This window comes from Ideonella sp. (assembly GCF_044358605.1).
Classification (GTDB): domain Bacteria; phylum Pseudomonadota; class Gammaproteobacteria; order Burkholderiales; family Burkholderiaceae_C; genus Ideonella.
The window spans coordinates 1-46,950 of the sequence record NZ_JBIKNQ010000042.1; the positions used below are offsets into that span (position 1 = coordinate 1).

Genomic DNA, 46,950 nt, shown 5'->3' on the forward strand with positions numbered 1-46,950 from the left:
CTCGGTGAAGGTGTCGGCGCCGCGCATAGGTCTCTCTCAGATCGAGATGCTCACATTGTCCTCGCTGCGCCTCGCTCGACCATCACAACCGGTCGGTATTTCAGCAGCCTGCTAGGAGAAACTCGAGATACTGCGCCCTTCATCGTAAGCAAAGCCCCGTGATCAAAGTGCCTGATAAGGCAGGCACTCCACCCGCACTTCCTGCATTGTCCTGATGGACCTGTGGCCGTCCACGAGAGACCGCCACATGGGTGACTGACCCTAGTTGGAGAACCGCCACTCACCCACGGCTTGCGCCAGGTCTGCTGGGGGTGCCAGTTCAGGCTGCTGCAACACCCGCCTCAGCACACGCTCTTCAAAGGCCGCAAAGCCCGGTGCGGTGCGGGAGCGAGGACGCGGCAGGCCCACGGCTTCGTCAAAGGCAATGCGCAGCTCCTCGATCAGCACCACCCGGTCTGCAAGGGCGACGGCCTCGCCGACATCATGGGTCACCAGCAGGGCTGTCACGCCATGCTCGTGCCACAGCCGCTCGATGAGTTGGTGCATTTCGATACGGGTCAAGGCATCCAAGGCGCCCAGGGGCTCGTCCAGCAGCAACAGACGAGGCCGATGGACCAAGGCGCGGGCCAAGGCCACGCGCTGCCGCTGGCCGCCCGAGAGCACAGCTGGCCATTCATCCGCCCGGTCTGCGAGGCCAACCTCGGCCAAGGCTGTCAGCGCGCGCTGGCGTGCGTCGGGTCCTTTCAGGCCCAAGGCCACGTTGTCCAGCACCCGCTTCCAAGGCAGCAGGCGAGCGTCTTGGAACATGATGCGCACATCGGCACGAGCCTCTGCCGGGCTGGCATGCTCACCCAGCCGGATGTGCCCGGCATCGGCTTGCTCCAGGCCCGCCAAATGGCGCAGCAAAGTGCTCTTCCCGCAGCCACTGCGGCCCACGATGGCGACAAACTCGCCCGGCGCAATCTGCAAGTCGACCTGCTGCAAAACTTGGCGCTGGCCATAGCGCTTGTCCAGCCCCTTGACCTGGACATTCAGTCCGCGAGCCGACGGCAGCACCGTCACCGAAGGCGCAGGCGAGCGGCCAGCGTCGGTGTCATCCGCCGCTTGAGCCCCGCGCAAAGTGGTCTGCGGGCCTTCGCCTGCAGCCGCCAGGGGAATTGGGCCCATCCAGTCCATGATGGCGTTCCAAGCGCCATGCCAATGTCGTTCAAACTTCGTCATCACATTCTCCCCATCAGCGAGCAGCGCGTTGGTAGCCTGGGTGCCAGCGCAGCAAGGTGCGCTCCAGCAGGCGTGCCACCACGTCCGCCAACTTGCCCAACAAGGCATACAGCAAGATGCCCACCAGCACCACGTCGGTCTGCAAGAACTCGCGGGCGTTCATCGTGAGGTAGCCAATGCCCGCCTGGGCTGAGATAGTCTCTGCCACGATGAGCAGCACCCACATCAGGCCTAAAGAGAAGCGCAGACCGACCAAGATGGACGGCAAGGCGCCGGGCAAGATGACTTGGCGGTAGAGCCCCCAGCCCGATAGGCCATAGCTGCGTGCCATCTCGATCAAGCCCATGTCCACTGAGCGAATGCCGTGGAAGGTGTTGAGGTAGATCGGAAAGAACACCCCCACAGACACCAAGAAAAGCTTGGCGCTCTCATCAATGCCAAACCACAGAATCACCAACGGAATGAGCGCCAAGGCCGGAATGTTGCGCAACATCTGCAAGCTGGAATCAAGCAAGGTCTCAGCCCAGCGGAAGGTGCCGGTCAACAGCCCCAGCACCAAACCCAAGCCCCCGCCAATGGCCAGACCCAACAAGGCTCGGCCCGAGCTGACGCCCACATGGCGCCACAGCTCGCCCGAACTAGCCAAGAGCCAGAAGGCTTGCAGCACCGCCCACGGCTCAGGCAGCACACGCGTGGACAGTGCGCCGCTGGACGAGGCCCATTGCCAGGCCAGCAACAACACCACCGGCAGCAGCCAAGGCAGAGCGTGCCGGCCCAACTCCCCACGCCATTGACGATTGGATAAAGGATGTCCCATGGTCAGCTCCGACTTCCCTACCTCAAGAGGCAGAACGGGCCAGGGCCGAAGGCTGCGGCACATGCTGGTTGGCCACCACCTCACCGAAAGGCCCCGTCAGACCGGGCGTCTGCAGTTGTGTGGCCAGGCGCTCACGCAGGCCCAGCGGCAGCAAGGGGAACACCAACTCCGCGAAGCGGTAGGCCTCTTCCAGGTGCGGGTAGCCTGAGAGCACAAAGTACTCCAGCCCCAAGTCGGCATACTCTTTGATGCGATCGGCCACTTGCTGCGGATTGCCCACCAGTGCGGTGCCTGCGCCGCCACGCACCAAGCCCACGCCCGCCCACAGGTTGGGCGAAACCTCCAGGCCCTCGCGGATGTTGTCCGGGTTGAACTTGCCTTGGTGCAGCGCGGCCATGCGGCGCTGCCCCACCGAGTCCATCTTGGCAAAGGTTTGCTGGGCGCGGGCCACGGTGGCTTCGTCGAGGTGCGAGACCAAGTCGGCCGCTGCCGCCCAAGCGGCGTCCTCGGTTTCGCGCACGATCACGTGCAGTCGAATGCCGTAGGTCAAGGTGCGCCCATACTTCGCGGCGCGCTCGCGCACATCGGCCACTTTGGCCGCCACGGCGGCCGGCGGCTCACCCCAGGTCAGGTAGGTGTCGAGTTGCTGCGCGGCCAACTCATGCGCCTCGGGCGATGAGCCGCCGAAGAACAGTGGCGGATAGGGGCGCTGCAGTGGTGGATAGAGCAGCTTGGCACCCTTGACACTGAGGTGTTGACCTTCAAAGTCCAGCGCCTCGCCGGTGTGGCTGCGCGACACGATTTCGCGCCAGATGTGCAGGAACTCGGTGGCTTGCTCATAACGCTGGGCATGCGGCAGGAATTGGCCGTCACCTTCCAACTCGGCTTGGTCTCCGCCGGTCACCAAGTTGATCAGCACGCGCCCGCCCGAGAGCCGGTCCAGGGTGGCGGCCGTGCGGGCGTACTGGCTGGGCGTGACGAGACCTGGGCGCAACGCCACCAAGAATTTCAGTCGTCGCGTGGCATCGATCAGGCTGGACGCCACGGTCCACGGGTCTTCGCAAGAACGACCCGTGGGGATCAACACGCCTTCATAACCCAAGGTGTCGGCCGCCACGGCCACTTGCTTGAAGTAGTTGAAATCAGCGGCGCGGCCGCCGGTGCTGGTGCCCAGGTATCGGGTGTCACCGTGGGTGGGAATGAACCAAAGGATCTTCATGGGAATGTGCTTTCGAATCGAAGTGTTTAGCGGCCAAAGTGAAGGACCGCGTCGGGGTGAAGTTGGGGGGCGTTGGCGGCGGGTTGACGGGGCTGGGGCAGTGACACAGGCCGTGGCCACCACAGCGCAGCGGTGGTGGCGATCACCCGCCGTACGTGGTCGCGAGGCTCAGCGGTGGCTGTGCGAACGAGTGCCGTCACGGTCATGGGCTTTCAGCGAGGGGACACCAGCGCCAGCCTTGCCGCCTGACCTGCAGGCAAAGCGTCGGCCACGCGGATAGGCCTGGGGATGAGCTTCAGCTCGGCGAAGGCATCAGCCACCCGTTGCTGCTCAGCCACCAGAGCGGCCGTCAACGGCGCCACCGGTGAGGGCTGGCGCCGCTCCAGCACACGCAGCACCGTGGCCAGGCCCAGGCCCGCAAAGTCGGCAAAGCGCTTGGCAGCTTCTTGTCGGTTCTGCTGCACATAGCGATCGGTGTCCACCAAAGCCGCCAAGATCTGGCGCAAGACCGCTTCTTGCCCCGCCAGGGCGCGGGTCGCCAGATAGAAGGTGTTGTTGTTGGTCAGGCCACGGCTCGTCGCCAGCACGCGCACCTGGCCGTCAATCTCCGCGGCGGCGTAGTAAGGGTCCCAGATCGCCCACGCGTCCACCGAGCCCCGCTCAAAGGCCGCTCGGGCATCGGCAGGCGCCAGGTACACCGGCTGGATGTCAGACCATTGCAGGCCGGCCTTGGCCAGCGCCTGCACCGTCAGAAAGTGAGCGGATGAGCCTTTCTGAAAGGCCACGCGGCGCCCTTTCAGGTCGGCCAAGCTGCGCAGCGGCGCATCGGGCTTGACCAAGATGGCGGAACTGTCGGGTTTGGGGGGCTCTGCCCCGACATAGACCAGGTCCTTGCCGGCGGCCTGCGCGAAGACCGGTGGTGAATCTCCAGTGGCGCCCAGGTCCACACTGCCCACGGACAAGGCTTCGAGAATCTGCGGACCCGCCGGGAACTCGACCCAGGTCACCGTGGTGCTTGGCAAGCGCTTCTCTAGCACAGCGGTGAGCTTGAGCAGCGCCAAGTTGATGGTCCCTTTCTGAAAGGCGATGCGCAACTGTGGCAGCGCAGGCGCCTGAGCCCACGCGTCCCGCCCGCCAAACCAGGCTGCAGGGCTCAAGACGCTGGCGGCGGTGGCCCAGCGCAGCACGTTGCGGCGCCCACCAGAGCGGGGATGAAATGGATGTTCAGACATGGTTTGACCTTCCGATCAGTGCGGCGCTTAGGCGCCGTGATGCATCAAGAAGCCTCCACCCGCCTCATGAGGCAGGCTCACGCGCCCAACGCGGCAAGGCGGAGGCAAGACCCTCTGGGGTCAGGAGACAAACGGATCAGGCAGGCGTCAACAAGGCACACGCTCAGGCGACGGGGCCCTGAGCCTGCTCAAGGGCAAGACCCCGGAAGGGGTCTCCGACAAAGGCGCAAGGGCTGCGCGCAGACGCTGAAGCACCTCTTCATTGGGCTGCCGCCCAAGGAGGTCGTGCGACTCAAATTGACTGTCGGTCGCGTAGACCACATCCAAGATATGGCGCGCTCCCAAGGCACTCAGCACCGGCTTGAGCGCATAGTCCAAAGCCAGCAGATGCGCGGTGCTGCCGCCCGTCGCCAAGGGCAGCACGATCTTGCCGCGCAAACCCTGCTGCGGAATCAAGTCCAAAAAAACTTTGAGCAGGCCACTGTAGGCCGCTTTGTAGATGGGAGTGGCCACCAAGACAATGTCGGCTTGATGCACCTCATGCAGGGCACTGGCGATCAAGGGATGATCCACCTCGGCATGCAACAGAGCCTGCGAGGGCAAGCTCCGGACATCCACTTCGGTGACGCGCTCGGCTGCGGGCCTGAGCTGATGCAAGCCGGCTCGCAGCAGACTCAGCGTGCGAGAGGGCGTGGTGGCACTGGCGGAAAGGCCCACCACTTTGGGGGCTGTGAAGGTGTGTGCAGAAGTCATGCCCTGCACGATAGCCACGGACAGCCCCGCCGTGAACGAAGGAAATCGGGTTTGGATATCCGACTTCCGCTGCGCAGAGTCAGAGCGGCGCCTCGGGCACGCCGTGCGGCGCCGACTGAGCCTGCTCCACGATCTCGCGCTGTAGATGCGGTGCGAACAGCGTCACGAACGCATAGGCGAAGGAGCGCAGCAAGCTGCCGCGCCGCACGCCCACGCTGGTGGTGTTGATGGCGAACAGGTTGCGCGCATCGACGGCGCGCAAATGAGTGTCGCGCTCCTCGTCAAAGGCGATGGCCGCGATGATGCCCACGCCCATGCCCAACTCCACATAGGTCTTGATCACATCGGCATCCATGGCCGTCATCACCACGCGCGGGTTGAGCCCGGCACGCTTGAAGGCGTCGTCGATGCTGCCGCGCCCGGTGTAGCCGGTGTCGTAGGTGATGACGGGGTGTTCAGCCAAGCGCTCCAGCGTCACCGCCCCATCGAGCAGCGCATGGCCCGGCGGCACGATCAAAGAGTGGCTCCAGCGGTAGCACGGCAGGGCCACCAACTCCGGCTCTTCAGCCAAAGCATGGGAGGCAATGCCGATATCGGCCGTGCCGTCTAACAGCCATTGCGCAATCTGCGCCGGTGAGCCCTGATGCAATTGCAGCTGAACCTTGGGAAAGCGGGCGCGAAAGTCATGCACGGCTGTAGGCAAGGCATACCGCGCTTGGGAGTGTGTGGCTGCAATGCTAAGTGTGCCCGCCTCGCCCTCCAAGAAATCCAAGCTCGCACTGCGCAAGTTCTCCGCATCGAGCAAGAGCTTTTCCACCCAGGGCAGCACTCGTTGACCCGCAGGCGTGAGTCCGGTCAGGCGCTTGCCCGCACGGATGAAGATTTCCAGACCGAGCTCTTCTTCCAACTCGCGAATCTGACGGCTGACGCCGGGCTGCGAGGTATGCAGCACCGCTGCCACCTCCGTCAAATTGAAGTTGCGGCGCAGGGCCTCACGCACCGATCGGAGTTGTTGGAAGTTCATGCCAGATGATTCGGTCTGCCCTGGGGCGAAACCTTGAATTATCGGCAGCCAGCCCCAATCACCAACGACCAATCCCGCCTAAGCAGCCTCAAAAAACGAATAAGCAAATCGCTGGCTGATACGTCAGCGGCGATTCGGCACCAAGCGATCACTGGCGTCCAATTCAGCGTTGCCGTCCAACTCAATCGCCACCTGCGTGCACACCGCACGGCACAGCATGGCCACGCGCTCACTTTGCAGGCGGTAGTAGATCTGCGTGCCCTCGCGGCGCTTGGCCAGCACGCCACTGCGATAGAGCGTGGAGAGGTGCTGAGACATATTGGGCTGGGTGGTGTCGATCTCGGCCAGCAGTTGGGAGACGTTTTTCTCTTGCTGGCACACGGCCGAGATGATCTTCAGGCGGATGGGCGTGGCCAGCACACTGAAGAGCTCAGCGGCAGACTCGAACACCCGATCGCCCGTCGCGGCGTCGGCAAGGCCCTCAAGGGGCAGCACGGGTGATGATTCATCCATGGCTTATTTTATTCGCAAGTGTGGAGTTTCTGCCTCACAGCCTGCGGAGGCTCGCGGTCGAAGGTCTCCGGAGTTTCCCCTGGTTCGCCCTTGCGCCGCGCCCAATCACAGGCCATGGCCAGAGCATACATGGCGGGCTGCGAGACAATCGGGCTGTTGATCCTTCTATCGAGCCGCCATGTCTTTACCCTTGAGCCCTGCATCTGCCACCACCGCCGTTTTGTGGGGCGGCCTAGGTTTAGGCTTGCTTTTAGGCGCCTCGGCACAAGCCACGCGCTTTTGCACCATGGGTGGCTTGTCCGATTGGTTTGCTTATCGGGGCACGCCCAGGCTGATGATGTGGGTGCTGGCCGTGGCCGTGGCTGCGGCCCTGAGCATGGGCTTGGTCTTGGGCGGGGTGCTCGATGTCAGCCGCTCTGTGCCCTGGAACGACCGCCTGCTGTGGTTGTCTTACCTGGTGGGGGGCACCATTTTTGGTGCGGGCATGGTCATTGCCTCGGGCTGCCCGCAGCGCAATTTGGTGCGCCTAGGCAGCGGCAGCCTGAAGGCCTTGGTCACGCTCTTGGTGATCGCCGTCTCAGCCCAGATGACGCTGCGCGGCTTGTTCGCCGAAGGCCGCACCCGCTTTCTGGACAGCACCGCGCTGCAACTGGCGGGGCCGCAAGACCTGGGCTATCTCTTGAGCGTGCTGGGCGGCCTGAGCGCAACCCAGTGGCGCGGCGTGGTCTTGGCCCTGGTGCTGCTTGTGGCCGCCTTGCTGCTGTGGCGTAACCGCCGCGAGATGGACACCGGCCATTGGTTGGGCGGCTTGGCCGTGGGCGTGCTGGTGCCCGGTGCCTGGCTGCTGACGGGCTTGGTGGGCTACCTGCCCGAACACCCCGACACCCTGGAGCCTGCATGGCTGGGCACCGCCACCAAGCGGCCCGAGGCCCTGAGCTTCACCGCGCCGGTGGCGCACACCATCGACCTGCTGACCTTCTGGTCGGATCGCAACACCACGGCCAGCTTTGGCGTGCTGCTCGCCTTGGGCGTGGTGCTGGGCTCGGCCATCTCGGCCAAGCTGCGCGGCGAGTTCCGCATCGAAGGCTTCAAAGACACCGCCGATTTGCGCGGCCATTTGCTGGGCGGCGTGATGATGGGCTTTGGCGGTGTGACGGCCATGGGCTGCTCCATCGGCCAAGGCATCAGCGGCCTGTCCCTGCTCTCCGGTGGCGCCGTGCTGGCCGTGGCCGGCATCGTGCTGGGGGTGTGGGGCGCTTTGAAGTGGCAGATGCGGGGGCTGTGAGAGGGCTCGGTGTGCCCGCAGGGCGCGCCGCGCCAGCCAAATCCTATGGCCGTGAATGAAAGAACCAGCGGTCCAGCGTCAACAAGGCACGAGCGTGATCTCGGGTCGACACGCCAGGAAGGACAAACGTGTCGGAGGCAAAGTGGCGGTGCTCCAGGGCCAATACAAAGGCTTCATCAATGTTCGAAGGCCGCCTGGCCACCTGCAGATAAAGGGTCGTGCCAAAGGCAGCTACCAATTCAGCCCCGTAGTTCTCAGCCCAAACCCGTAGCGAGGCGGCCAGCTCTGCGGCACCGCCGCCTTCCAAACCGTACCAGGCCGTGTAAAGAAGTGCCTTCCAAGACTGTTGGGTTGGCAGCAAGACTGCGACACGGGGATGTGGCTCGCTGAACTCGTGGCCGTCGAGGTAGTGAAAAGAAGGTGGCAATAGTGCGGCGTCTCCAAAACGCTCCACCTCCCAGCGTAAAAGCCAGCGCTCAAAGTCGGCGTCGGATCGCAATACGCCTGAATCCCGAAGATCGCATATCTGCTGGACCGAGGGCGCTTCGCCAAATCTGCGCTGGATGTCACTCAGCGGGTGGCTAGGATGACTGAGATCGATAGCCAACCAGCCCGAGAAATCGTCCGTTCTCGTTTCGCTGAACCGACTCAATGATCCTCCTGTAGCCAGGTAGGCTGACCCATCCACCAACAAAGTCTCGGCCGCCGTAGCTTCAATCCAGTCCCACTCAGGCGGAGCAGACGGTGCAGACTCGCAAAAGGTCATATCGACATGGTCTTTGCTCGACACCAGGGCATAGCGCCCCGTCTGCGCCATCAGTGACCGCAACAACGCCTGTTCGTCGTATTCTCGACCGGCTTCGAGCGCAACGGTGAAAACTGGGTCTGTGCCGCAGTGCTGCCAAACCTCACCCAATGCACGGCCCTCCAGACCTGTGCCCCGCAGCACATTCGCCAGTTCGTCGATGGATTGAATCAAAGCCTTCTCCTCAATTCCCGCTATTTCTGTTGATTTGGCATCCCCTTGAGTCTAGCCGGACACCTGCCACAGGACCTCTGAGCAATGGGCCGTCTTGTCGTTGGGCATGCGATATCTCAATCTCTTGGGAGCGTGCCTCGGTTGAAGCGTAGCTGCCCGCCGGCGCATCCACAAGTCCTTGAGCTTCGCTACACAACTACCGCAACACCTTCGATGACTGATGGCCCATTCGCTTGATCGTGCGAAGACGATTGAGGGAGAGGGTGCTGGGCCACTGGCGCAGTGAAGTTAAGGCGGAGCCTTCGGCCCAGAGGGCCGAGGGCGGGGGACATGAACGGAGCCAGTGGCCCAGCGCCCTCTCTGTGGCACGACCCCAGCAGGCAGCTCCATCAATTCGCACGGCCCAGGTTTCAGTCATACTCCCTTGCCCTGACGCTCGTCGAGTCTCCCACGCGCGGCGATGGCCCGACCTATCTGGCTCCAATTCAAACCCCAGTGAACCCCCAGCTCCTGCTACTGGCCCTGTTCCAAGGCCTCTTCCTTTCCAACAACGTCACCTTTGTTGCCATCAACGGCCTGGTGGGCCTGAGCTTGGCCCCCCTGCCCTGGATGGCCACCTTGCCCATTGCCGGCTATGTGGCGGGCGGCGCCGTGCTGGCAGTGGCCGGCATCGTGCTGGGTGTCTGGGGCGCCTTGAAGTGGCAGATGCGCGGGCTGTGAGAACACCGCTCACTGCACATAGTCACCGCCGCCCGCGCTATCTCACTCCCTCAGTACGCTCATGAACCTCTCCTGCCCCGCCTGTGGCGCCACCAACCGCGTGCCTGAAGAACGCCTCAGCGACCAGCCCGTCTGCGGCAAATGCGGCCACGGCCTGATGGAGCCCTCCCCCGTGGCGCTGGACCAAAGAACGTTCCAACGCTTCATTGCCCACACAGACTTGCCGGTGTTGGTGGACTTCTGGGCCGATTGGTGTGGCCCCTGCAAGATGATGGCGCCACACTTTGCCCAAGCCGCCGCAGCCCTGCCGCAAGTGCGCTTTGCCAAGGTGGACACGGAAGCCGCGCCGCAGCTCAGCGCCGCCTTCAACATCCGCAGCATTCCCACCCTGGCCTTGTTCAAGGGTGGCAAAGAGGTGGCTCGCGTCAGCGGTGCCATGTCTGCCGCCGACCTGCAACGCTGGGTGTCGGCACAGCTCTGAGCCTTGCTTTATTGGCATGAGCTAATATTTAGTCATGCACCTCTCCATTTCCCGCCCCCGGCGTCTGACCCGGCGCCTCAGCCTGTGCCTCTTGATGGGCGCCTTGAGCCTGGCCGCTTGTTCGCAGCCCTCGGACCCCAAAGACAAGGTCACGCTGGACCAAGCCCGCGCAGACCATGAGGCGGGCAAGGTGGTGCTGATCGACATTCGAGAGCCCGCCGAGCATGCCACGGGGGTGGCGCAAGGCGCCAAGTTGCTGCCCATGAGCCAGTTGCGCCAACGCGCCATGGAGATCCCCACAGACCCGAGCAAGCCGGTCTATCTGATCTGCAACACGCAGAACCGCTCGGCCTCTACCTTGGGGGCCTTGCGCAAAACCGGCGGCTACCAGCATGTGCGCTATGTTCACGGTGGCATGAGCGAGTGGGCCCAACGTGGCTGGCCGATGGTCAAACCCCAGTGAATGCTCAACTCTTATTGCTGGCCCTGTGCCAGGGCCTTTTTCTCTCGAACAACGTCACCTTTGTCGCCATCAACGGCTTGGTGGGCTTGAGCCTGGCGCCCGCGCCTTGGATGGCCACCTTGCCCATTGCCGGCTATGTGGCGGGCGGGGCCTTGGCCGCACCGCTGGTGGCGCGGCATCAGCGCGCCTGGGGGCGCAGGCGCACTTTTCAGGTCGGGCTCGTGGTCGCCATGGTGGCCTCAGGCCTGTGCGCGCTGGCCACGGTGCAGCAGAGCTTTTGGCTGCTGGTGGGCGCCACGCTGCTGGCGGGCTATTACAACGCCAACGCCTCGCTCTACCGCTTTGCAGCCACTGAATTGGTCGCGCCCAGCGCCAAAGAGAAGGCCATCTCCTGGGTGCTGGCGGGCGGCTTGATCGGCGCGGTGGTAGGCCCCAACCTGGCCAGTGCCACGCGGGAGTTGACGGTGCAGCCCTTCACCGGGGCTTATCTGGCCTTGATCGGCTTGGCGGCGCTGGCGATGGTGTTGATGTCGCGCATTGAGTTTCCGCCGCTGCCCCAAGCCGGTGATGGCAGCCCTCAGGGTCGGCCGCTACGCGAGATTGCGCGCCAGCCGCTGTTCATCGTGGCCACCGCCGCTTGTGCCTTGGGCTATGGCGTGATGAGCTTGTTGATGTCGGCGACGCCCATTGCCATGGCGCAGTGCGGCCTGCCGTTTTCCAGCGCGGCGTTGGTGCTGGAGTGGCATGTGATCGGCATGTATGCACCCAGCTTCTTCACCGGCCATTTGATCAAGCGCTTTGGGGCGCTGCCCATCATGGTGCTGGGGCTGGTGCTGAATATCGTGTGTGTGCTGGTGGCGCTCTCAGGGGTGGAGCTGATGCACTTTTTGGCCGCCCTGATCACGCTGGGCGTAGGCTGGAACTTCCTCTTCATCGGCGGCACCACGCTGGCCACCGAAGCCTATCGCCCAGAAGAAAAAACGACCGCACAGGCGGCCGTTGATTTCTGGGTTTATGCCACGATGACGCTGACCGCTTTTGGCTCGGGCGCCCTGGTCACCACCGGCGGCTGGCAGGCCATGAACCTGGGCAGCTTGCTGCCGCTGACCCTGCTGGGCGCGGCGCTGGTCTGGCTGGCTGTGCAGCGGCGCGGGCTCACCACTCCCGCAGCTTGACGCGCAGGCGCGCAATGGCCTGGCTGTGCAGTTGGCAGATGCGGCTTTCGGTAACCTTGAGCACGGCGGCAATCTCTTTGAGGTTCATGTCGTGCTCGTAGTACATGCTCATCACAAACTGCTCGCGCTCGGGCAGGTTCTTGATGGCGGCCACCAAGGCCTCGCGCATGCGGTGGTCTTGCAACTGGGCCAAGGGGTTGGCTTCATCCACCGCGACATGGCGGTCTAAAAAGTCATCGCCGGCCTCGTCGCCCGACATGTCTTCCAAGTAAACCAGCTGGGTGCCGCGCACCTTGGTCAGCATGTCCTGGTAGTCGCTCAGGGAGATGCCCATTTCACCGGCAATCTCGCTCTCCTGAGGCGGTCGGCCCAGACGCTGCTCCAGCTTGTGCACGGCGGCTTCAATCTCGCGCTGCTGGCGGCGGTTGCCCCGGCTCATCCAGTCGCTGCCCCGCAGCTCGTCCAGCATGGCGCCGCGAATGCGCTGGGTGGCAAAGGTCTCGAACTGCACGCCCTGGGCCACGTCGAAGCGGCCCATGGCGTCGTGCAAGCCAATCATTCCCACCTGCACCAAGTCATCCAGCTCCACATTGGCGGGCAACTTGGCAATCATCTGATGTGCCAGTCGCCGCACCAGCGGGCTGTACTGCTTGAGCATCGCGTCGGTCTCGAGGCGGCCTGTTGCGGTGTACATGAACGGTCTCCGGACGGGTCAATACAAAGAAGCCATGCGCTGCTGTGGCGCGCGGTGCGCCTGCAACTCATGGGCAGGAAGCGCCACCGGCATCAACTGCGCGGCGGCCAACATCTCCACAGGGGAGGTGTCGTAATGGGTATCCACGGTGTCCACCACGGCGGTTTGCCGCAGCAAGGCACCCAGGAAGGCGTCTGAGCAACTGCTCAGGCGCTCGACAATGCGCTGAGCCCGGCGCGGGCGGCCCACATGGCCCACCATCACGTCAAAGCTCATCAGTTGGGCACGCTGGGCCAGCAGCTTCATGGCGGCATAGGCGGCGGTCAGGCTGTCAGGCTGCAGCGAGGCCAGCAGCACGGGGTGCACCTCGCGGCCCACCAGCATGCGGGCCAGGTCGCGTGCCTCGGCGTGCAGCACGATCACATCCACACCCGGCGCAGCCGCTTCGACCTCGGCCAACCAATTGGCGCTGGAGCCGCGGGTGTCCACATGGCGGCGCGGCAAGCCCCGCGCGGCAAAGTAGGAAACGCTGCCGCTGAGCCGCTCGATGCAAGAAGGCAGATGCACATCGGCCAGCTCAGCCGGCGCCGGGGACGAATCCGCCGCATCCACCACCAAGGTGCGCGCCCCCAGGGCCGTGAAGGCACTGTTGAGGCGCTCCAGCAGGGCTCCGCTGCAGTCGATCTCGGCACTGGCGACCACCGGCACCACCACGGCAGGAGGCGTGGCAAAGAGTTTGCGCAGGCCTGCGGCTTGGTCGCCCTGCCACAGGGATTGAGAGCTCAGTGACGCTGCTTTGGCCATGGACTGCGCCTTAGACATGCATGCCGTGGGAGACCGCTGCAGAATGCGAGGCGGCCGCAAAAATCAACTGAACATCGGCCGCTTCCATGCGGTATGTAGCGGCGCCACCGCCGCGCATGGCGCGCTGCAGCAGGGCGTTGGACGACAGCCGATGCCAATCCTCTGGGACGCGCTGGCCATTGGCCACGCCCAGCACTTTCAATTTGTGACGAATCAGCGCGTCCAGCGCCGGGGCCAGCTTCACGGCCTCGTCGATCTTGGACAGGATCACGCCCTTGCACTGCGCAGCGCGCCAGTTGGTGATCACGTCGTCAATGGTTTCGCCTTGGGCGGCGGCATCCAGCACCAAGAGGCGGCTGATGCTGGGGTGCGAGAGCATCTCCAGCAGCTCGCGGGTGCGGCTGTCGCGCTGGGCCATGCCAGCGGTGTCGATCAGCACCATGCGCTTGCCCGAGAGCAGGTCCCGCAGGTCTTCCAGCGAGGCGCGGTCGTGCGCGGTGTGCACGGGCACGCCCAGGATGCGGCCGTAGGTGCGCAGTTGTTCGTGGGCGCCCACGCGATAGGCGTCCAGTGTCACCAGGCCCAAGTTGGCCGCGCCGTATTGGGTGGCAAAGGCTGCGGCCAGTTTGGCGGTGCTGGTGGTCTTGCCTACGCCGGTAGAGCCGATCAGGGCAAACACGCCGCCCTGCTCTTCCAGGGCAGGCTCGGCCTCGCCGGTCAACAAATTGCGCTCCAGCACGGTGGTGGCCCAGGCCAGCTCGTCCTGCGCTTGCGCGGGCAGAGCGTCCACCATGCGGCGGATCAAACCGGGCGAGAAGCCAATGTCCAACAACTTCTGGGCCAGCAAGGCTTGGCGCGGCTCGCGCTGCAGCTTCTCCATGAAGGCCAGGGCGCCAAAGCGCTCTTCGATCAGGCCCTTCATCGAGCGCAGTTCGTTGACCATGTCGATCTCTTCACGGCGGCCCACGGCCTCTCCGAGGGTCGGGATCGCAATCTCTTCTTGCAGGCGCGGCACGGCCAAGCGCTGTGCGGTGGTGGGCGCGGGGCGTGAGGCTGGCGCAGGTGCGGCGCGAGGAGCCGGCGCAGCACTGCGTGGCGCACTGGTCGGGGCCGGTGCCGCAGCACGCGGCGGGGCAACGGGTTCGGGCGCCGCAGCGGCTTCCGGGTTCAGGGCTTGTTGGCGGCGCTTGAGCATGCGCTCGCGCACATAGTCTTGGAAGGACAGCGTGCTCATGCTGAGCTGGGCCACATCGTCTTCGACATTGCCCGCGCCTGCGGCCGCCTGCTCTTCACGGCTGGGGCTGAGGCTGCGCTGGGCATTGGCGCGCTCCACGCGGGCGGCCAGGCTGTCGCCGCGTGCACGGGCACTGGGCGCGGCGCGCTCAGGCTCAGGGTTGGCGGCGACCTTCTCGATCTGGTCCAGCGAATCGGGGCTCATGGCGGTAACTTCCACCCCCTCGGCGGCGGGGCGGGTGGAGAGCACCACGGCGTCCTCACCAAAGGCCTGTCGCACCAGGGCGAAGGCCTCTCGCGAGGTGCGGGCGGTAAAGCGCTTGACGTTCATGATGAGGCCCCCTGGGTGGCGTCAATGACACCGTGTGGCTGAGATCCGGGCTGTGAGTTCTGGCCGTCCAGGGCAGGCCAAGAAGCGAGGACAGAGGGGGTCATACAGCACCTCCAATGATCGAGCCGATGCGGATCGAATGAGTTTCAGGAATTTCGCTGTGCGCCAGCACCTTCAGGCGGGGCGCAGCACGTTTGAGCAAGCGGGCCATGGGTGCGCGCAGCGCGTCGGGCACCAAGAGGCAGGCCGGATGGCCGAGGTTCTCTTGCTTGTTGGCGGTGTCGGCGGCTTGGCGGGTCAGGCTGTCGGCCACACCCGGGTCCAGCACCGCGCCGTGGGGCGAGTTCAAGGCCTGGGCCACCATGCGCTCCAAGTCGGGCTCCAGCGCAATCACATCCAGCTCCTTGGCGGGGCCATAGATCTGCTGCACGATGGCCGGGGCCAGGTGGATGCGGATGCGACGGGCCAGCTCGGCCGGGTCAGTAGTGTGAGGCGAGTGTTCGGCCAGTGATTCGACGATGGAGCGGAAGTCGCGGATGTGCACGCCCTCTTCCAGCAGCAGCTGGAGCACTTTTTGTAATGTTGCGATCCCGACCATTTTTGGCACCACATCTTCGATCAACTTCGGAGCCAATTTGGTGACGTGTTCGACCAGTGATTGGGTCTCTCCACGCCCCAGCAATTTGGCGGCATTCACTTGCATCAAGTGTGAGAGGTGAGTGGCCACCACGGTCGAGCAATCAACCACCGTAAACCCACTCATTTGGGCTTGCTCTTTGAAGCGCTCTTCAATCCACACCGCAGGCAGGCCGAAGGCCGGGTCAATCGTCTTGGTGCCAGGCAGTTGCGGTGCACCGCCACCTGGGTTGATGGCCATGTACATGCCAGGGAAGGCCTCGCCTTCACCCACCACCGCGCCGCGCAAGGTGACGCGGTAGACACTGGGCTTCAACTCCAGGTTGTCGCGGATGTGGACCGAGGGCGGCAAGAAGCCCACCTCTTGCGCAAACTTCTTGCGCACGCCCTTGATGCGTGCCAGCAGGTCGCCCTGGCGGGCCTTGTCCACCAGGGCGATGAGGCGATAGCCGACTTCCAGGCCCAGGGTGTCCACTGGTTGCAGGTCATCCCACGAAGCCTCGCCATTGATGGCCGGTGCCGCATCTTTGGGGTCCACAGCAGGCTTGTTGGCTGCCGCCTTCTCGCGCTGGCGCAGCCACCAAGCGTAATAGCCAATCAAGCCGCCCATCAGCAGGAAGACCACATGCGGCATGCCGGGGATGATGCCCAGCAAGAGAATGATGCCGGCCGTGATGCCCATGACCTTGGGCGACTGGAACATCTGGCCGCGAATCTGGCTGCCAATGTCGTGCTCAGAACCCACGCGCGACACCACCATGGCGGCGGCGACAGAGATCAGCAAGCCCGGAATCTGCGCGACCAGCGCATCACCCACCGCCAACAGGATGTAGGTGTTGGCAGCCTGGCTGGCGCTCAGATTGTGTTGGGCCACACCGATGATGAAGCCGCCCACGATGTTGATCACCAAGATCAACATGCCGGCAATGGCGTCGCCGCGCACAAACTTCGACGCACCGTCCATGGAGCCAAAGAAGTCGGCTTCTTCGCCGACTTCGGCGCGGCGCTTTTTGGCCTCTTCTTCATTGATCAGGCCGGCGTTCAAGTCGGCATCAATCGCCATTTGTTTGCCGGGCATGGCGTCCAAGGTAAAGCGGGCGCCCACCTCGGCAATCCGCTCCGCGCCCTTGGTGACCACGATGAAGTTGATCACCACCAGAATCGCAAACACGATCAAACCGACCGCGAAGTTGCCACCAATCAAGAAGTGGCCAAAGGACTCAATCACCTTGCCCGCAGCGCCGGGGCCAGTGTGGCCTTCCAGCAGCACCACGCGGGTGGAGGCCACGTTCAGCGATAGCCGCAGCAAGGTGGTCACCAGCAGCACCGTCGGGAAGGCCGCGAAGTCCAGCGGCTTGACCATATTGGCCGCCACCATCATCACCATCAGCGACATCGCGATGTTGAAGGTGAACAGCAAGTCCAGTGCAAAGGGCGGCAGTGGCAACACCATCATGGACAAGACCAGGATGATGAAGATCGGTGCCATCAGCGACTTGATCATCGCTGCGTTCTCGCCGAACAGGGCCTTGAATTGGTACTGCAAGTTGTTCATTCAGTCCTCGGACGTGAGGTGTGCGGGTCAAGCTCAGGCGGCACCACCACATCGGGGGCGACCAGATAGGGGGTGCGGCGCAGTTGGTAGACCCAGGCCAGCACCTGTGCCACAGCGGCAAACAGGGCGGCGGGGACTTCGCCTTCCAACTCCACATGGGTGTAGAGCGCGCGGGCCAGCGGCGGCGCTTGCAGCACCGGCACGCCCGACTCGCGCGCCAAGTCGCGGATCTTCAGTGCCAGCAAGTCAGCGCCCTTGGCCACCACGCGCGGTGCGCCCATGCTGCCTTCGTCGTACTTCAGGGCCACGGCATAGTGGGTCGGGTTCATCACCACCAAGTCCGCCGTGGGCACGGCCAGCAACATGCGCTTGCGGCCGATCTCGCGCATGCGCTGCTTGACCTTGGCCTTGACCTCTTGGTTGCCCTCGGCCTCCTTGAATTCCTGCTTCATATCCTGGTGGCTCATCTTCAGCCGGTTGGCATAGAGGTGGCGCTGCAGCGGCACATCAATGGCCGCCCAAACACCCAGCAGCAGCAGCAAAAATCCAAAGCCAGTGGCCATCGTGCCCGTCAGCGCCGCCACCGCCTGGGGCAGCGGCACCAAGAGCAACTGCGCCATGCTCTGCCAGTGGGCGCGCAGGTACAGCACCCCTACCGTGCCCAAGGCCGTGGCCAACACAATCACCTTGAGCACATCAATCAAATGGTCCTTGGCAAACATCCGCCCCAGCCCGGCCAAGGGGTTGAAGCGGCCAAAGCTGGGGGCCAGCGCCTTGAACGCCACATTCCAGCCTCCAGAGACCACGGCGCTCACCACGCCCATCAGCATCATCAGCAAACCCAGCGGCGCAATCACCCACAGACTTTTGACGCCCAGCGTGACCAACTGTTCGGTCATGGCCGAGGGCTGCATCACCTCGCGAGTGCCAAAGCGCAAGCTGCTGACCATGATTCCGCGCAGCCAATCCCCCAGCGGGGCTGCCACCGCCAGCAGCACAAAGCCGCCCGTTCCCAGGGCTGCAAAGTGCCCCAGGTCGCGCGAGCGCGCCACCTGGCCTTCGGCCCGGGCCTTGGCCAGCTTTTTAGGGCTGGCGGGTAAGTTGCGGTCTTGTGCGGAGTCATCCATGGTGTCAGCCATGTTGCCCCGGGGGGCGCCCGCACTTGAGCCAAAAAAGCAAGGCTTAGCCCGGCCATCTCCGACTGGCCTGTCAACGGCGGCCCGGCGGACTGCGCCCAGAATGTCGCCTAAGGTTCACATCAATAGTGACAAATTCACAGTTGCGGTCTGGCTTGCGGCAGTGACAATGCGCAGCACGATTTTTAGAGCCTCGGTGGGGAGACCGAGTACGCCATGAGCCATCGCTTGTTGCCAGACGGCGTCAGTGCCCAAGATGTGAGCGCAGAGTGCTTGGCCCGCATGGCCAGGCGCGAGTCCACCGGCCTTCAGAGCAATGTGCTGGGCATGGTCTTGGTGGTGCTCATCTTGGGTCAGAGCCACCCCCTCTGGCTGCTGGCCGGCTTTGTGGCCCTGCGACTGGCCGTTTTGGGCTATCTGCAAGTCCTCACGCGCCGAGTGCTGCGCCTCAGCCCAGCGGAGGCGATGTCCCTTGGGCTGGAACAACGCATGGTGACGGGCCTGGCCGCCAGCGGCTTGACCTGGGGCCTGCTGGTCTGGCTGCTGGCCGACATCCCCCACTGGGGATTGCAAGAACAACTGATGATGATGCTGCTGACGGTGACCTCAGCCATGGCACTCATCGTCACTGCTCATCTTGGGCGCGGCATGGTCGCCTTCAATATGGCGCTCTGGGTGGTTGCGGGAGCCCGCTTCCTGAGCGAGCCCCTGGCCACCAGTTGGCCCTTGCTGACCTCATTGGCCGTTTACATGGTGGTGCTGTGGCTGTTTGGCCGGCAGCTCCATGCCCAAGCGCGCGACGCCGTGATCGGCGACCTACGCAACCGCCACTTGGCCGCCGCCCTGGAAGACAGCAACGCCCAGTTGCATGCAGCGCTGGACCAAGCCATGGCCCTGGCCACCAAAGACCCGCTGACCCAGGCCTTGAACCGCCGCGCCTTTTTAGAGCGTGCCCAGTTGGAAGCTGCGGCCATGCAACGCGAAGGCTCCACGGCCAGCCTGCTGCTGTTGGACCTGGATCACTTCAAGGCCGTGAACGACCGCCACGGCCACGCCACGGGCGACGTGGTGCTGCAACAGGCCTGCGCCAGCGTCAAAGCCTGCCTGCGCGAGGTCGACGTACTGGCCCGTTGGGGCGGCGAAGAGTTTTTGCTGCTGCTGCCGCGCACCGAGCTGGCCGGCGCTCTTCAAGTGGCAGAGCGCATCCGCACCAGCCTAGAGCGGGCCCAACACCCTCAATGGCCCCCCGGCTTGGCACTCACCGCCTCCATCGGCATCGCTCCGTGGCCCTCCGCCCTGCCCGTAGAGCAGGCGATCAGCTTGGCCGACAAAGCGCTCTACCGCGCCAAGGGCATGGGGCGCAATCGGATTGATATTTGGCCGTGAGGTCCTTTTTTTGATGCGCTCTGCAGCCGGCAAAGCCGCCTCCCCTCACCGAAACTGATTCAACATCCGGTCCAGCGCCGCCAGAAACGGTGTTTGCAGCAAAGGCAGCATCATCATCATGCTGATCAGCCCCAAACCCATAGTGATGGGGAAGCCAATCGAGAAGATGTTGACCTGCGGGGCCACGCGGGAGATGACGCCCAGCACCACGTTGACGAACAGCAGCACCGCGATGATGGGCATGGCGATCCACAGGCCCATGCTGAAGATCTCTGCCCCCCAGGTGTGGGGCATGGTGGCGCGCAAAAAGGCAAAAGGCTCGGGACCCACCGGAAACACCGTCAGGCTCTGGACCACGGCATGGATGACCGTGAGGTGGCCGTTGAGCACGATGAACAAAAAGCCCACCAAGGTGGCATAGAAGCGGCCAATGGCCGTGCCTTGGCTGGCCAGCACCGGGTCAAAGAAGCCGGCAAAGTTCATGCCCATCTGCAGGCCCGAGACTTCGCCCGCAAACTCCAGCGCCGCAAAGATGATGCGCACGGAAAAGCCCAAGGACAGGCCGATCAAGAGCTGCTGCACCACCAAGAGCACGGCCATGGACGAATCCAGCGGCACAGGCTCAATCGGCGGGGCCACGCCTTGCGCGCAAAAGGCCACCATGAAGGCCAAGGCAATGCGCACCCGCGCCGGCACCACCCGCTGGCCCAGCACGGGCAAGACCTGCAGCAGTGCCAGCACGCGAATAAAGGGCCAGAGCACCGGGGTGACCCAGCCCAAGATTTGTGCCTCGGTGATGGTGATCATGAGCGACCGAGAACCTGAGAATCAGCCGCCCGCCGCCATCGGGATGGACAGCAGCATGCTGCGCAAATAGTCCACCAGCGTGGTCAGCATCCATGGGCCCATCACCGCCATCACGGCCACGGCCGCCAGCAGCTTGGGCACAAATGACAGCGTGGCTTCATTGATCTGCGTGGCCGCCTGGAACACGCTGACCAGCACCCCCACCACCAGCACCACGATCAACAAGGGGGCCGCCACCGTCAGCAGCATCATCAGGCCTTGCTGGCCGATGGTGAAAACTTGTTGGGATTCCATCTGCGCGTCCTTCAGGTGGCAAAACTGGCGGCCAAAGAACCCAGCAGCAGGTTCCAGCCATCCGCCAACACAAACAGCATCAGCTTGAAGGGCAGCGCCACCAACACCGGCGAGAGCATCATCATGCCCAGCGACATCAGCACGCTGGCCACAATCATGTCGATGATCAGAAACGGAATGAAGATCAGAAAGCCGATCTGAAACGCGGTCTTCAGCTCGCTGGTCACAAAGGCCGGCACCAGCACCCTGAACGGCACATCCTCACCCTTGATGGATTCGTCGATCTTGGCCAACTTGGCAAACAGCTGCACATCGGCCTGGCGGGTCTGCTTGAGCATGAACTCGCGCATCGGCACCTCGGCCTTGGCCAGGGCTTGGTCAAAGCCAATCTGGTTGGCTGAGTAGGGCTTCCAGGCCTGGTCGTAGACCTTGTCCAAGGTCGGTGACATCACGAAGAATGTGAGGAACAAGCTCAAGCCAATGATGACCTGGTTGGGCGGCGCCGCCTGGGTACCCAAGGCTTGGCGCAGCAGCGACAACACAATCACGATGCGGGTAAAGCCCGTCATGAGCAACACGACCGCAGGAAGAAACGACAGGGCCGTAAAGAACAGCAGGGTCTGGATGGGCACCGAGTAGCTGCTGCCCCCCGCGCCCTGCCCCACCATCAGCGGCAGGTTGGGCCCGGTAGGGGCCGTAGGCGCCACCGGCTGCGCCCCGGCCAAGGCAGGCAAGAAGACGACCGCCATCACAGCCAAGGTCACCCACAAGCGGCTGGGCTTATCGTGCATGGGGGCCTCCTGTGGGTTGCTCACCGCGCCAGCGCGAGATCATTTGCGCCACCGTCGGGGCTTGGGGGTTTTGTACGTCCAGCGGCACACTGGGTGGCGCATCCAGCGTGGCAATGGGGGTGATGCTTTCACCGCCCACGCCCAATACCAACCAGCGCTCGGTGCCGCCTTGCTGCAAGGACACCACCACCACACGCTGCGAGGGCGAGACCGATAAGGTGTCGACCAAGTTCAGCAGGCCGCGCTGGCCGGCACGCACGCCACCGGCACGGCGCACCAGCCACAGCACCACGGGGATCATGGCCACCACGCCGATGAAGGCGAGCAAAGGAGTCATGGCTTGGTTCATGGCTCAGACCCGGCTCAGGCGACGCATGCGCTCGCTGGGGGTGACGATGTCGGTCAGGCGGATACCGAACTTGTCGTTCACCACCACCACCTCGCCCTGGGCAATCAAGAAGCCGTTGACCAGCACATCCATGGGCTCGCCAGCCAAGGCATCCAGTTCCACCACCGAACCTTGCGCCAGTTGCAAGATGTTCTTGATGGGAATACGAGTGCGCCCCAGCTCCACGGTGAGTTGCACCGGAATGTCCAGGATCATGTTGATGTCATTGCCCGCACCGCCCACGCCACCCGTGGGCGTGAAGTTGGTGAAGGCGGCAGGCGAGACTTGCTCGGCAGCCTGCGTCACTTCGCTGGCAAAGCCTGAAGCGCCTCCCGAAGACCCTGAAGACCCGGTGGAGCCGGAGGACTCCTCCAGCGCCGCAGCCCAGGCTGCGGCCATATCGTCTTGGGCATTGTCATCAGCTGCCATGGTTGTCCCCCAACCAGCTCAATCCTTGGCCGGTCAACATGCGATCAATCTTGATGGCGTAGCGCCCTTCTGACGTGCCGTAATAGCAGTCAAACACCGGCACGCCATCGACCTTGGCCTGGATCAGCGGGTCCAGGTCCATCTCTACAAAGTCGCCGGCCTTCAGGGCCAGCAGTTGCTCCACCGTGGCGGGCGCGGTGCCCAACTCGGCCACCAGGTCCACATTGGCGGACTGGATCTGCTCCTTGAGCAAGTTCACCCAGCGGCGGTCCGGCTCGGTGGAATCGCCCTGGATGGACGAATACAACACGTCGCGGATCGGCTCCAGCGTGGAGTACGGAATGCAGAAGTGCAAGGCCCCCGAGACCTCGCCCACTTCAATGGTGAAGGAGGTGGCCACCACGATTTCACTGGGGGGGGCGACGTTGGCGAACTGCGGCTGCATCTCCGAGCGCTGGTAGTCCAGCTCCAGCGGGTAGATGCCGGCCCAGGCGCGCTTGTACTCGGCAATGATGACGCCGACCAAGCGCTCAATCACCCGCTGCTCGGTGGCCGAGAAATCACGCCCCTCGATGCGGGTGTGAAACTTGCCGTTGCCACCGAACAGCGAGTCGATCACCGAAAACACGATGCTGGGGTCGCAGACGATCAGGCCCGAGCCCCGCAGCGGCCGCACCGACACAATGTTGAAGTTGGTGGGCACCACGATCTCGCGCAAGAAGGCGCTGTACTTTTGCACCTTGATGCCGCCGATGGACACCTCGGGGCTGCGGCGAATCATGTTGAACAAGCCCACCCGGATGTTGCGGGCAAATCGCTCGCCGATGATCTCCATCGTCGGCATGCGCCCGCGCACGATGCGCTCTTGGCTGGCCAGGTCGTAGTTGCGTATGCCCCCGGTCGGGGCTTCTTCCTGCTCCAACTTCTGGCTTTCGCCGGTGATGCCCTGCAGCAAAGCATCCACTTCGTCTTGGGAGAGGATTTGCTGGTTCATGTATTGGCGTCTCTGGAGTGGGGCGGGTCAGATGAGCCGAATCACTGGATGATGAAGCTGGAGAACTGCACCGACTTGATGGGCGAGTCGTCAATGGTGTCGTACTGTCTGCGCTTCTTCTTGCCCGCTGCGGGGGCCTCTTCCACCTCGTCCTCGTCTTCCAGTTCAATGCCCATGGGCAGAACGGCTTCGCGCAAGATTTGGCGGGCTAACTTCTCTTTGCCTTCGACGGTGTGAAGGTCTTGAGAGGTCTTGTGGGCCAGCAGCATCAAGATGTTGTTGCGGATGGCCGGCATGTAGATCTTCAGGTCCTCCCCCGCCTTGGCATCTTCCACCTGAAAGGTCACGCCAATCTGGGCATAGCGGTCGGCCTCCCGGTCAGCCAGGTTCACCACAAAGGGGTCCAGGGGCACAAACACCGGCAGCACGGGCTTGTCGTCCTTTTTCTTCTCTTTCTTCTTTTCCTTCTTGGGCGCGGCATGGGCTGCGTCGCCGCCTTCTTCGGCGGCGGCGGCCTCGGCTTCGGCGGCCTTCTTCTTCATGTAGAACACGGCACCACCACCGCCCAAGGCCAGCACCAAGCCCACCACGGCGAGGATGATGATCAGCTTCTTTTTGCCCTTTTTGGGCGCGGCTTCGCCGTGCTCGGCGGCTGCTGCAGCGGGTGCGGACATCGCGGCTCCTTGTTCAAATCACGCCCTGGCCCACCCACCCATGCAGGCGGCACCAAAGCGCTGGACTGAAGCCATTATTGGGAGGAGCCCCCCGGCGCGATGCCCCGAAAAGCGGGGCAAAAGACAGCGAGGACGCGCCTCAGGCCACCAAGTCCACCAGGCTACGCGGGCGGCCCTGCGCCGGCACACGTTCCTGGGCCTCTGCTCCGTTGGCTGCGCCATCCGCCCGGCCAAAGGCCTGGGCCAGGGCCGCCAGGGCGGCCGAAGGCTGGCGCCCCGCGTCTTGCTGGGCTTGGCGTTGCGCACTGCCTTGATCAGACATGCCGGACCCCGCCAGTTGCACGCCCACATCGCCCAAGGCCTCCGCCAAGGAGGGCAGGGCCTGGGCCAAAGCCTCGCGGGTGCTGGTGACGTCGGCGCCAAGCTCGATCCGGGCCTGGCCGTCGCGCATCGCAATGCGCACTTCAATCGGACCGAGATCGCGCGGGTTCAACTCCAACTGAGCCATCTCCACGCCCTCAGCCACCCAAACGCTGAGCTGTGCGCCCAGCGCTGCGGTGAAGGCCACCGTCCCCGGTGTGTGTTCCAGTGTGGCTTGCGTCGGCACGGGCACTGCGGCGGCGGTCTCCACGGGCAGGGGGTTGGCGTTCAATCCCGCCATGGGCTCGGGCTGCGGCAAGGCCGCCGCCACGGGCTCGGCCAGCAGCGGCTGCGCCAGCGGACGCTCGGGCTTCTCTGTGCTGCGCTGAACAGCAGCGGCATCGAGCCCGGTGGCCGCCAGCAAGGCTTCACCAAAGCCCAAGGGCGCTTCGGTTTGCAGGCCCGCTTCCACGGCCTCAGGGCGCAGGCCAGGCTCAGCCCCCGCCGCGCCCCGTTGGGCGCGGGCTTGGGCCCCCAGGCGGGCGGCAAGGTCGCGAGCACGGTCACTCAAAAGGTTGGGCGCCGCCGTCAATGCAGCCTTGGGGCGCAGATCGGCAGACAGGTCCTCTGCGCCGAGTTGCAGCTTTTTGGGCAGCTTGCTCTTGTCGCTGGGCGGGTCATCACTCTGCTCGGCTTGATCCTGGCTGACCGTGGCCTCGTCGTCGGCCTTGTCCGAAGGCGCTGCGCTCACAGGTTTCTCGGGCGGCTCCGCTGAGTCAGCCTGGGCTTGCAGACGCAGGAGCTGGGCAAACTCGCTGCCGCTGGCTGGCGCGCTCCCCGTGCTGGTCTTGCGGGCCTGCGGCGCCGCTTTGTTCATGGGCGTCAGGGCTTCAGAAGGGGCGGTGGTGCTGAGGCTCATGGCATGTCCTTACATCGGGGCCAGGGTCAGGCCTGCGCGGCGCATGCGCTGTGCCGCCTCGTCACTGGCTTTTTGTTCGCGGCGCTGCACCACTTGCGTGGCGGCGCGTAAACGGCGGTCGATCAGGCGCTGCACGGTCGCCAGCTTGACCTCGCGCTGCTTGAGCCGCTCTCGCGCAGCAGCCACACGGGCGGCGTGGTTCTCCACCGTCGCTTGCTGCGCACCAATAGCCTGGTCCAAGCGCTCCACAAAGCCTTGGTAGCAGCGGATGATCTCAATGGGCGCAGCCTGCTTGAACTGGGCTGACCACCGCTCGCGGTATTCGCTGCGATAGGTTTCCAGCGCCTGCGCTTGGGCACCCGCCGCCTCGGCCTGGCGCACGGCCTCCTGCCATTGCATCAGGGCTTCGTCTCGGCGCTTGCGGTCTCGGTCTTCCAGCAATCGGAGTAGGGCAACGCGGTCCATGGCTTAGCTTTCAAAAGTCAGGGTTCAGGGCCAAGAGCTGGGCTCGGCAGGCGGCCAGCGGGGCGGCCTCATGCATGTCTTGTTGCAGCAAACGCACCAAGGCCGGGCGCACGCGCACGGCGGCGTCCAGCTCGGGGTCGCTGCCAGGGGTGTAGGCCCCCAGCTGGATCAAATCGTGCGCCTTGTTGTAGCGGGCCAGCCATTGGCGGGCTCGGCGAGCGCCCTCGATATGCTCGCGCGAGGCCACCGAGGTCATCACGCGGGAGATGGACTTCTCGACATCGATGGCCGGGAAGTGGCCGCTCTCGGCCAGCTCGCGGGAGAGCACGATGTGGCCGTCCAAGATGCCGCGCGCTGCATCGGCAATCGGGTCCTGCGGGTCGTCGCCCTCGGTCAGCACGGTGTAGAAGGCTGTGATGGAGCCCACGCCGTTCAGGCCATTGCCACTGCGCTCTACCAATTGCGGCAGCTTGGCGAAGCAGCTCGGCGGATAGCCCTTGGTGGCAGGTGGCTCACCAATGGCCAGGGCAATCTCGCGCTGGGCCATGGCATAGCGGGTCAGCGAGTCCATCAGCAAGAGCACATGCTGGCCCTTGTCGCGGTAATGCTCGGCAATGGCGGTGGCATAGCTGGCGCCTTGCATGCGCACCAGCGGCGGGGCATCGGCCGGGGCCGCCACCACCACGGCGCGCTGGCGGCCTTCTTCGCCAAGGATGTCTTCAATGAATTCTTTGACTTCACGGCCCCGCTCGCCGATCAGGCCGACCACGATCACATCTGCCGCGGTGTAGCGCGCCATCATGCCCAGCAGCACCGACTTGCCCACACCCGTGCCGGCAAACAGACCAATGCGCTGGCCCCGGCCTACAGTGAGCATGGCGTTGATGGCCCGCACGCCGGTGTCCAGCGGCTGGCGCACGGGGTCGCGGTCCATGGCGTTGATGGGGCGGCGCTGCATGGGCTCACGCAGCACGCGGGCCAGTGGGCCTTCGCGGTCCAGCGGCAAGCCGTGGGCGTCCACCACGCGGCCCAACAGGCCGTCGCCCATGGGCAAGTGCAAGCCCCGGTCTTCGCTGCGCCGCCAAGGGTGGTTTTCCACGCCCAGGCGCGGCGGCAAATGCGGCACCGGCAGCGGCACCACCTTGGCGCCACTGGCCAAGCCATGCACTTCACCGGTGGGCATCAAATAGGCGCGGTCACCACTGAAGCCCACGACCTCGGCGGTGATGGTCTCGGTGTCGCCGGGCACCGTCACGGCGCAGACTGCGCCCACAGGCACCCGCACGCCGGTAGCCTCCAGCACCAAGCCGGTGACGCGCACCAGCGAGCCCTGCATCTCCAGGGGTTGCGGCACGCTGGCGTAGTTTTGGATGTCGGCCAGGTAGCGGTCCCAGCGCTGGCTGCGTTCGTTGGTGGTGGCGCTCACAGTTCAGGCTCCAGCGAACCCAGGTCGGGCATCGGTTCTGTCTGTGCACCCTCTTGCTCAGCACGCTCCGCCGCCACAGGCTTCACGGGCTCGGTCCGGCCTGCCGCGGCACTGCCACGGGCCGCTGCCGGCGGTGCAGGAGTCGCCCAATCCAACGGCAAGCCAAACACGCCGGCGGCTTGCTGCCAGCGGCTTTCCACGCGGGCATCGACCTCGCCCATATCGGTTTCCACCACACAGCCGCCTCGGCTGAGCGCGGCATCCGCCAGCAGCAGCACTTTACGGGCACGCAAATCATCACCCGCGCCGGACTCGATCAAGGCCAAGTCTTGCGGGTGCATGCGCAGGCGCAAGTGTTGGGCCGTCAGCAGCACGGCAGACACGGCCTCGCGGGCCACTTGGGCCACCGCGTCAGGCCGCAGGGCCAGTTCGCTGCGCACCACTTGGCGCGCCAGGCGCAGGCTGGTGTCCAACACGGCATGGGCCATGCGGTCTTCCAATGCAGCAACATCGCTTTGAAACGCCGCCACCAAACTCGCCATCTCGGCGCTGGTTTGCTGTGCGAACTGGCGCTTGGCCGCTTCCAGGGCTTCAAGGCCATCGCGGTAGCCATTGTGGTAACCGGCTTGGCGGGCCTCTTCAATGCGGGCCAGCCACTCGTCGGTGGTGGGCGGCGGTGGCTCAGGCGGCTCAAGTGGTGCCTCGGGTTCAGGCTCCACCTTGGGGGCGCCAAAGCTGTCAGGGCGCCAGGCGGCAAAGCCTTTCAACTCCTCACGCGGGATGAAGCGCGCGTAAGGGTTGTGCGGACGGGCGGTGGTGTCGGACTCAGCCATCACAGGAAGTCATCCGCGCCACCAGAGGCCAACACGATCTGGCCTTCGTCGACCAGACGCCGCACGATCTTGAGCATCTCTTTCTGCTCGGCCTCGACCTCGGAGACACGCACCGGGCCACGGCCTTCCAAATCTTCCTTGAGGGTTTCGGCCGCACGGCTGGACATGTTCTTGAACACCTTCTCGCGCAGCTCGGGCGTGGCACCCTTGAGCGCCAGCACCAAGGATTCGCTCTGCACCTCTTTGAGCACGGCCTGGAAGCCCTTGTCGTCGAGCTTGCTGAGGTCGTCGAAGGTGAACATGTTGTCCATGATCTTCTGGGCCAGGTCGGCATCGGCTTCGCGGATGAAGTCCAAGGCCGAGGTCTCGACCGACGAGCCGCAGAGGTTGATGATCTCGGCCGCCGCTTTGACGCCGCCCAGCGAGGCCTTTTTGGTGCGATCGCCCCCTGCCAACACCTTGCTCATGACCTCATTCAGGTCCTTGAGCGCAGCGGGCTGAATGCCGTCCAGCGTGGCAATGCGGATCAGCACCTCGTTGCGCTGGCGCTCAGTAAAGACCTTGAGCACGGTCGAGACTTGGTCTTGGTCGAGGTGAACCAAGATGGCCGCAATGATCTGGGGGTGCTCATTGCGCAGCAACTCGGCCACTGAGGCACCGTCCATCCACTTCAGGCTTTCAATGCCGCTGTTGTCATCGCCTTGCAAGATGCGGTCGATCAACAAATTGGCTTTGTCTTCGCCCAGGGCTTTGCGCAGCACGTTCTTCACATAGGAGTCGGTGTCAGCGACCAGGATGTGTTGCTCCTGCGCCTCTTGGGTGAACTTGTCGAGCACCGTCTCCACCCGCTCGCGCGGGATGACCTTGAGCTTGGCAATCGTCTCGCCCAGCTTCTGAACTTCCTTGGGGCCGAGATGGCGAAAAACCTCAGCGGCTTCCTCCTCGCCCAAGGACATCAACAGAATCGCGGCGTTCTCTATGGTGTCGTCGGCCATCACTCTTTCCTTTTGCGCTCAGGCTCTAGGCCTCGCCATTGACCCAGTCGCGCACGATATTGGCCACGGCGTTCGGGTTCTCGCGGGCCAGCTTGCGCGCGGCTTCGAGCTTGGCGTTTTCTTTGGGGGCTTCCAGCGCGGGCAACTCGGTTTGGCCCTCTGCGCCGGGCAACTCTTGCACGTCATCGACCACCGCACTCAGGGCTGTAGCGTCAGACTTCTGCTCATCAGCAGACGGAGGTGGCGGCGTCAACGCTTGTTTCACGGCCGGGCGGATCACGCCAAAGATCAGACCCAAAGCCACCAGGGCCAAGGCCAGCGGCACTCCGGCCGCACGCATCAAGTCTTGCGCCCAAGGCTGCTTCCACAGCGGCACGGCGTCGGGCTCAACGGGCGCTTCAATCTTGAAGGGGGCATTGATCACCTTGACGGAGTCGCCACGCTCTTTGTTGAAGCCAATCGCTTCTTGCACCAAGGCGGTCAGCTTGTCCAACTCTTCTTGGGGCAGCGGCACGGTGCTGGTTTTGCCCTTGGCATCGGTGGTCGTGCGGTGGTTGACCACCACGGCCGCATTGATGCGCTTGATCGCACCGGTGGCGTTACGGGTCACCTTGACTGTCTTGTCGACCTCAAAGTTGGTGACGTTTTCACGCCGCGCGCCACCACCTGCCGCACCCATCTGGGCCGGCTGCAAGGGAGCCGACGCGCCATTGATGGGGGCCTGGGCGGCTTGCGGCGGCTGATTGGTGGCCGCACCGGGCACGCCAGAGGGTGCCGCTTGGCCAGGCTGGGTGGACTCCAGCGTTTGCTGGCTGCGCACGGCGGCAGGCTGGTCGCCTTGGTTGGGGCGATATTGCTCAGAGGTGGCTTCGCTCTGGCTGAAGTCGATGTCGGCGGTCACGGTGGCGCGCAGGTTGTCACGGCCCACCACAGGCTCCACGATCTCACGCACCCGCTTCAAGTAGCTGTCTTCAATCTGACCGACGTAGCGCAATTGCTGTTCGTCCAGGCTCTTGGCGGCGTCTTCGCCGGGGCCGCTGAGCAGGCCACCGCGCTGGTCCAGCACGCTGACGGCCTTGGGGTTGAGTTCAGGCACGCTGGATGAGACCAAGTGCACGATGCCCGCCACTTGCGCACGGTCAAGAGAACGCCCCGGATGCAGCGTCAGCATCACACTGGCGCTGGGCTTTTGTTGCTCGCGGAAAAAGCCGTTCTGGTTGGGCAGGCCCAGATGCACACGGGCCTCTTCCACACCGTCGAGTTTGCTGATGGTGCGCACCAGCTCGCCCTCCAAGGCGCGCTGCATCATCACCCGCTCTTGGCGGTCGGTTTGGCCCAGGCGAGGGTTGTCCAGCAGCTCATTGCCGGCCACCACTGACTTGGGCAGCCCGGCCGTGGCCAGCTTCATGCGTACTTCATGCAAGCGGTCAGCCGGCACCAGCAAGGCTTGGCCGCCTTCGCCGTGGCGATAAGGCACGTTCAGGGCAGAGAGTTGCGCCACCACGGCACCGGCGTCTTTGTCCGACAAGTTGACGAACAAGACCTTCCAGTCGCCTTGGTTGGCCCAGAGGCTGACCGCCACCACCACAGCCGCCAGCGCGGCCACGCCAAGGCCAAGCTTCATGCGTGTGGCCATGGGCAAGGCGCCCAGCTTGGCCATCACACCGCTCGGTGCTTCAGCAGGAACAAGGGGAGTCGGGACAGTGAGTTGATCCATGTGTGCAGCCATGAGCGCAAGACAAGCCCCGCGCTATAGGGGTATGGCCACATTGTTGGCGCGCTCCTCGTGCTTGCATGGCCGCAAAAGCCGCCCATTCCCCAGACATCTCGGGTCTATATCCGGACGAACCCTTGCCTATGATCCATGCCATCCCCCCAAGGAGGGCCTACCATGGACGTCAAGCTCAAACCCTTTGATTTCGCGCAAGCCGCTGCCCGTGCCGGGCTGTCGGTAGACGGCACACCGCTGGCCAAAACCCGCGCGCCCGCCGGCCCCGCCGCGACAGAAGGTGGCAACTTCCAGTCAGCGATGACGCAGGCCTTGAAGTCGGTCAGCGCACAGCAGCTGACCTCTCAGCGCATGCAGCGCGAGCTGCAACTGGACAACCCCTCGGTGAGCCTGGAAGACACCATGATCGCGATGCAAAAGTCGCAGATCGGCTTCCAAGCCACGGTGTCGGTGCGCAACCGCATGGTGCAGGCTTACACCGACATCATGAACATGCAGGTCTGACGCCAGCACCGCAGACAAAGGCCTGCGAAGCTGGCGCTCAATCCAGCGACATCATCCGACGCCGCTTTTGGGTCTGGTCGATGTAGTGCAACAGCACGCGCTGCGCATCAGCGTCCATGTTCAGCAACTCGCAGCCCAGGCGCACGCCTTGAGCCTGCGGCTGAACCGAGGTGATGTGGTGGATCAGCAGACTGGCCTTGATCTCGGTGTCCGAGTCCAGCTCCAACTTGATACCGTTGATCAAGGACCCCGGCTCTACCGAGGGCAGATCATTGGGCATGAACAGGGCGCAGCCGCCTGCGCTCAAGTCCAAGACCCGCAACTCCAACTGCACATCGGGCATGGCCGGATGGCGGAAGCTGGCTGTTGGCGCGGTGCGCTCCAGCGTGCGCACACGATAGGCGCTGCGACGTTGGAAGCGGAACATCTCTCGCGGCATCATGGCCTGCATCACGCAGCTCTGGTTGCCGTGCACCAACATGCGGTCGAACACGTCGAACTGCAGCTTGACCTGCTCTAAGTAGCAGACGGCCACCGCCTCATCGGCCTCAATGAGGCGGTGAATGGAGGGCGAGAGCAAGTCGGCCGAGAAAGAGATCTTCTCGCGGTTGCTGTCCACGGCCCAGAGCTGGGCGGTGTGCGCACTGCCGTCAGAGCCACTGATGATGACCGGAATGCTGCGGTCCATCACCGACTTCAACAGGCTACGGATCTGCGCCACTCCCGTCACCCGAAACGTATCCAACTCGGGCAGGGGCATGGCTTCCAGTTCGGCGGGGCGGGTGTCGGTAAAGTTCATCATGGCAGGCTCCAACACACGCTCAGTGCAAGACCTTGGGGCGGCCGTTCATCATTTGATCCAGGTCTTCCAGCCAGGGCTCGGCCAGGTGCCGGATCTCGGCATCGTTGAGCAAGATGCGTTGCATGATCTTCGACTTGGCCTTGGCCTCTTCGGCGCGCAAGGCGTCGTTCTGCGCGGCGCTCTTGAGTTGCGAGATCAAGACGGCGCAGGCGCCCTCGAGCTTGACCACCTCGTCCCAGTTGCCGGTGCGCGCGGCCTCCAGCATTTCTGCGCTGGCACGTTCGATGGCTTCGTAGTAGTTCAACAGCGTGGTACTCATGGCTGTAGGTCCCGAATGCGGATTGAGTTCAGTGCGTTCCATGATCCACCTGATCTTTGATGTCTCGCCAGGCTAGGCGAAGGGGCTCGATCAAGCTCACGCATTCGTCCAGGATGGCCTCGTCATTGCGGAGGTTGGCCAAGGTCAAACGCATGGTCACGTATTGGTAGAGCATCTGCAGGTCTTGCGCCAGCGTGCCGCCGTCCGTCAAGTTCAAGCCCGCTTTCAGGCCCTCGTCAACGATGCGCGCCGCACGGCCGATGCAGCGGCCCTTGCGCTCGATCTCACCGTCGCGCATGGCACCGCGTCCCTGCGCGATCGCCTCCATATAGCCATCAAACAGCATCATGATCAGCTGGTGCGGAGAAGCGCCTTGCACCGCCGTCTCGACGCCAACTCGGCGGTAGGCCATGGCCATCGCATTGGGGCGCCCGAAGGCTGAATTCATAGTGGGATTGAACATCTGTGGTGTGGAAGTAAGGCTGATACAACCGTTGAGAAGTTATCGACCCTGCCCCGGCGCACTTGAGAGCCGCACAAAGCCTGGAAAGCCCTGAATTGCATGGGGAATTCCCGCAGCCTGCCCACTGCTCCAGGATCTCGACACCAGCCTCTCAAAATGCCACAAGGCGCCCTGGGGCGCCTTGCGTTGAGCCGCACTCAGCCGTGCGGGAACTAGGTCACATTCGCGGCTCAAGCACTGGTGTTTAGCGAGCTGAGCTGCTGCGTCACATACTGCTGCAGCGCTGAGAGACGGCTCATCTGCGTGTCCAAGGACTGATAGCGGGCACGCAGGTTTTCTTCCTTGCTGGTCAGGCGATCTTCCATGTCGGTTTTCTTCAAACCCAGGCGCGAGATGTTCTTTTGCAGGTATTGGCCGCGCACTTCCAAGCTGCCCTCAAACGACAGCACACGGTCACCCACATCGCGGAAGCGGTCCATGAAGCCCGAGTTGGCCGAGCTGCTGCCATCCGTGGCCAGCAGCTTGCGCAGCTCGTCCGGCTTGGCCAGGGCCGCCGTCAGTTCGGTGGACTTGGTCTCCAAGGTGCCGTCCTGCTTCATCACGATGCCGATCTGGCTCAGTGCCGACCACTGGCTGGAGGTAGAGCTGCTTTCATTGATCACACTGCGCAGCTGCCATTGCAAGTCCACCGCTGAGCGGTCCCCTTGCAGCGGCCCGCCTTTCATGACCACATTGGTGTTGCCTGCCGACGTGGTGGAACTACCCGTCGCAGCCTCTACCTTGGTTTGGTCGCGCAGGTAGACGGCCATTTCGTTGTAGGCCTTGATGAACTCATCAATGCTGGTCTTGATGCTGGCCGTGTCCTGGCTGGTCACCAGCTCGACCGGCGTGGCGTTGACCTTGCTGACCGTCACCGTCAAGCCATCAGCCACTTCGGCAAAGGTGTTGGTGGTGGAGTTCACCACGATGCCGTTGATGGTGGCTTGTGCATTGGCCGAGCGTTGGTTCAAGGCCATGGGCGAAGTCAGGGTCGTCGCGTTGAAGGCCAAGGCGCTCAGGCCCGTGCCTGGGGCACCGTCGTCCGTGGTCTCGGCTGCGGTGATGCGAAAGCCATTCACCTCGCCAGTGGCGGTGGAGCGCAACGAGAGCCGGGCCCCATTGGCGTCGTTCACGATGGACGCCGTGACACCTGCACCGGCCGCATTGATCTTGTCGCGAATGGCCGACAGCGAGGTCTCGCCGGCGCCAATGTTGATGGTCACTGGCGTGGCACCCGGCTTGGCCGTGAAGCCGGTGGCCGGTGTGCCTGAACCTTGATAGCTGCCCAGCTCAATGGTCAAGCTGCCCTCATTCAGCGTAGCGCTGCTGTTGGCAAACTGGCCCGAGGTGATGGTTTGTGCCGCCGCCAAAGACTGCACCGTGACAGAGTAGCGCCCGGCCGGTGAATTGGCCGCCGCGCTGGCAGAGACTGAAGTGGCATCCGAGGTGCTGACCGCCATCTTGCCCCAGGCTGTGGTCGAGGTCAGTGCAGCGGCCTTGTCGCGCATGGCCGCCACCAGGCTCTTGAGCTTGCCGATGGAGGACATCTTGGTGTTGAGCCCATCGATCTGGGTTTGCACCAGGCTGATGGGCCGGCGCTCGACGGCCATGAGCGAGGACACGATGCCCTCAGCGTCAAGTCCGCTACCCACGCCGAGTGAGGTGATGGCTGGCATGTCAAAGCTCCGGTTGCATACGTGGTTGTCGGCCTCGGGGTCTAGAGCTTGAGAGCTTTCGTCGCAACAGACTGCAACAGAAGCTCAGGCCCGACGAAAAACGGCCGGGGAACACCCGGCCGCTGTGCTGTGAGTAAGGGGGCTTAGCCCTGCAGCAGCCGCAGCACCTGCTGGGGCAACTGGTTGGCCTGGGCCACCATGGCGGTGCCGGCCTGCTGCAAGATCTGCGCTCGGCTCATATTGGCAGTTTCTTGCGCAAAGTCGGCATCCATGATGCGGCTGCGCGCTGCCGCCTGGTTCTCAACCGACTGCTGCAGGTTGGAGATGATGGCGTCAAAGCGGCTCTGTGTGGCACCAAAGGTGGCCCGCGTGTCGTTGACGGAATCCAGCGCGGTGTCGATGGCGTCGATCACTGTAGCAATGGCACCGGCACTGGCCGTAGCACCGATGGAGGCGGTCGACGCGGTGACGGCTGTGATGTCCGTTGCGCTCTTCATGTCCTCGGTGGTGACGTTGATCACGTCATCATTGGTGGTGTTGGCCCCAATCTGGAAGGTCAGCGTGGTCGCATCGGTCCAGAGGATGTTCTTACCGTTGAAGGTGGTACCGCCCAAGACTCGGCTGATTTCAGCCTGCAGCTCGGCAAATTCTTTGTTCAGCGATTCTTTGTCCGAGCTGCTGTTGGTGGCGTTGCGGGCCTGCACCGCCAGCTCACGCATACGCTGCAGCGCGTCGCCCACATTGGAGAGCGCGCCTTCTGCGGTTTGCGCCAGTGAGATGCCGTCGTTCGCATTGCGAACGGCCACATTCATGCCGCGCACCTGGGCGTTCATGCGTTCGGCAATCGCGAGGCCTGCGGCATCGTCTTTGGCCGAGTTGACGCGCAAGCCCGAAGACAGACGCTGCATCGACACAGCCAGTGACGACTGCGACGCGTTCAGATTGCGCTGCGCGTTGAGCGACGACAAGTTCGTATTGATGGTCTGTGGCACGTTGGCACTCCTGAAGATACAACCACACCCGGCGGACTGCCGGCTTGTTCAAACCCGCCACCGAAGCAGCGGGCCGCCTAAGCCCGGCACCTAGACACCGTCGAGACGGAACCGCTTTCGCAGTCCGCGGCTTACGCCAGTGCTTGTCGGACCACGCCTTCCAGCCGGAGAGACGTTGATGTGATTCTGGCGACGAGGCCTCGGCACTAAAGCGCCGAAATGAAGCGCTTTGTGCGTCTATCTTCAGACCCTCCAAACGTGGCAACGCCCCGTGCAGGCGGTGCTGCACGGGGCGTTGTGGGGGGCTTGCCGAGCGGGCCTGTGTAGGCCCTGGGAGAGGTGCTTATCGCAGCAGCGACAAGACCTGCTGGGGCAACTGGTTGGCCTGAGCCACCATGGCCGTGCCAGCCTGCTGCAGGATCTGCGCTCGACTCAGGTTGGCGGTTTCCGTCGCGAAGTCCGCATCGACGATGCGGCTGCGTGCGGAGCTCTGCGCTTCAACGGACTGCTGCAGATTGGCAATGATGGCGTCAAAGCGGCTCTGTGCAGCACCGTAGTCAGCACGCTGGTCATTCACCGTGTCCAGGGCCGTGTCAATGGCGTCGATCACCGTGTCAATGGCACCGGCAGAAGCCGATGCGCCGATCGAAGCAGTCGAGCCCGTGACGGAAGTGATGTCGGTGCGCGCATTCATGTTTTCGGACGCCACGGTGATGCGGTCATCCGCCGTGGTGTTGGCACCGATCTGGAAGTCCAGCGAGGTGGCCCCCGTGCCCAAGATGCTCTTGCCGTTGAAGGTGGTACCACCCATCACGCGGGTGATTTCCGCCTGCAACTGCCCGAACTCCTTGTTCAGCGAGTCCTTGTCGGAGCTGCTGTTGGTGGCGTTGCGAGCCTGGACAGCCAGTTCACGCATACGCTGCAGCGCGTCGCCCACTTTGGAGAGGGCGCCTTCTGCGGTTTGCGCAAAAGAGATACCGTCGTTGGCGTTGCGGATCGCGACGTTCATGCCACGCACTTGAGCGTTCATGCGCTCGGCGATGGCCAGACCGGCAGCGTCGTCTTTGGCTGAGTTGATGCGAAGGCCTGAAGACAGGCGCTGCATCGACACAGACAGTGACGACTGCGATGAATTGAGGTTGCGCTGCGCATTGAGCGAAGCAATGTTGGTGTTGATGGTTTGCGGCATGTGACACTCCTTGAGGTTTCCAAAAGCCTCCGGTAAAGCACCGGCGTAAACAAAACTGCTACGTCAGCGCCAGGTGCTCCTCCGATCGGGTGATGCCTTCGCATCGCCTGACCCTTGGGTCTCTCACCGGACCGCAGTGATCGCGATGGCGACCCCTGTTGTGCTGGATATCGGAGTGGTCAAAAGCAAACTTGAGAAATTTTTTTGTGCGTAGAACAAGGTGCTTTTTTGAGGAGCACCTTGTTCAAGGGAGTGGCCGGTTCCGGCTTACGAAGAATTGTTGATAGCCGGGGGTGCCGGCGATCCCTTACCCGGGATCAGGAAACCGTCATCGAAGCAGTGAGAGCACGGTCTGGGGCAACTGGTTGGCCTGGGCCACCATGGCCGTACCCGCCTGCTGCAAGATCTGCGTGCGGCTCAGATTGGCCGTCTCCGCCGCGAAGTCCGCATCCATGATCCGGCTGCGGGCAGCGCTCTGGGCCTCTACCGACTGCTGCAAGTTGCCAATGATGGCTTCGAAGCGGCTCTGGGCGGCACCAAACTCAGCACGCTGGTCATTGATGGTGTCGATGGCGGTGTCAATGTCGTCGATCACAGCGTCAATGCCGCCGGAGGTTGTCGATGCACCGATCGCCGCACCCGATCCGGTGATGGCCGAGATGTCGCTGTTGCCCACCATGTTGGCGGTGGAAACGGTCACGCGGTCGTCGGTGTTGGTGTTGGCGCCGATCTGGAACTCCATGTCAGTCGCCGTGGTGCCCAGCAAGCTCTTGCCGTTGAAGGTGGTCCCGCCCAGCACGCGGCTAATTTCGCTTTGCAGCTGGGTGAATTCCTTGTTCAGCGAGTCTTTGTCAGAGCTGCTGTTGGTGGCATTGCGGGACTGCACCGCCAGCTCACGCATACGCTGCAGGGCGTCGCCCACTTTAGAGAGTGCGCCTTCAGCCGTCTGCGCCATGGAGACACCGTCGTTGGCGTTGCGCACCGCCACGTTCATGCCACGCACCTGGGCGCTCATGCGCTCGGCGATGGCCAGACCGGCGGCGTCGTCCTTGGCGGAGTTGATGCGCAAGCCCGAAGAGAGGCGTTGCATCGAGGTGGACAACGAGTTTTGCGACGCGTTGAGATTGCGCTGTGCGTTCAGCGAACCAATATTGGTGTTGATGGTCATGGGCATGTCAGTACTCCTTCTCGGGGTATCAAAAAACGAGGTCCTGGTGGACTTTCGGTTGCGCCCCCGGATGAAAGTGGTTGGGGCCGTGAATTGCTTTTCGGAGGGGTGATCGCAGAACTTGAGGGTTTTTTGTGCCGCTTTTCATCGCATCAGTTTTGGTGCCTGGTTCCGAGCCCCCTGTTGCGCCCAGAGATGGCTGGAAACCTGACTTCTTTTCGGCGCTTATCGCGAGAGACTGAACCCTCAAGCTCAGGCGATGACTGCTCTGCCCCCTTCTGCCGTGTACCGCGTCGCCCTGGTGATGATCGTGCGTGACGAGGCCCCCCGCATCAGCCGTGCGATCCAAAGTCTTCTGCCTTGGGTGGATGAATGCGTGGTGCTGGACACCGGCTCGCGCGACAACACCGTGGCCTTGGCCCAAGCCGCTGGGGCCCGGGTCGGCCACTTCACCTGGTGTGACGACTTCTCTGCCGCGCGCAACGCCGCGCTAGAGCTCGCTGGTGCCGACTGGCATGTGGTGCTGGACGCGGACGAGTGGCTGGCCAGTGGCGGCCCCAGCCTGGCCGCGCTGCGCCAACAAGCGCCCGCCTTTGTCGGCCAGGTGCGCGTGGACAGCCACTTTGGCGAGGGCGACGAGCGCGCCCCCAGCTGGCTGCCCCGCGTGCTGCCCGGCTGGGTGCGCTATGAAGGCCGCATCCACGAACAACCGCGCCGTGGCCCGCCCACTCAGCGCCTGCCCGTGGTGTTTGAACACCTGGGCTATGCCCCCGCTGCCTTGGCCCAAAAGGCCGGCCGCAATGCCGCCTTGCTGGGCGAAGCGCTGAAGGACAGCCCCGACGACCCCTATCTTTGGTACCAGCTGGGCAAGGACCATGATGTGTACGAGCGCTGGGCCCAAGCCATTGATTGCTTTGAGCAGGCCTGCAAGGCCCTGCCCCCGCAAGGCCCGCTGCCCGCTTGGCGGCACGACCTGGAAGTGCGTTGCTTGCACGCTTTGAAGCGCGCAGGCCGCCATGCTGAGGGTGTGCTGCGGGCTGAAGCGGGCTTGGGCCTGTGGAGCCATTCGCCCGACTTCTTCTTCGCTTTAGGCGACCTGCTGCTGGACTGGGCCACCCAAGACCTGAGCCGCGCCGACGAGCTGCTGCCCATGATTGAAGACGCCTGGCAACGCTGCCTGATGCTGGGAGAGCGGCCCGACCTGGAAGGCTCTGTGGCCGGGCGTGGCAGCCACCTGGCCGCCCGCAACCTGATGCTGCTCTATCAAGTGTTGGAGCGCCCCGAAGATGCCGCCGCCCTGAGCAGCCTGGCCCAGCCGCCCGCCCCCACCCGTTTGGAACAGGCCTTGCCCGGTGCTGTTTATCAACCCGCCGCCTCGCCGCCCGCTGCGGCAGCATCTGCCCCATGAAGAACACCCGCCAACGCGCCGAGGCGCACCGCCAAGCCGGCATCAAGGCCATGCAGGCCCGCGCCTGGGCACAAGCCCGCAGCGAGTTTGAACGCGCCACCCAACTGGCCCCGCAAGACGGCCTGATGTGGATGAACCTGGCCCGGGCGCATTTGCAAACCGGCGACCTGCCCGCAGCCACCGAAGCGGCCCAGCACGGCCTGCACGTCAACCCACGCGATCCGCTGGCCTGCCGCCTGGTGGCCGAGTGCCTGGGCCGCACCAACCGCTTTGAAGAAGCGGCGCTGGTGTTTGACCAGTTCCCCGCCGACGCCCCACGCGACCACGACTGGCACAACGCCCATGGCAATGCCCTATTCCAATCACGCCGCTTGCAAGACGCCGTCAGCGCTTTCTTTCAGGCCCTGGCCTTGAAGATCGATGCACCGCTGTCGCACTACCGCTTAGGCCTGTGCTTCAAAGACCTGGACATGGTGGCCGAGGCGACCGAGTGCTTTCGCACCGTGGTCACGCTGGACAAAGGCTCGACCCGCGCCTTGGCGCTGTCGCTGCTGGTGCATGAAGGCCGCCAAAGCTGCGACTGGAGCCGGGTTGACGAAGACACCGCCGCCCTGCTGGCCGCGCTGGACGACACCGACACCAGCGTGGCCCAATTGCTCTCGCCCTTTGCCTTGCTGGCGGTGGACGCCACCCCGGCCCAGCAAAAGCGCATTGGCCAATTGCGTACCCACGGCCTGGCCAGTGCGGCCAAGCCCCTGCCCGCCCCCGGCCCGCGCCGGCCTGGCCCCATCCGCATTGGCTATTTGTCGAGCGACTTCCACCAGCACGCCACCGCCGTGTTGATGACCGAGCTGCTGGAGCGCCGCGACCGCCAGAACTTTGAGGTCTGGCTTTACTCCCACAGCGTGGACGACGGCCATGCCATCACCACCCGCGTGCGCGCCGCTTGCGACCACTTTGTAGACGTCAACCATTGCCACGCGGGCGAAATTGCCCTGCGTATGCGCGAAGACGACATCGACATTGCCGTGGACCTGAAGGGCCACACCCGGGGCAGCCGCTTTGAGCTGCTGGCCTATCGACCTGCGCGTGTGCAAGTGGCTTACCTGGGCTACCCGGCCACCACGGGAGCTGACTTCATCGACTACATCATTGGCGACCCGGTGGTGACGCCGCTGGCCCACGCCGAAAACTACACCGAGCACATCGCTCAGTTGCCCGACAGCTACCAGCCCAACGACCGCCAGCGCGCCCTGCCCCCGGCCCCCAGCCGCGCAAGCCTTGGCCTGCCGGAAGATAAAGTGGTGTTGTGCTGCTTTAACCAGACCTACAAGCTCTCGCCGCACATGCTGGACCTGTGGGCCAAGATCCTGCACCAAGCCCCGAACACCGTGCTGTGGATGCTGGCCTGGAACCCCCAAGCCCGCGCCCGCCTGGACGCCGAGCTGCTGCAACGCGGCATCGGCAAAGAGCGCGTGCTCTGGGCGCCCAAGCAAAACCTGGCCGAGCACATTGCCCGCCTGCGCGCTGCCGACTTGTTCTTAGACACTTGGCCTTGCAATGCGCACACCACCGCCAGCGAGGCCCTGTGGGCCGGCGTGCCTGTGTTGACGGTGCCCGGCGCTACTTACGCCTCTCGTGTGGCCGCCAGCCTGGCCACCGCCTGCGGCCAAGCCGAGCTGGCCTGCGCCAGTGAAGCCGACTACGTGACCACCGCCGTGGCCCTGGCGCAGAACCTGCCGCGCCTGCGTGCCCTGCAACAGCACCTGGACACCCAGCGCCTGCACCTACCGCTCTTTGACACCAACCGCTACGTGCGCCACTACGAAGCCCTGCTGACGCGCATGTTTGAGCGCCAGCAAGCGGGGCTGGCGCCAGGGGCGTTGAAGGCGGAGTTGTTGGTGCGGGGGTGAAGGCGGACTAGCGCATCACTTCGGGACGAACTGAACAATCTCGCCGTTGTCGCGCTTGTAGTGCATCACGCCTTTGACCAAGCGCACGTCATTGCACGTTCTGTCCCTGCCCCGCAGTTGGCCACACAGCTTCCCCTCTTCAACTTGCCACTGGCCGTCCCCATTGAAGCCACGGCTGGTGTTGATGAAGAAGTAGCCATTCGACTTGTACTCAAGCCGCCAGCTGGTGCCATCAGCCAGCTTCACGTCGTGGACTTTGTCTTCCACGTACTTGCGAATGTCCGCGTTGCTCATACTTTCGCCGCCCTGAGGAAACTCTTGGGCCAGCGCGGCGCCATGAAGCGCCACGAGGGCGGCGGCTGCAAGCCAGTTCATTTGCTGTGACATCGTCTCTACTCCAAAAGATGTATTGGGCAGGCCGGATGGCCCGGAAGGCGCTACACCACTTGGTTTGGGTGACAGCCACCACCTCAGGTAGGACTAGGCGTTCAAAGCTGCGCCCCCGCTGATGGCGCCGATTGTGAGCGGCATCAAGTTCAGCGGATTCCTCAGCTTTGTGGATGCAGGGCGTGCTCTAGACCCAGGAACGTCGGCCCGCAGCGGATTGCGGGTGGTCCACATCGTCTCGGACGCCAAAAGCAATGGCCCCGCTGTGATGGCCGCTGTAGCAGCAACAGCGCCCCAGCATCAGGCGGTAAAGCTGTGCTGCGCGATCAACAGCTAAAGCGCTTGCGCATACACCAACAGACCATCGCGATAGACCTTCGCTTCGTGATACGGGAAGACATGATGGCCGCAATGCTCCGTGAACACAGCGACTGCCCGCTTGGCTTCGCTGGCAATGTGAAACGCCCAATTGAACTGCACGACGGAGCCATCCATCAGTTCGATCCGCAGTTGACCATGGGGAAAATCGAACCACGGCCTCAGCTGTTGCTGAACATCTTCCACCGATCGACCGAAATACGCCGCGAGCTCGGGCGCCCACTCTGCTTCAAGTTGTTGCGCTAAGGAAGGAACTGGGGACATGCTTTTGAAAGTCGAGCCAACCGGCGCTGCGCGGCACTATCGCGCAGCGCCCAGCGACTGAAAGAAGCGATGTTGAGCACCATGTTAGGGCTGTGGCTCGTGGAAAATGTGCCAAGCATCTCGAAGCCCTTGCTCTTGCAGAATGTTGGGGTGAATGCCGGGCATCTTTGGGTCGAGGAACCACTTCGAGAAACGTTCAGGTTCGCTGAAGAGAACCGCCCCCGGAACGATAAAGTATTCGACGGCTTCCCCCGGCTTGTTCAGCAACACGAACACGTATATGTGCTGTGGCTTGACTCGGGTGTGAGCAATGAGGAAAAAAGTTTTCTTGCGGAGCGCCTTGACCTGAACCGTGAATGTGCGTCCGGTTTCTTCGTTGAAGGCCAAGAGATCGATGGCTTTGGCGTTGCCAAATGTCACCGATGTTTGCAGCCCTCGCTTCAAGAGCTCGGCTGCTACGAAAAGCTCACCGGCGAGGCCTGTCACTTGACCATCAGCTCTCTTTGCTTTCGGTTTGACTTCTGACTCGCTCATGGGAACTTTAACGCTCATCATCAGCGAATTCCGCTGAATGCTGTTCTCGGGCATCGCCCTCAAGAGTGCGCAAACCAATCCAATCGGAAATTCGCTTCAGCACCGAAGGCGCCATCGTCTCTTCAATGACCTCATATTCCGCTATAGATCCGGTTGTTGCAGTCTGAAAGAGGTGGTTCAAGCCACGACATTCTTCGAGTGTGACATCAGAATTCCCTGCTGCCGACAATGCCTCCCAAAGCACCAGCCTATGAATGGCCGGAGGAACCTGAATGTCGAGCTCGCCGAAGAGAGCCAGTACGGGGCAGCGAACACTTCTGAAATAAGACGCAGGCTCGCATTGCAAGAATGATCGAAACGCCGGGGCCATCACGGTATCAGCCATCACAGCAATGTGCGTTGCCACGGCGGCATCATCGACCGAATTGTCCGGCCAAGATTTCAGGTGGGAGGCGAGAACAGAAAGAATCCGCTCGCGTGCAGGCTCCTGTCCGATCGTGCTGTTTAGAACAGCAAACACCTCTTCGTTCATTCGCCGCTCGTGCGCCACTTGTGCCTCGGTAGCTCCTGCCTGCCGGGAGATGCGCGCTGCCTGTTCGTGGATAGTCTGCTCGCCCGGAAGTGCCGGACACCCCATGAGCACTATCAGTGCAAGCTGTTCGTAACTCGTCGCAGCGGCCGCCGCCAACAAAGCCCCCTCGCTATGGCCGATGAGGCCAAGTCGGCTCGCATCGACTCCCTTGTGCGCTGCCAGAAAATCCAGCGCCAAGTGCACATCCTGCAGTAGTTCGTTGTGCGTGCACTGATCCTTGTCTCCCGTCGATTCGCCAACACCGCGATCATCCAATCGCAGCACGGCAATTCCGGAACGGGTCAGGTGATCCGCGAGGACGAAAAAAGGGCGATGTCCACATAACTTCTCGTCGCGGTCGTGCGCACCCGATCCTGGAATGAGTAGGACGGCGGCGGTCCGTTGGCCTTCTTTCGGGAGGGTCAATGTGCCCGCCAATCTAGCGCTTCCCCTGTCACTTGCCAGCACGACCCCCTCTACCGTGTAGGGGAGTGGCTCGGTAGGCTCTTGCGGTCGAGATGGCATTCCTTTACCCGATTCCTAGTGAGTGATCGAGAAACCGAACGCTGGAACTCGTCAGGAGCATCAATCGCGAAGCGATTGATTGGTCCACTTGAGCGAGCAGTCGTCCCAAGCAGCGGCGGGCGATGGCCGCATCGCTCTGCTCGTCGGATCGGTGGGCTTTGGGTGGACTACCGCAGGAAGGCAGTTGCGCGCCGTTCGAGTTCAGCCACCCCGGCTCCCTCCGGGTCTGCTGGTCGCCCCTTCCGCCACAGGCTTTTTCTCCTCTTTTTTCTTTTGCTTTTGTTTGGGCTTTTGTTTCTGAGTATTCGCTGATTCAGTCTTTTGTTTGCTAACTGCCGCCCCGTCATCAGCAGCCATTGCTGTGGGTGAAAGCAAGCTACCAACGACTATCGCAGTGCACAACGCTAAAGAAGTCTTCATGATTCATCCCACAAAAAAGAGCCTACGGAAACAAGCATAAGCATGACTCAAAACTTATGCCGGGCATCGGCTCACTGAGCTGCTGCCGGAGTTCCGGGCACCGACCTAAGCTCCTCGAGCTTGTTTGAACTGTACTGGACTGACTGAGTTCCTGCCAAGCCAAACCCAGGGTCAGCCGAAGATGGCGTTCGTCCAAAATCGAGGTTTGAGGCAGCTCCAACGCATCACGCGTCACCGCCCGCCTGCAGCAGATCATCAGCGGCCCGCTCACCCTGACTGAGCCCAGGGCCGCCAGCCGCCGATCCAGGCTCGGATCAATCTACAGCGGCAACACCTTCATCTCAGTCTCCCCGGGCTTGTCCAACAAACGGCTCAGGTCGCGGCTTCGCTTCGCTGCGCGCGACCTAGCCCTCATTCATTAGGCCGCAACGCGTTTAGCTCGCAAGTAGACAACGGTTGCAAACACTACCTCGATGAGGCCGCCCGCCAGAGCGCTGACCGCTACGGGTGCTCGGAGCAGGGCGAGTGCGATTCCGGCGGCGCACAAAGCTACGCCTAAGATCCAGTACAAAGACAACCCATAAACCGTTTGGAAAGTGAGATACCGGCCGCCGATGACCAAGAGCATTGCCGGGAAAAACCATTCGATACGTAGCGCGGAAATGCCGAACGCTATGGCAATGCCTGCCAGCATCCAGAAGGTGCCCTCCATGGCCAACCGAGCAAGTGGATTGCGGGGTTGATGCGTTCCTGCGCTGCCGAGTGCCCTTGTGATGAGGACGCCCACTGGATGAATGAAAGCGCCGGCGATTAGTAGGGTCCAGACGGCGGCACTTGCTGAAACGGTGAGTGCTACTGCCGCAGCAGACAGCCAAGCCACAGATGAGGCTGCTATGCCTGGTGCACCATGGAGATAGCCGGATCGCATGTCGGCTTGCGCATCGGAGAAGCTGTATTCACTCATTGGCGAGGTGGGTAGGTGTTGACTTTGCGGTCTAACGAATAGCGTTTATCTGCCGCGCCACCCAGGCCGGAGACTGCACAGCCACTGATCGCGGCAGATAAACCCGGTTGAACTGAACCATGTGGTGTCGGTGGCAGGCAGCGCCTCGGTGGGTACTGGGGGTTTGAACCTTTGGCCCCCGCTGATGCTACGCATTATCACCAGCGTCGAGGCCCGCAGACTCCAGATTTGCCACTAGCGGTGGGGTTGGCATCCTCAGTTTCTGGGATGCCGTGGACGGGCTGCAGGCCTTGCGCTCGGTTGCACCGGCTTCGGCGCAAGCTCGCCCCACTCGGCCTGCCGACTGCGCAGCGATAGCGATGAACCACGGCAGAGCAGCTCACGGTGACGGCCCCCTGGCGGTGCTGGCTGGCCGCCCTTACCATCCCCGCCCGACTCAGTGCATAGCCACTCGGTTGCGCGGCTTGCTTAGTCTGACCCACCACAACACACCCCAAGCTGCGCCACGCTGCAAGCCGTTCAACCCGACAAACCCAAGCAGTTGGAGGCAACCGTGCACTGACAGCTCGACCTCCGCCACATTCATCCCACACGGTCTGAACTTCTGACAAGCAAAGCTCAGGGTCAGCCCAAGGTGGCGTTCGTCCAAAATCGAGGTTTGAGGCAGCTCCAACGCATCCCGCGTCACCGCCCGCCTGCAGCAGATCATCAGCGGCCCGCTCACCCTGAGCCTTTTCGCCGCCAGCCGCCGATCCAGGCTCGGATCAAACTACAGCGGCCACACCCTCATCTCAATCTCACCGGGCTTGTCCAACAAACGGCTCAGGTCGCGGCTTCGCTTCGCTGCGCGCGACCTAGCCTTATTCGTTGAGGCGTCACTCGCGGACCTTGACCTCAAAGCCATACTCCATGAGCTTGTCTGCAATGTTCTGCTCATAGCCATCCTTCGGCCGCAATTGCCAGACGCGAAAGAGGTCCCTCTTGGCTTGAACCCTGTCGCCCAAGGCCTCGTATGAGAGTGCGCGATAGAAGTGCGCATAGCCATAGTCTGGCTGTTTGGGTATGCCGAGTGTGAACGCTTCAATGGCCTCACGATGACGACCAGCTCGTTGAAGCGTTTGGCCCGTGTGGTAGTAGACGGCCATTCCTGGGCCGGTTCCAGGTCCATCTTCATCAAAAGCCTTTGCAGCTTCCAGTGCTGCAAGCGCCTCAGTGAACCTGCCGTCTTCTCTCAGGTATGCGCCGAGCATCACGTGCGCCCACACGTCAGTGGGTTTCGTGAGCGAAATCGAGCGTTGCTGATCCCGTGCTGCCTCGCGCCATCGCTTGAGATCCGCAAGTGCGGAGGCCCTCAGTTGAAGGCCAAAGGCTTTGTGCTCTGCAGGAAGGTTCTCCTCGAGGCACAGGTCTAGATGAGGAATGGCGTCAGCATTGCGCTTCTCCTTGACGGCGGAGAACCCCAAGAAGCACGACTTTGGTAGATCGAGTGCCAACGCAACTGGAGTTGCGGTTACGAGGAGAGCTGCGAGGAGAGATGGTAGGAACGTGCGCATGGGTGTGATTGTGACGATTAGACAAGATGGCTTCGTAGATTCGGGCGGCCCATCTCCAGCGCGATCGTAGGTTGCAGGCCATGGGCCTGCCGAGCTACACCAATGCACCTGGCAGGTGTT

The 46,950-nt window shown here is 63.3% G+C and carries 50 protein-coding genes and 1 pseudogene; 10 read left to right on the plus strand and 41 right to left on the minus strand.

Annotated features, from left to right (window positions below):
- Nucleotides 1-261 precede the first annotated feature (261 nt).
- The 8 genes from ACIQ3Q_RS14815 to ACIQ3Q_RS14850 all read right to left on the minus strand — a co-directional run bounded on the left by ACIQ3Q_RS14815 (nt 262) and on the right by ACIQ3Q_RS14850 (nt 6,779).
- A complete protein-coding gene (locus ACIQ3Q_RS14815; protein ID WP_396269967.1) occupies nt 262-1,176 on the minus strand; it encodes an ATP-binding cassette domain-containing protein in 915 nt (304 codons plus the stop codon).
- A gap of 58 nt (nt 1,177-1,234) precedes the next feature.
- A complete protein-coding gene (gene ssuC / locus ACIQ3Q_RS14820; RefSeq protein WP_396269908.1) occupies nt 1,235-2,038 on the minus strand; it encodes an aliphatic sulfonate ABC transporter permease SsuC in 804 nt (267 codons plus the stop codon).
- Between the two features lie 22 nt (nt 2,039-2,060).
- Nucleotides 2,061-3,257, minus strand: a complete 1,197-nt coding sequence (gene ssuD, locus ACIQ3Q_RS14825; protein ID WP_396269909.1) for an FMNH2-dependent alkanesulfonate monooxygenase — start codon at nt 3,255-3,257, stop codon at nt 2,061-2,063.
- Between the two features lie 26 nt (nt 3,258-3,283).
- Nucleotides 3,284-3,457, minus strand: coding sequence for a hypothetical protein (locus tag ACIQ3Q_RS14830; RefSeq protein ID WP_396269910.1), 174 nt, complete (start codon nt 3,455-3,457; stop codon nt 3,284-3,286).
- Nucleotides 3,458-3,469: 12 nt separating this feature from the next.
- Nucleotides 3,470-4,489 carry an aliphatic sulfonate ABC transporter substrate-binding protein gene (locus tag ACIQ3Q_RS14835; RefSeq protein ID WP_396269911.1) on the minus strand — a complete coding sequence of 340 codons (1,020 nt, stop codon included), beginning with the start codon at nt 4,487-4,489 and terminating at the stop codon, nt 3,470-3,472.
- 147 nt (nt 4,490-4,636) lie between these two features.
- On the minus strand, nt 4,637-5,242 hold the full coding sequence (gene ssuE / locus ACIQ3Q_RS14840; RefSeq protein WP_396269913.1) for an NADPH-dependent FMN reductase: 606 nt from the start codon (nt 5,240-5,242) through the stop codon (nt 4,637-4,639).
- A gap of 79 nt (nt 5,243-5,321) precedes the next feature.
- Nucleotides 5,322-6,266 carry a CysB family HTH-type transcriptional regulator gene (locus tag ACIQ3Q_RS14845; protein WP_396269914.1) on the minus strand — a complete coding sequence of 315 codons (945 nt, stop codon included), beginning with the start codon at nt 6,264-6,266 and terminating at the stop codon, nt 5,322-5,324.
- Between the two features lie 123 nt (nt 6,267-6,389).
- Nucleotides 6,390-6,779, minus strand: a complete 390-nt coding sequence (locus ACIQ3Q_RS14850) for an ArsR/SmtB family transcription factor (protein ID WP_396269915.1) — start codon at nt 6,777-6,779, stop codon at nt 6,390-6,392.
- A gap of 178 nt (nt 6,780-6,957) precedes the next feature.
- Between ACIQ3Q_RS14850 and ACIQ3Q_RS14855 the strand changes: the two genes are divergently transcribed.
- Nucleotides 6,958-8,064: a YeeE/YedE family protein gene (locus ACIQ3Q_RS14855; RefSeq protein ID WP_396269916.1), complete on the plus strand. Its 1,107-nt coding sequence runs from the start codon at nt 6,958-6,960 to the stop codon at nt 8,062-8,064.
- Nucleotides 8,065-8,107: 43 nt separating this feature from the next.
- Here the strand turns inward: ACIQ3Q_RS14855 and ACIQ3Q_RS14860 are convergent, their stop codons facing one another.
- Entirely contained in the window at nt 8,108-9,043 is a 936-nt protein-coding gene (locus ACIQ3Q_RS14860; protein WP_396269918.1) for a DUF4253 domain-containing protein, read from the minus strand.
- A 495-nt stretch (nt 9,044-9,538) separates the two neighbouring features.
- On the opposite strand from ACIQ3Q_RS14860, the pseudogene ACIQ3Q_RS14865 reads away from it, so the two are divergent.
- The 4 genes and pseudogenes from ACIQ3Q_RS14865 to ACIQ3Q_RS14880 form a co-directional block, all read left to right on the plus strand.
- Nucleotides 9,539-9,697 (plus strand): annotated as a pseudogene (locus ACIQ3Q_RS14865) (MFS transporter); the annotation flags it as partial.
- Nucleotides 9,698-9,824: 127 nt separating this feature from the next.
- Nucleotides 9,825-10,244, plus strand: a complete 420-nt coding sequence (gene trxC, locus ACIQ3Q_RS14870; protein WP_396269919.1) for a thioredoxin TrxC — start codon at nt 9,825-9,827, stop codon at nt 10,242-10,244.
- A 34-nt stretch (nt 10,245-10,278) separates the two neighbouring features.
- Nucleotides 10,279-10,707 carry a rhodanese-like domain-containing protein gene (locus ACIQ3Q_RS14875; RefSeq protein ID WP_396269921.1) on the plus strand — a complete coding sequence of 143 codons (429 nt, stop codon included), beginning with the start codon at nt 10,279-10,281 and terminating at the stop codon, nt 10,705-10,707.
- A complete protein-coding gene (locus ACIQ3Q_RS14880) occupies nt 10,704-11,882 on the plus strand; it encodes an MFS transporter (RefSeq protein WP_396269922.1) in 1,179 nt (392 codons plus the stop codon). The genes ACIQ3Q_RS14875 and ACIQ3Q_RS14880 overlap by 4 nt, the downstream gene beginning before the upstream one ends.
- On the opposite strand, the gene ACIQ3Q_RS14885 is transcribed toward ACIQ3Q_RS14880, so the two are convergent.
- The 5 genes from ACIQ3Q_RS14885 to ACIQ3Q_RS14905 form a co-directional block, all read right to left on the minus strand.
- On the minus strand, nt 11,863-12,576 hold the full coding sequence (locus ACIQ3Q_RS14885; RefSeq protein ID WP_396269924.1) for an RNA polymerase sigma factor FliA: 714 nt from the start codon (nt 12,574-12,576) through the stop codon (nt 11,863-11,865). The two genes, ACIQ3Q_RS14880 and ACIQ3Q_RS14885, sit on opposite strands and share 20 nt — an antisense overlap.
- 18 nt (nt 12,577-12,594) lie before the next feature.
- The gene (locus tag ACIQ3Q_RS14890) at nt 12,595-13,380 is read right to left on the minus strand and encodes a MinD/ParA family protein (protein WP_396269926.1); all 786 of its coding nucleotides are present in this window, start codon (nt 13,378-13,380) and stop codon (nt 12,595-12,597) included.
- A gap of 10 nt (nt 13,381-13,390) precedes the next feature.
- Nucleotides 13,391-14,944: a flagellar biosynthesis protein FlhF gene (flhF, locus tag ACIQ3Q_RS14895; RefSeq protein ID WP_396269927.1), complete on the minus strand. Its 1,554-nt coding sequence runs from the start codon at nt 14,942-14,944 to the stop codon at nt 13,391-13,393.
- A 100-nt stretch (nt 14,945-15,044) separates the two neighbouring features.
- Nucleotides 15,045-17,084, minus strand: coding sequence for a flagellar biosynthesis protein FlhA (flhA, locus tag ACIQ3Q_RS14900; RefSeq protein WP_396269968.1), 2,040 nt, complete (start codon nt 17,082-17,084; stop codon nt 15,045-15,047).
- 47 nt (nt 17,085-17,131) lie between these two features.
- Nucleotides 17,132-18,262: a flagellar biosynthesis protein FlhB gene (locus tag ACIQ3Q_RS14905; protein WP_396269928.1), complete on the minus strand. Its 1,131-nt coding sequence runs from the start codon at nt 18,260-18,262 to the stop codon at nt 17,132-17,134.
- A gap of 225 nt (nt 18,263-18,487) precedes the next feature.
- Here ACIQ3Q_RS14905 and ACIQ3Q_RS14910 point away from each other — a divergent pair, with 225 nt between their 5' ends.
- Complete coding sequence (locus ACIQ3Q_RS14910; RefSeq protein ID WP_396269929.1) at nt 18,488-19,657, plus strand: GGDEF domain-containing protein; 1,170 nt, start codon at nt 18,488-18,490, stop codon at nt 19,655-19,657.
- A gap of 45 nt (nt 19,658-19,702) precedes the next feature.
- Here the strand turns inward: ACIQ3Q_RS14910 and fliR are convergent, their stop codons facing one another.
- The 13 genes from fliR to fliF all read right to left on the minus strand — a co-directional run bounded on the left by fliR (nt 19,703) and on the right by fliF (nt 30,749).
- Nucleotides 19,703-20,464, minus strand: coding sequence for a flagellar biosynthetic protein FliR (fliR, locus tag ACIQ3Q_RS14915; RefSeq protein WP_396269930.1), 762 nt, complete (start codon nt 20,462-20,464; stop codon nt 19,703-19,705).
- A gap of 21 nt (nt 20,465-20,485) precedes the next feature.
- Nucleotides 20,486-20,758 (minus strand): flagellar biosynthesis protein FliQ, encoded by a 273-nt coding sequence (fliQ, locus tag ACIQ3Q_RS14920; RefSeq protein ID WP_396269931.1) that lies wholly within the window; start codon nt 20,756-20,758, stop codon nt 20,486-20,488.
- 11 nt (nt 20,759-20,769) lie between these two features.
- Entirely contained in the window at nt 20,770-21,549 is a 780-nt protein-coding gene (gene fliP / locus ACIQ3Q_RS14925; RefSeq protein ID WP_396269932.1) for a flagellar type III secretion system pore protein FliP, read from the minus strand.
- Entirely contained in the window at nt 21,539-21,886 is a 348-nt protein-coding gene (locus ACIQ3Q_RS14930; protein ID WP_396269933.1) for a FliO/MopB family protein, read from the minus strand. The genes fliP and ACIQ3Q_RS14930 overlap by 11 nt, the downstream gene beginning before the upstream one ends.
- 15 nt (nt 21,887-21,901) lie before the next feature.
- A complete protein-coding gene (gene fliN, locus ACIQ3Q_RS14935; protein ID WP_396269934.1) occupies nt 21,902-22,366 on the minus strand; it encodes a flagellar motor switch protein FliN in 465 nt (154 codons plus the stop codon).
- Nucleotides 22,356-23,360, minus strand: a complete 1,005-nt coding sequence (gene fliM, locus ACIQ3Q_RS14940) for a flagellar motor switch protein FliM (RefSeq protein WP_396269935.1) — start codon at nt 23,358-23,360, stop codon at nt 22,356-22,358. The genes fliN and fliM overlap by 11 nt, the downstream gene beginning before the upstream one ends.
- Nucleotides 23,361-23,401: 41 nt before the next feature.
- Nucleotides 23,402-24,034 carry a flagellar basal body-associated protein FliL gene (gene fliL, locus ACIQ3Q_RS14945; protein ID WP_396269936.1) on the minus strand — a complete coding sequence of 211 codons (633 nt, stop codon included), beginning with the start codon at nt 24,032-24,034 and terminating at the stop codon, nt 23,402-23,404.
- 139 nt (nt 24,035-24,173) lie between these two features.
- The gene (locus ACIQ3Q_RS14950; protein ID WP_396269937.1) at nt 24,174-25,313 is read right to left on the minus strand and encodes a flagellar hook-length control protein FliK; all 1,140 of its coding nucleotides are present in this window, start codon (nt 25,311-25,313) and stop codon (nt 24,174-24,176) included.
- A gap of 9 nt (nt 25,314-25,322) precedes the next feature.
- Complete coding sequence (fliJ, locus tag ACIQ3Q_RS14955) at nt 25,323-25,778, minus strand: flagellar export protein FliJ (protein WP_396269938.1); 456 nt, start codon at nt 25,776-25,778, stop codon at nt 25,323-25,325.
- Between the two features lie 10 nt (nt 25,779-25,788).
- The gene (fliI, locus tag ACIQ3Q_RS14960; RefSeq protein ID WP_396269939.1) at nt 25,789-27,204 is read right to left on the minus strand and encodes a flagellar protein export ATPase FliI; all 1,416 of its coding nucleotides are present in this window, start codon (nt 27,202-27,204) and stop codon (nt 25,789-25,791) included.
- Nucleotides 27,201-28,037 (minus strand): FliH/SctL family protein, encoded by an 837-nt coding sequence (locus tag ACIQ3Q_RS14965; protein WP_396269940.1) that lies wholly within the window; start codon nt 28,035-28,037, stop codon nt 27,201-27,203. The genes fliI and ACIQ3Q_RS14965 overlap by 4 nt, the downstream gene beginning before the upstream one ends.
- On the minus strand, nt 28,037-29,032 hold the full coding sequence (fliG, locus tag ACIQ3Q_RS14970) for a flagellar motor switch protein FliG (protein ID WP_396269941.1): 996 nt from the start codon (nt 29,030-29,032) through the stop codon (nt 28,037-28,039). Before fliG ends, ACIQ3Q_RS14965 begins: the two co-directional genes overlap by 1 nt.
- A 25-nt stretch (nt 29,033-29,057) precedes the next feature.
- The gene (fliF, locus tag ACIQ3Q_RS14975; protein ID WP_396269942.1) at nt 29,058-30,749 is read right to left on the minus strand and encodes a flagellar basal-body MS-ring/collar protein FliF; all 1,692 of its coding nucleotides are present in this window, start codon (nt 30,747-30,749) and stop codon (nt 29,058-29,060) included.
- Nucleotides 30,750-30,923: 174 nt separating this feature from the next.
- Here fliF and fliE point away from each other — a divergent pair, with 174 nt between their 5' ends.
- Nucleotides 30,924-31,265, plus strand: coding sequence for a flagellar hook-basal body complex protein FliE (fliE, locus tag ACIQ3Q_RS14980; protein WP_396269943.1), 342 nt, complete (start codon nt 30,924-30,926; stop codon nt 31,263-31,265).
- A 37-nt stretch (nt 31,266-31,302) separates the two neighbouring features.
- Here fliE and ACIQ3Q_RS14985 read toward each other — a convergent pair whose 3' ends face one another.
- From ACIQ3Q_RS14985 to ACIQ3Q_RS15015, 7 genes are all read right to left on the minus strand, one after another.
- Nucleotides 31,303-32,067: a flagellar brake protein gene (locus tag ACIQ3Q_RS14985; RefSeq protein WP_396269944.1), complete on the minus strand. Its 765-nt coding sequence runs from the start codon at nt 32,065-32,067 to the stop codon at nt 31,303-31,305.
- A 19-nt stretch (nt 32,068-32,086) separates the two neighbouring features.
- The gene (locus ACIQ3Q_RS14990; protein WP_396269946.1) at nt 32,087-32,386 is read right to left on the minus strand and encodes a flagellar protein FliT; all 300 of its coding nucleotides are present in this window, start codon (nt 32,384-32,386) and stop codon (nt 32,087-32,089) included.
- Between the two features lie 28 nt (nt 32,387-32,414).
- A complete protein-coding gene (gene fliS / locus ACIQ3Q_RS14995; RefSeq protein WP_396269947.1) occupies nt 32,415-32,834 on the minus strand; it encodes a flagellar export chaperone FliS in 420 nt (139 codons plus the stop codon).
- A gap of 245 nt (nt 32,835-33,079) precedes the next feature.
- Nucleotides 33,080-34,564 carry a flagellar filament capping protein FliD gene (fliD, locus tag ACIQ3Q_RS15000; RefSeq protein WP_396269948.1) on the minus strand — a complete coding sequence of 495 codons (1,485 nt, stop codon included), beginning with the start codon at nt 34,562-34,564 and terminating at the stop codon, nt 33,080-33,082.
- 143 nt (nt 34,565-34,707) lie between these two features.
- Nucleotides 34,708-35,556 carry a flagellin domain-containing protein gene (locus ACIQ3Q_RS15005; protein WP_396269950.1) on the minus strand — a complete coding sequence of 283 codons (849 nt, stop codon included), beginning with the start codon at nt 35,554-35,556 and terminating at the stop codon, nt 34,708-34,710.
- A 343-nt stretch (nt 35,557-35,899) separates the two neighbouring features.
- Nucleotides 35,900-36,745, minus strand: coding sequence for a flagellin domain-containing protein (locus tag ACIQ3Q_RS15010; protein WP_396269951.1), 846 nt, complete (start codon nt 36,743-36,745; stop codon nt 35,900-35,902).
- A gap of 328 nt (nt 36,746-37,073) precedes the next feature.
- Nucleotides 37,074-37,919 (minus strand): flagellin domain-containing protein, encoded by an 846-nt coding sequence (locus ACIQ3Q_RS15015; protein ID WP_396269953.1) that lies wholly within the window; start codon nt 37,917-37,919, stop codon nt 37,074-37,076.
- Between the two features lie 253 nt (nt 37,920-38,172).
- Here ACIQ3Q_RS15015 and ACIQ3Q_RS15020 point away from each other — a divergent pair, with 253 nt between their 5' ends.
- Together ACIQ3Q_RS15020 and ACIQ3Q_RS15025 are read left to right on the plus strand one after the other, a co-directional pair.
- Complete coding sequence (locus ACIQ3Q_RS15020; RefSeq protein WP_396269954.1) at nt 38,173-39,321, plus strand: glycosyltransferase; 1,149 nt, start codon at nt 38,173-38,175, stop codon at nt 39,319-39,321.
- Nucleotides 39,318-41,234, plus strand: coding sequence for a tetratricopeptide repeat protein (locus ACIQ3Q_RS15025; protein ID WP_396269955.1), 1,917 nt, complete (start codon nt 39,318-39,320; stop codon nt 41,232-41,234). Before ACIQ3Q_RS15020 ends, ACIQ3Q_RS15025 begins: the two co-directional genes overlap by 4 nt.
- A gap of 15 nt (nt 41,235-41,249) precedes the next feature.
- Here ACIQ3Q_RS15025 and ACIQ3Q_RS15030 read toward each other — a convergent pair whose 3' ends face one another.
- Nucleotides 41,250-41,621, minus strand: coding sequence for a hypothetical protein (locus tag ACIQ3Q_RS15030; protein ID WP_396269957.1), 372 nt, complete (start codon nt 41,619-41,621; stop codon nt 41,250-41,252).
- Nucleotides 41,622-41,742: 121 nt separating this feature from the next.
- On the opposite strand from ACIQ3Q_RS15030, the gene ACIQ3Q_RS15035 reads away from it, so the two are divergent.
- Nucleotides 41,743-41,958, plus strand: coding sequence for a hypothetical protein (locus tag ACIQ3Q_RS15035; RefSeq protein ID WP_396269958.1), 216 nt, complete (start codon nt 41,743-41,745; stop codon nt 41,956-41,958).
- Here ACIQ3Q_RS15035 and ACIQ3Q_RS15040 read toward each other — a convergent pair.
- The 6 genes from ACIQ3Q_RS15040 to ACIQ3Q_RS15065 all read right to left on the minus strand — a co-directional run bounded on the left by ACIQ3Q_RS15040 (nt 41,955) and on the right by ACIQ3Q_RS15065 (nt 46,740).
- A complete protein-coding gene (locus tag ACIQ3Q_RS15040; protein ID WP_396269959.1) occupies nt 41,955-42,263 on the minus strand; it encodes a hypothetical protein in 309 nt (102 codons plus the stop codon). The two genes, ACIQ3Q_RS15035 and ACIQ3Q_RS15040, sit on opposite strands and share 4 nt — an antisense overlap.
- Nucleotides 42,264-42,347: 84 nt before the next feature.
- Nucleotides 42,348-42,797, minus strand: a complete 450-nt coding sequence (locus tag ACIQ3Q_RS15045; protein WP_396269960.1) for a hypothetical protein — start codon at nt 42,795-42,797, stop codon at nt 42,348-42,350.
- Between the two features lie 7 nt (nt 42,798-42,804).
- On the minus strand, nt 42,805-43,893 hold the full coding sequence (locus ACIQ3Q_RS15050; RefSeq protein ID WP_396269962.1) for an alpha/beta hydrolase family protein: 1,089 nt from the start codon (nt 43,891-43,893) through the stop codon (nt 42,805-42,807).
- A gap of 201 nt (nt 43,894-44,094) precedes the next feature.
- Nucleotides 44,095-44,313 (minus strand): hypothetical protein, encoded by a 219-nt coding sequence (locus ACIQ3Q_RS15055; protein WP_396269963.1) that lies wholly within the window; start codon nt 44,311-44,313, stop codon nt 44,095-44,097.
- Between the two features lie 418 nt (nt 44,314-44,731).
- A complete protein-coding gene (locus tag ACIQ3Q_RS15060) occupies nt 44,732-45,277 on the minus strand; it encodes a DUF7010 family protein (protein ID WP_396269964.1) in 546 nt (181 codons plus the stop codon).
- Nucleotides 45,278-46,152: 875 nt separating this feature from the next.
- Nucleotides 46,153-46,740, minus strand: a complete 588-nt coding sequence (locus ACIQ3Q_RS15065; protein ID WP_396269965.1) for a tetratricopeptide repeat protein — start codon at nt 46,738-46,740, stop codon at nt 46,153-46,155.
- Between the last annotated feature and the right edge of the window lie 210 nt (nt 46,741-46,950).

What these genes read in the sequence shown, in the direction of transcription:
- ACIQ3Q_RS15020 (WP_396269954.1), top strand. Translation starts at nt 38,173, where the DNA reads ATGACTGCTCTGCCCCCTTCTGCCGTGTACCGCGTCGCCCTGGTGATG.
- ACIQ3Q_RS15045 (WP_396269960.1), bottom strand. Translation starts at nt 42,797, where the DNA reads ATGAGCGAGTCAGAAGTCAAACCGAAAGCAAAGAGAGCTGATGGTCAA.
- fliF (WP_396269942.1), bottom strand. Translation starts at nt 30,749, where the DNA reads ATGGATCAACTCACTGTCCCGACTCCCCTTGTTCCTGCTGAAGCACCG.
- fliP (WP_396269932.1), bottom strand. Translation starts at nt 21,549, where the DNA reads ATGCACGATAAGCCCAGCCGCTTGTGGGTGACCTTGGCTGTGATGGCG.
- fliM (WP_396269935.1), bottom strand. Translation starts at nt 23,360, where the DNA reads ATGAACCAGCAAATCCTCTCCCAAGACGAAGTGGATGCTTTGCTGCAG.
- ACIQ3Q_RS15040 (WP_396269959.1), bottom strand. Translation starts at nt 42,263, where the DNA reads ATGTCCCCAGTTCCTTCCTTAGCGCAACAACTTGAAGCAGAGTGGGCG.
- ACIQ3Q_RS14850 (WP_396269915.1), bottom strand. Translation starts at nt 6,779, where the DNA reads ATGGATGAATCATCACCCGTGCTGCCCCTTGAGGGCCTTGCCGACGCC.
- ACIQ3Q_RS15030 (WP_396269957.1), bottom strand. Translation starts at nt 41,621, where the DNA reads ATGTCACAGCAAATGAACTGGCTTGCAGCCGCCGCCCTCGTGGCGCTT.
- ACIQ3Q_RS14835 (WP_396269911.1), bottom strand. Translation starts at nt 4,489, where the DNA reads ATGTCTGAACATCCATTTCATCCCCGCTCTGGTGGGCGCCGCAACGTG.
- ACIQ3Q_RS15055 (WP_396269963.1), bottom strand. Translation starts at nt 44,313, where the DNA reads ATGAAGACTTCTTTAGCGTTGTGCACTGCGATAGTCGTTGGTAGCTTG.
- fliJ (WP_396269938.1), bottom strand. Translation starts at nt 25,778, where the DNA reads ATGGACCGCGTTGCCCTACTCCGATTGCTGGAAGACCGAGACCGCAAG.
- ACIQ3Q_RS14815 (WP_396269967.1), bottom strand. Translation starts at nt 1,176, where the DNA reads ATGGACTGGATGGGCCCAATTCCCCTGGCGGCTGCAGGCGAAGGCCCG.
- ACIQ3Q_RS14905 (WP_396269928.1), bottom strand. Translation starts at nt 18,262, where the DNA reads ATGGATGACTCCGCACAAGACCGCAACTTACCCGCCAGCCCTAAAAAG.
- ssuC (WP_396269908.1), bottom strand. Translation starts at nt 2,038, where the DNA reads ATGGGACATCCTTTATCCAATCGTCAATGGCGTGGGGAGTTGGGCCGG.
- ssuE (WP_396269913.1), bottom strand. Translation starts at nt 5,242, where the DNA reads ATGACTTCTGCACACACCTTCACAGCCCCCAAAGTGGTGGGCCTTTCC.
- flhF (WP_396269927.1), bottom strand. Translation starts at nt 14,944, where the DNA reads ATGAACGTCAAGCGCTTTACCGCCCGCACCTCGCGAGAGGCCTTCGCC.
- ACIQ3Q_RS15010 (WP_396269951.1), bottom strand. Translation starts at nt 36,745, where the DNA reads ATGCCGCAAACCATCAACACCAACATTGCTTCGCTCAATGCGCAGCGC.
- ACIQ3Q_RS14985 (WP_396269944.1), bottom strand. Translation starts at nt 32,067, where the DNA reads ATGATGAACTTTACCGACACCCGCCCCGCCGAACTGGAAGCCATGCCC.
- trxC (WP_396269919.1), top strand. Translation starts at nt 9,825, where the DNA reads ATGAACCTCTCCTGCCCCGCCTGTGGCGCCACCAACCGCGTGCCTGAA.
- ACIQ3Q_RS14885 (WP_396269924.1), bottom strand. Translation starts at nt 12,576, where the DNA reads ATGTACACCGCAACAGGCCGCCTCGAGACCGACGCGATGCTCAAGCAG.
- ACIQ3Q_RS14855 (WP_396269916.1), top strand. Translation starts at nt 6,958, where the DNA reads ATGTCTTTACCCTTGAGCCCTGCATCTGCCACCACCGCCGTTTTGTGG.
- ACIQ3Q_RS14930 (WP_396269933.1), bottom strand. Translation starts at nt 21,886, where the DNA reads ATGACTCCTTTGCTCGCCTTCATCGGCGTGGTGGCCATGATCCCCGTG.
- ssuD (WP_396269909.1), bottom strand. Translation starts at nt 3,257, where the DNA reads ATGAAGATCCTTTGGTTCATTCCCACCCACGGTGACACCCGATACCTG.
- flhA (WP_396269968.1), bottom strand. Translation starts at nt 17,084, where the DNA reads ATGATCAAGTCGCTGATGGCACCGATCTTCATCATCCTGGTCTTGTCC.
- ACIQ3Q_RS14965 (WP_396269940.1), bottom strand. Translation starts at nt 28,037, where the DNA reads ATGGCTGAGTCCGACACCACCGCCCGTCCGCACAACCCTTACGCGCGC.
- ACIQ3Q_RS15015 (WP_396269953.1), bottom strand. Translation starts at nt 37,919, where the DNA reads ATGCCCATGACCATCAACACCAATATTGGTTCGCTGAACGCACAGCGC.
- fliQ (WP_396269931.1), bottom strand. Translation starts at nt 20,758, where the DNA reads ATGGAATCCCAACAAGTTTTCACCATCGGCCAGCAAGGCCTGATGATG.
- ACIQ3Q_RS15050 (WP_396269962.1), bottom strand. Translation starts at nt 43,893, where the DNA reads ATGCCATCTCGACCGCAAGAGCCTACCGAGCCACTCCCCTACACGGTA.
- ACIQ3Q_RS15060 (WP_396269964.1), bottom strand. Translation starts at nt 45,277, where the DNA reads ATGAGTGAATACAGCTTCTCCGATGCGCAAGCCGACATGCGATCCGGC.
- fliS (WP_396269947.1), bottom strand. Translation starts at nt 32,834, where the DNA reads ATGAATTCAGCCTTCGGGCGCCCCAATGCGATGGCCATGGCCTACCGC.
- ACIQ3Q_RS14890 (WP_396269926.1), bottom strand. Translation starts at nt 13,380, where the DNA reads ATGGCCAAAGCAGCGTCACTGAGCTCTCAATCCCTGTGGCAGGGCGAC.
- ACIQ3Q_RS14950 (WP_396269937.1), bottom strand. Translation starts at nt 25,313, where the DNA reads ATGAGCCTCAGCACCACCGCCCCTTCTGAAGCCCTGACGCCCATGAAC.
- fliN (WP_396269934.1), bottom strand. Translation starts at nt 22,366, where the DNA reads ATGGCAGCTGATGACAATGCCCAAGACGATATGGCCGCAGCCTGGGCT.
- ACIQ3Q_RS14990 (WP_396269946.1), bottom strand. Translation starts at nt 32,386, where the DNA reads ATGAGTACCACGCTGTTGAACTACTACGAAGCCATCGAACGTGCCAGC.
- fliG (WP_396269941.1), bottom strand. Translation starts at nt 29,032, where the DNA reads ATGGCCGACGACACCATAGAGAACGCCGCGATTCTGTTGATGTCCTTG.
- fliL (WP_396269936.1), bottom strand. Translation starts at nt 24,034, where the DNA reads ATGTCCGCACCCGCTGCAGCAGCCGCCGAGCACGGCGAAGCCGCGCCC.
- fliD (WP_396269948.1), bottom strand. Translation starts at nt 34,564, where the DNA reads ATGCCAGCCATCACCTCACTCGGCGTGGGTAGCGGACTTGACGCTGAG.
- ACIQ3Q_RS14845 (WP_396269914.1), bottom strand. Translation starts at nt 6,266, where the DNA reads ATGAACTTCCAACAACTCCGATCGGTGCGTGAGGCCCTGCGCCGCAAC.
- ACIQ3Q_RS14875 (WP_396269921.1), top strand. Translation starts at nt 10,279, where the DNA reads ATGCACCTCTCCATTTCCCGCCCCCGGCGTCTGACCCGGCGCCTCAGC.
- fliE (WP_396269943.1), top strand. Translation starts at nt 30,924, where the DNA reads ATGGACGTCAAGCTCAAACCCTTTGATTTCGCGCAAGCCGCTGCCCGT.
- ACIQ3Q_RS14910 (WP_396269929.1), top strand. Translation starts at nt 18,488, where the DNA reads ATGAGCCATCGCTTGTTGCCAGACGGCGTCAGTGCCCAAGATGTGAGC.
- ACIQ3Q_RS15025 (WP_396269955.1), top strand. Translation starts at nt 39,318, where the DNA reads ATGAAGAACACCCGCCAACGCGCCGAGGCGCACCGCCAAGCCGGCATC.
- ACIQ3Q_RS15035 (WP_396269958.1), top strand. Translation starts at nt 41,743, where the DNA reads ATGGCGCCGATTGTGAGCGGCATCAAGTTCAGCGGATTCCTCAGCTTT.
- fliR (WP_396269930.1), bottom strand. Translation starts at nt 20,464, where the DNA reads ATGATCACCATCACCGAGGCACAAATCTTGGGCTGGGTCACCCCGGTG.